At 67.1% G+C, this 56,130-nt stretch carries 57 protein-coding genes and 1 pseudogene (1 of these 58 running past the window's edge); 27 read left to right on the top strand and 31 right to left on the bottom strand.

Going from position 1 to position 56,130, the window contains the following annotated elements; translation table 11 throughout:
• Positions 1-1,095: the 3' portion of a ribosomal protection-like ABC-F family protein gene (gene abc-f / locus TX88_RS01875; protein WP_044514233.1), read on the top strand. 552 nt of this gene lie to the left of the window's left edge; the window shows 1,095 of its 1,647 coding nt (coding positions 553-1,647); the start codon falls outside the window, past its left edge; the stop codon is at positions 1,093-1,095.
• A gap of 17 nt (positions 1,096-1,112) precedes the next feature.
• Here the strand turns inward: abc-f and TX88_RS01870 are convergent, their stop codons facing one another.
• From TX88_RS01870 to TX88_RS01835, 8 genes are all read right to left on the bottom strand, one after another.
• Complete coding sequence (locus tag TX88_RS01870) at positions 1,113-1,679, bottom strand: dihydrofolate reductase family protein (protein ID WP_044514231.1); 567 nt, start codon at positions 1,677-1,679, stop codon at positions 1,113-1,115.
• An 83-nt stretch (positions 1,680-1,762) separates the two neighbouring features.
• The gene (locus tag TX88_RS01865; protein WP_044514229.1) at positions 1,763-2,410 is read right to left on the bottom strand and encodes a zf-HC2 domain-containing protein; all 648 of its coding nucleotides are present in this window, start codon (positions 2,408-2,410) and stop codon (positions 1,763-1,765) included.
• Complete coding sequence (locus TX88_RS01860) at positions 2,407-2,955, bottom strand: sigma-70 family RNA polymerase sigma factor (protein ID WP_044514228.1); 549 nt, start codon at positions 2,953-2,955, stop codon at positions 2,407-2,409. The genes TX88_RS01865 and TX88_RS01860 overlap by 4 nt, the downstream gene beginning before the upstream one ends.
• Before the next feature lie 2 nt (positions 2,956-2,957).
• Positions 2,958-3,404: a COG4315 family predicted lipoprotein gene (locus tag TX88_RS01855; protein ID WP_049924814.1), complete on the bottom strand. Its 447-nt coding sequence runs from the start codon at positions 3,402-3,404 to the stop codon at positions 2,958-2,960.
• A gap of 19 nt (positions 3,405-3,423) precedes the next feature.
• Entirely contained in the window at positions 3,424-3,999 is a 576-nt protein-coding gene (locus tag TX88_RS01850; RefSeq protein ID WP_044514226.1) for a cytochrome b, read from the bottom strand.
• On the bottom strand, positions 3,996-5,096 hold the full coding sequence (locus TX88_RS01845) for a catalase family peroxidase (protein WP_044514224.1): 1,101 nt from the start codon (positions 5,094-5,096) through the stop codon (positions 3,996-3,998). Before TX88_RS01845 ends, TX88_RS01850 begins: the two co-directional genes overlap by 4 nt.
• A gap of 87 nt (positions 5,097-5,183) precedes the next feature.
• Entirely contained in the window at positions 5,184-6,539 is a 1,356-nt protein-coding gene (locus tag TX88_RS01840; RefSeq protein WP_044514223.1) for an MFS transporter, read from the bottom strand.
• Positions 6,527-8,608, bottom strand: coding sequence for an AMP-binding protein (locus tag TX88_RS01835; protein WP_044514221.1), 2,082 nt, complete (start codon positions 8,606-8,608; stop codon positions 6,527-6,529). Before TX88_RS01835 ends, TX88_RS01840 begins: the two co-directional genes overlap by 13 nt.
• Positions 8,609-8,772: 164 nt before the next feature.
• On the opposite strand from TX88_RS01835, the gene TX88_RS01830 reads away from it, so the two are divergent.
• From TX88_RS01830 to TX88_RS01810, 5 genes are all read left to right on the top strand, one after another.
• Positions 8,773-9,603, top strand: coding sequence for a DUF1906 domain-containing protein (locus tag TX88_RS01830; RefSeq protein ID WP_409365839.1), 831 nt, complete (start codon positions 8,773-8,775; stop codon positions 9,601-9,603).
• Between the two features lie 11 nt (positions 9,604-9,614).
• Positions 9,615-10,373 (top strand): SCO6745 family protein, encoded by a 759-nt coding sequence (locus TX88_RS01825; RefSeq protein WP_209446945.1) that lies wholly within the window; start codon positions 9,615-9,617, stop codon positions 10,371-10,373.
• Positions 10,374-10,386: 13 nt separating this feature from the next.
• Complete coding sequence (locus TX88_RS01820) at positions 10,387-11,043, top strand: maleylpyruvate isomerase family mycothiol-dependent enzyme (protein ID WP_044514216.1); 657 nt, start codon at positions 10,387-10,389, stop codon at positions 11,041-11,043.
• A 234-nt stretch (positions 11,044-11,277) separates the two neighbouring features.
• Complete coding sequence (locus TX88_RS01815) at positions 11,278-11,703, top strand: MmpS family transport accessory protein (protein WP_044514215.1); 426 nt, start codon at positions 11,278-11,280, stop codon at positions 11,701-11,703.
• On the top strand, positions 11,700-14,597 hold the full coding sequence (locus tag TX88_RS01810) for an MMPL/RND family transporter (RefSeq protein WP_044514213.1): 2,898 nt from the start codon (positions 11,700-11,702) through the stop codon (positions 14,595-14,597). The genes TX88_RS01815 and TX88_RS01810 overlap by 4 nt, the downstream gene beginning before the upstream one ends.
• Before the next feature lie 15 nt (positions 14,598-14,612).
• On the opposite strand, the gene TX88_RS01805 is transcribed toward TX88_RS01810, so the two are convergent.
• Together TX88_RS01805 and TX88_RS01800 are read right to left on the bottom strand one after the other, a co-directional pair.
• Positions 14,613-15,635: a fused (3R)-hydroxyacyl-ACP dehydratase subunits HadA/HadB gene (locus TX88_RS01805; protein WP_044514211.1), complete on the bottom strand. Its 1,023-nt coding sequence runs from the start codon at positions 15,633-15,635 to the stop codon at positions 14,613-14,615.
• A gap of 131 nt (positions 15,636-15,766) precedes the next feature.
• Positions 15,767-16,438: an alpha/beta fold hydrolase gene (locus tag TX88_RS01800; protein ID WP_244438318.1), complete on the bottom strand. Its 672-nt coding sequence runs from the start codon at positions 16,436-16,438 to the stop codon at positions 15,767-15,769.
• 111 nt (positions 16,439-16,549) lie between these two features.
• Here TX88_RS01800 and TX88_RS01795 point away from each other — a divergent pair, with 111 nt between their 5' ends.
• A complete protein-coding gene (locus TX88_RS01795; protein ID WP_044514208.1) occupies positions 16,550-17,767 on the top strand; it encodes a serpin family protein in 1,218 nt (405 codons plus the stop codon).
• Here TX88_RS01795 and TX88_RS01790 read toward each other — a convergent pair.
• Positions 17,724-18,299: a PadR family transcriptional regulator gene (locus tag TX88_RS01790; RefSeq protein WP_044514207.1), complete on the bottom strand. Its 576-nt coding sequence runs from the start codon at positions 18,297-18,299 to the stop codon at positions 17,724-17,726. The genes TX88_RS01795 and TX88_RS01790 overlap by 44 nt on opposite strands.
• Positions 18,300-18,402: 103 nt before the next feature.
• On the opposite strand from TX88_RS01790, the gene TX88_RS01785 reads away from it, so the two are divergent.
• On the top strand, positions 18,403-18,819 hold the full coding sequence (locus tag TX88_RS01785; protein WP_044514205.1) for a nuclear transport factor 2 family protein: 417 nt from the start codon (positions 18,403-18,405) through the stop codon (positions 18,817-18,819).
• On the opposite strand, the gene TX88_RS01780 is transcribed toward TX88_RS01785, so the two are convergent.
• Positions 18,816-20,636, bottom strand: coding sequence for a hypothetical protein (locus TX88_RS01780; protein WP_044514203.1), 1,821 nt, complete (start codon positions 20,634-20,636; stop codon positions 18,816-18,818). The genes TX88_RS01785 and TX88_RS01780 overlap by 4 nt on opposite strands.
• Before the next feature lie 158 nt (positions 20,637-20,794).
• On the opposite strand from TX88_RS01780, the gene TX88_RS01775 reads away from it, so the two are divergent.
• The 3 genes from TX88_RS01775 to TX88_RS01765 are packed head-to-tail and all read left to right on the top strand — an operon-like array spanning position 20,795 to position 22,103.
• Complete coding sequence (locus TX88_RS01775; RefSeq protein ID WP_044514201.1) at positions 20,795-21,235, top strand: hypothetical protein; 441 nt, start codon at positions 20,795-20,797, stop codon at positions 21,233-21,235.
• A gap of 40 nt (positions 21,236-21,275) precedes the next feature.
• Complete coding sequence (locus tag TX88_RS01770; protein WP_044519001.1) at positions 21,276-21,614, top strand: ArsR/SmtB family transcription factor; 339 nt, start codon at positions 21,276-21,278, stop codon at positions 21,612-21,614.
• Between the two features lie 3 nt (positions 21,615-21,617).
• Entirely contained in the window at positions 21,618-22,103 is a 486-nt protein-coding gene (locus TX88_RS01765) for an SRPBCC family protein (RefSeq protein ID WP_044514199.1), read from the top strand.
• 10 nt (positions 22,104-22,113) lie between these two features.
• Here the strand turns inward: TX88_RS01765 and TX88_RS01760 are convergent, their stop codons facing one another.
• From TX88_RS01760 to TX88_RS33700, 8 genes are all read right to left on the bottom strand, one after another.
• The gene (locus TX88_RS01760) at positions 22,114-22,746 is read right to left on the bottom strand and encodes a DUF305 domain-containing protein (protein ID WP_044514197.1); all 633 of its coding nucleotides are present in this window, start codon (positions 22,744-22,746) and stop codon (positions 22,114-22,116) included.
• Positions 22,743-24,275 carry an LVIVD repeat-containing protein gene (locus TX88_RS01755; protein WP_244438317.1) on the bottom strand — a complete coding sequence of 511 codons (1,533 nt, stop codon included), beginning with the start codon at positions 24,273-24,275 and terminating at the stop codon, positions 22,743-22,745. Before TX88_RS01755 ends, TX88_RS01760 begins: the two co-directional genes overlap by 4 nt.
• A gap of 98 nt (positions 24,276-24,373) precedes the next feature.
• A complete protein-coding gene (locus TX88_RS01750; protein WP_044514194.1) occupies positions 24,374-25,159 on the bottom strand; it encodes an MHYT domain-containing protein in 786 nt (261 codons plus the stop codon).
• A gap of 40 nt (positions 25,160-25,199) precedes the next feature.
• Entirely contained in the window at positions 25,200-25,784 is a 585-nt protein-coding gene (locus TX88_RS01745) for a GTP-binding protein (protein WP_044514192.1), read from the bottom strand.
• A complete protein-coding gene (locus TX88_RS01740; RefSeq protein WP_110917870.1) occupies positions 25,765-26,142 on the bottom strand; it encodes a DUF742 domain-containing protein in 378 nt (125 codons plus the stop codon). Before TX88_RS01740 ends, TX88_RS01745 begins: the two co-directional genes overlap by 20 nt.
• Entirely contained in the window at positions 26,139-26,594 is a 456-nt protein-coding gene (locus tag TX88_RS01735) for a roadblock/LC7 domain-containing protein (protein ID WP_210742437.1), read from the bottom strand. The genes TX88_RS01740 and TX88_RS01735 overlap by 4 nt, the downstream gene beginning before the upstream one ends.
• Positions 26,591-28,054, bottom strand: coding sequence for a sensor histidine kinase (locus TX88_RS01730; protein ID WP_049924812.1), 1,464 nt, complete (start codon positions 28,052-28,054; stop codon positions 26,591-26,593). Before TX88_RS01730 ends, TX88_RS01735 begins: the two co-directional genes overlap by 4 nt.
• A gap of 49 nt (positions 28,055-28,103) precedes the next feature.
• Entirely contained in the window at positions 28,104-28,667 is a 564-nt protein-coding gene (locus TX88_RS33700) for a hypothetical protein (protein ID WP_162563060.1), read from the bottom strand.
• Between the two features lie 192 nt (positions 28,668-28,859).
• Here TX88_RS33700 and TX88_RS01725 point away from each other — a divergent pair, with 192 nt between their 5' ends.
• Entirely contained in the window at positions 28,860-29,669 is an 810-nt protein-coding gene (locus tag TX88_RS01725; protein WP_044514189.1) for a L,D-transpeptidase, read from the top strand.
• Positions 29,670-29,869: 200 nt separating this feature from the next.
• On the opposite strand, the gene TX88_RS01720 is transcribed toward TX88_RS01725, so the two are convergent.
• Entirely contained in the window at positions 29,870-30,370 is a 501-nt protein-coding gene (locus TX88_RS01720) for a hypothetical protein (protein ID WP_044514187.1), read from the bottom strand.
• Between the two features lie 245 nt (positions 30,371-30,615).
• On the bottom strand, positions 30,616-31,479 hold the full coding sequence (locus TX88_RS01715) for a DUF732 domain-containing protein (RefSeq protein WP_044514185.1): 864 nt from the start codon (positions 31,477-31,479) through the stop codon (positions 30,616-30,618).
• Positions 31,480-31,699: 220 nt separating this feature from the next.
• Between TX88_RS01715 and TX88_RS01710 the strand changes: the two genes are divergently transcribed.
• The 3 genes from TX88_RS01710 to TX88_RS01700 all read left to right on the top strand — a co-directional run bounded on the left by TX88_RS01710 (position 31,700) and on the right by TX88_RS01700 (position 34,442).
• The gene (locus TX88_RS01710) at positions 31,700-32,539 is read left to right on the top strand and encodes an SDR family oxidoreductase (protein WP_044514183.1); all 840 of its coding nucleotides are present in this window, start codon (positions 31,700-31,702) and stop codon (positions 32,537-32,539) included.
• Positions 32,540-32,829: 290 nt separating this feature from the next.
• Positions 32,830-33,975 carry a glycoside hydrolase 5 family protein gene (locus TX88_RS01705; protein ID WP_044518997.1) on the top strand — a complete coding sequence of 382 codons (1,146 nt, stop codon included), beginning with the start codon at positions 32,830-32,832 and terminating at the stop codon, positions 33,973-33,975.
• Between the two features lie 14 nt (positions 33,976-33,989).
• Entirely contained in the window at positions 33,990-34,442 is a 453-nt protein-coding gene (locus TX88_RS01700; RefSeq protein WP_049924810.1) for a hypothetical protein, read from the top strand.
• 8 nt (positions 34,443-34,450) lie between these two features.
• Here the strand turns inward: TX88_RS01700 and TX88_RS01695 are convergent, their stop codons facing one another.
• Positions 34,451-35,521, bottom strand: a complete 1,071-nt coding sequence (locus TX88_RS01695) for an alpha/beta fold hydrolase (RefSeq protein ID WP_044514181.1) — start codon at positions 35,519-35,521, stop codon at positions 34,451-34,453.
• A gap of 75 nt (positions 35,522-35,596) precedes the next feature.
• On the opposite strand from TX88_RS01695, the gene TX88_RS01690 reads away from it, so the two are divergent.
• Positions 35,597-36,493 (top strand): LysR family transcriptional regulator, encoded by an 897-nt coding sequence (locus tag TX88_RS01690; protein ID WP_044514178.1) that lies wholly within the window; start codon positions 35,597-35,599, stop codon positions 36,491-36,493.
• Here TX88_RS01690 and TX88_RS01685 read toward each other — a convergent pair.
• Complete coding sequence (locus tag TX88_RS01685; protein WP_036443520.1) at positions 36,490-36,843, bottom strand: VOC family protein; 354 nt, start codon at positions 36,841-36,843, stop codon at positions 36,490-36,492. The genes TX88_RS01690 and TX88_RS01685 overlap by 4 nt on opposite strands.
• Positions 36,844-36,970: 127 nt before the next feature.
• Between TX88_RS01685 and TX88_RS01680 the strand changes: the two genes are divergently transcribed.
• The gene (locus tag TX88_RS01680) at positions 36,971-37,750 is read left to right on the top strand and encodes an SDR family NAD(P)-dependent oxidoreductase (RefSeq protein WP_044514171.1); all 780 of its coding nucleotides are present in this window, start codon (positions 36,971-36,973) and stop codon (positions 37,748-37,750) included.
• Here TX88_RS01680 and TX88_RS01675 read toward each other — a convergent pair.
• From TX88_RS01675 to TX88_RS01655, 5 genes are all read right to left on the bottom strand, one after another.
• Positions 37,715-38,350: a TetR/AcrR family transcriptional regulator gene (locus TX88_RS01675; RefSeq protein WP_044514169.1), complete on the bottom strand. Its 636-nt coding sequence runs from the start codon at positions 38,348-38,350 to the stop codon at positions 37,715-37,717. The genes TX88_RS01680 and TX88_RS01675 overlap by 36 nt on opposite strands.
• A 6-nt stretch (positions 38,351-38,356) precedes the next feature.
• Positions 38,357-39,562 (bottom strand): FAD-dependent oxidoreductase, encoded by a 1,206-nt coding sequence (locus TX88_RS01670; RefSeq protein ID WP_044514167.1) that lies wholly within the window; start codon positions 39,560-39,562, stop codon positions 38,357-38,359.
• Positions 39,555-41,720 carry an RNA polymerase recycling motor ATPase HelR gene (helR, locus tag TX88_RS01665; RefSeq protein ID WP_044518995.1) on the bottom strand — a complete coding sequence of 722 codons (2,166 nt, stop codon included), beginning with the start codon at positions 41,718-41,720 and terminating at the stop codon, positions 39,555-39,557. The genes TX88_RS01670 and helR overlap by 8 nt, the downstream gene beginning before the upstream one ends.
• A 115-nt stretch (positions 41,721-41,835) precedes the next feature.
• Positions 41,836-44,370: a DEAD/DEAH box helicase gene (locus tag TX88_RS01660; RefSeq protein WP_044514166.1), complete on the bottom strand. Its 2,535-nt coding sequence runs from the start codon at positions 44,368-44,370 to the stop codon at positions 41,836-41,838.
• Between the two features lie 56 nt (positions 44,371-44,426).
• On the bottom strand, positions 44,427-44,900 hold the full coding sequence (locus tag TX88_RS01655) for a carboxymuconolactone decarboxylase family protein (protein ID WP_044514164.1): 474 nt from the start codon (positions 44,898-44,900) through the stop codon (positions 44,427-44,429).
• A gap of 86 nt (positions 44,901-44,986) precedes the next feature.
• Here TX88_RS01655 and TX88_RS01650 point away from each other — a divergent pair, with 86 nt between their 5' ends.
• Positions 44,987-45,844 (top strand): adenylate/guanylate cyclase domain-containing protein, encoded by an 858-nt coding sequence (locus TX88_RS01650; RefSeq protein WP_209447016.1) that lies wholly within the window; start codon positions 44,987-44,989, stop codon positions 45,842-45,844.
• Here TX88_RS01650 and TX88_RS01645 read toward each other — a convergent pair.
• Entirely contained in the window at positions 45,795-46,490 is a 696-nt protein-coding gene (locus TX88_RS01645) for a cutinase family protein (protein ID WP_044514162.1), read from the bottom strand. The genes TX88_RS01650 and TX88_RS01645 overlap by 50 nt on opposite strands.
• 90 nt (positions 46,491-46,580) lie before the next feature.
• Between TX88_RS01645 and TX88_RS01640 the strand changes: the two genes are divergently transcribed.
• A complete protein-coding gene (locus tag TX88_RS01640) occupies positions 46,581-46,991 on the top strand; it encodes a nuclear transport factor 2 family protein (protein WP_044514160.1) in 411 nt (136 codons plus the stop codon).
• Positions 46,992-47,043: 52 nt separating this feature from the next.
• Positions 47,044-47,763: an NUDIX hydrolase gene (locus TX88_RS01635; RefSeq protein WP_044514158.1), complete on the top strand. Its 720-nt coding sequence runs from the start codon at positions 47,044-47,046 to the stop codon at positions 47,761-47,763.
• 124 nt (positions 47,764-47,887) lie between these two features.
• Here the strand turns inward: TX88_RS01635 and TX88_RS01630 are convergent, their stop codons facing one another.
• Positions 47,888-48,487: a TetR/AcrR family transcriptional regulator gene (locus tag TX88_RS01630; RefSeq protein WP_209446944.1), complete on the bottom strand. Its 600-nt coding sequence runs from the start codon at positions 48,485-48,487 to the stop codon at positions 47,888-47,890.
• A 79-nt stretch (positions 48,488-48,566) separates the two neighbouring features.
• Here TX88_RS01630 and TX88_RS01625 point away from each other — a divergent pair, with 79 nt between their 5' ends.
• The 7 genes and pseudogenes from TX88_RS01625 to TX88_RS01595 form a co-directional block, all read left to right on the top strand.
• Complete coding sequence (locus TX88_RS01625) at positions 48,567-51,380, top strand: MMPL/RND family transporter (RefSeq protein ID WP_110917869.1); 2,814 nt, start codon at positions 48,567-48,569, stop codon at positions 51,378-51,380.
• Between the two features lie 65 nt (positions 51,381-51,445).
• Positions 51,446-52,447, top strand: coding sequence for an AAA family ATPase (locus TX88_RS01620; protein WP_044514156.1), 1,002 nt, complete (start codon positions 51,446-51,448; stop codon positions 52,445-52,447).
• 7 nt (positions 52,448-52,454) lie between these two features.
• Complete coding sequence (locus TX88_RS01615) at positions 52,455-53,321, top strand: DUF58 domain-containing protein (protein ID WP_044514154.1); 867 nt, start codon at positions 52,455-52,457, stop codon at positions 53,319-53,321.
• The gene (locus TX88_RS01610) at positions 53,311-53,784 is read left to right on the top strand and encodes a hypothetical protein (RefSeq protein ID WP_044514152.1); all 474 of its coding nucleotides are present in this window, start codon (positions 53,311-53,313) and stop codon (positions 53,782-53,784) included. The genes TX88_RS01615 and TX88_RS01610 overlap by 11 nt, the downstream gene beginning before the upstream one ends.
• Complete coding sequence (locus TX88_RS01605) at positions 53,775-54,737, top strand: hypothetical protein (protein WP_044514150.1); 963 nt, start codon at positions 53,775-53,777, stop codon at positions 54,735-54,737. Before TX88_RS01610 ends, TX88_RS01605 begins: the two co-directional genes overlap by 10 nt.
• On the top strand, positions 54,734-55,660 hold the full coding sequence (locus TX88_RS01600) for a vWA domain-containing protein (RefSeq protein ID WP_044518992.1): 927 nt from the start codon (positions 54,734-54,736) through the stop codon (positions 55,658-55,660). Before TX88_RS01605 ends, TX88_RS01600 begins: the two co-directional genes overlap by 4 nt.
• Positions 55,657-56,130 (top strand): annotated as a pseudogene (locus tag TX88_RS01595) (hypothetical protein); the annotation flags it as partial. The gene TX88_RS01600 and the pseudogene TX88_RS01595, both read left to right, overlap by 4 nt.

The raw sequence follows: 56,130 nt of genomic DNA, 5'->3' as shown, positions 1-56,130 counted from the left end.
CTCGATGAGCCGACCAACGATCTGGACCTCGACGGACTGGCCCGGCTGGAGAATTTCGTCCGGGAGCTCCGCGGCGGAGTGGTGCTGGTCAGTCATGACCGGGAGTTCCTGTCCCGCACCGTAACCCGCGTCCTGGAGCTGGACCTGGCGCAGAACAGAACCACCGTGTACGGCGGTGGGTACGAAAGCTATCTGGAGGAACGGGAAGTCGCCCGGCGGCACCGCCGTGAGGAATACGACGAGTTCGCGGAGAAGAAGGCCGATCTGGTGGCGCGGGCCCGGACCCAGCGGGAGTGGTCGAGCCAGGGTGTGCGCAACGCGATGCGCAAGGCGCCCGACAACGACAAGAACCGGCGCCGGGCGCAATCCGAGTCCAGTGAGAAGCAGGCGCAGAAGGTTCGGCAGATGGAGAGCCGGATAGCCCGCCTGGAGGAGGTTGAAGAGCCTCGGAAGGAATGGGAGCTGCAGTTCAGCATCGGGACCGCGCCCCGGTCGAGTTCGGTCGTGGCGACCCTCGACAATGCCGTTGTGCGGCAGGGCGATTTCGTCCTGGGGCCGGTCTCGTTACAGGTGAACGCCGGCGAGCGCATCGGGATCACCGGTCCCAACGGGGCGGGCAAGTCGACGTTGCTGCGGCTGCTCCTCGGCCGCCGGCTACCTGACGACGGACGCGCGAGCATGGGTGCGAACGTCGCCATCGGCGAAATCGACCAGGTCCGTTCTGTTTTCACCGGGCCGGATCGACTCGTCGATCGGTTCGAGCGGCACGTGCCGGATTGGCCGACGGCCGATGTCCGGACCCTGCTCGCGAAGTTCGGGCTGAAGGCCGACCACGTGGAACGTGCGGTCGACGATCTCTCGCCCGGTGAGCGCACTCGCGCGGGCCTCGCGTTGTTGCAGGCCTGCGGAACGAATGTGCTGGTGCTCGACGAGCCGACCAACCATCTCGATCTTCCCGCCATCGAGCAGCTCGAGCAGGCCCTCGAAAGTTATGACGGTGCCCTGCTTCTGGTGACGCATGACCGTCGAATGCTGCAGAACGTCCGGCTGGATCGGTCGTGGTCCGTCGTCAACGGCCGGGTGGCGGAGTCGTAACCCAGGCAGACGAGCGTTCAGCGCCTCGTTTCGTACCTGGTCAGCACCACGCCGCCGGGGAACGTCCGCGTCTCGACCATGTTCAGGTTCACCCAGCTGTCCACGGCGGTGAAGAGCGGCGTGCCGCCGCCCACCAGGACCGGGTAGGTGGCCAGCATGTACTCGTCGATCAGCCCGGCTCGCATGGCAGCCCCGGCGAGTGTTGCGCCGCCGATGCTCATCGGGCCGCCGTCTTCGGCCTTGAGCCGGGTGATCTCGGCAACCGCATCGCCGGTGACCACGCGGGTGTTCCAATCGACGGTCCCGACCGTGGAGGAGAACACCACTTTCGGGGTATCCCGCCAGTTTCGGGCGAACTCGATCTCCGCCGGGGTCGCGTCGGGCTGCTGGTCGCCGGTCGGCCAGTAGGCGCTCATCGTCTCCCAGAGCTTGCGGCCGTACAGTGCCACGCTGCTGGCGCGGTCCTGGTCCAGCCACCACTGGAACAGTTCGTCGCTCGGTGGCCCGCCCCATGCGATGTCGTCGCCGGGCGCGGCGATGTAGCCGTCCAGAGTCACGTTCATGCCGTAGCGCAGCTTGCGCATGGTGTCAGCCTCCCGGGTGTTGGTCTCAGGCGTAATGACCGGTGCCGTGCGGGAAACTCATCGATGCGCGGGGCAGGCCGTGACTAGCGTTCCACGGTGGCCAGGACGGTGTTGTCCGCATCGACGATGTTGAGCTTGCGCAGTTTTGGCATCGGGATGGATGTCGCCCCTTGCACCACCCCTTTCCCGGTCGGCATCGCCGCCCAGGTGGCGGCCGGCTGCATCTGCCCGCTGTCGTCCATCGTCCGCAGCGTGAATACCCCGTCGGTGGGCAACTGCTTCAGGTCGAGCACGATGGCGGTTCCCCACGGCTTGGGCGTCAGGGTCACCGATCCGGAGGCGCCGGCGGCCGCGACCGAATGCATCGCGAAGGTGCCCGTGCCCGGCGGGGTGGTGTCGCCGCGCGGGATGACCAACACCAGTGCGACGGCGGCGAGCACCGCGGCGCACGCCCCGAGCGCCACCCGGCGGCGAACGTGGCGCTTCGCTGCCGTCCGTCGGGCGGCGAGCATGTCACGCAGAATCAGTTCCGACTCGCCACCGTCGGTGGATCCGGTGTCCAGGTCAGCCGGGTCGACCTTGCTCAGGAGCGCCGGCAGCGGCGCGAAATCGGCGACTTGGGCGCGGCATTGTGCACAGTCTTTGAGGTGCGCCTCGAAGCGTCCGCGTTCCTCGGCGTCGAGGCCGCCGAGGATGTAGGCGCCCAGAAGAACATGAGGTTCGTCGATCACAGCAGCCCCATCTCGTCGAACACCGCCCGCAGTGCGCGCACTGCGTAGTAACTGCGTGACTTCACGGTACCCACAGCAACATTGAGCCTATCGGCCGCTTCGGCGAGGGTGAGGTCATCGAAGTACAGCGCCTTGACCACCTCGCGATGTTCGGGGGACAACCGTTGCAGGGATTCACCGATGACGATCCGCTCCAGGGACTTGTTGACGGCATCGGCACCGGGCAGAGCGACATCGGTGTCGACAAGCACCTCGCCCCGCCGTGACCTCCGCCGCCATTGATCGACGATGACGTTGCGGGCAACCGTGAACAGGAACGATCTGGGATTGCCTTCGGCCGCGTCGATCTGGTCGATGTTCTTCCACGCCCGCGCGAACGTCTCCTGCACGACGTCCTCACGGTGCTGCACATCGACGACGTGGCCGGCGACGAATCGCCGGACCGCATCGCCGTGAACGGTGTACAGCGTGGTCAGCAGCCGATCGTCGGCCGCACGACCAAGCTGTGCGGCCGACGATCGGCGACGTCGTGGACGGTTCGGCACGGTCAGTACCGCGGGAGCCCGTCGGATTGCATGACGCCCCACTTGGAGTTGCTCAACTGCTTACCCACGCCGTTGTGCTGCCCGGCCGCCTTGTCCTGGACGAACGTGTAGAGCGGGTGCGAATTCAGGGTCAACTGGCGGGTGCCATCCGGACGTAGGTACACACCCAATACTCCCTCGACGCCCGGCACCTGTGCCGGCAGCGGGTCGGGGGCGAGCACGGCGGGCCACTTCTGCAGGCAATCCTCGCCGCATCCACTGCTCGCGGGAGTATCGCCCTGGAGCGCGTACACCGTCATTCCCTCGGCGTCGACGACGATCTCGCCCAGGTCCGACGCCTGTTTTGCGAGGACCGATCTGACCGGCTCGTCGGCGTTCGCATAGCCCGGCGCGGCGAGTCCGCCCACGATGCCGGCGGAAAACAGCGCCGCACCAACAGTTCTTCTCATCCGATTGATATCCACGGCCTTACGTACGCCGGCGGAGTTCGAGAGGTTCATCGTTCCCGAAACTCATTCGGCGCAGCATGCCATCGCGCAATGTCAGGGTGTGCAGGAGCACCGCTGACACGTGTGCGGCGATCATCACGACCAGGGCATAGGCCACAACCGAGTGGCCGTTGCGAAGCAGGCCGTACAGCTCGGCGTCCACCGTCGCGATCGGTGGCAGTCGAAGCGCGCCGCCCAACCCGACCGGAACCCCGCTGGCCGACACCATCGCCCACCCCAGCAACGGCTGCGCCAACAGCAGTACGTACATGGCGAGTTCGGAGCCGATCACCGCGATGCGCTCGAACCGGCCGACCGTGGCAGGCAGGGCGGGCCCGCGATCGGTGAGTCTGTTGACGACGCGGATCACGAACACCACGAACACCAGTGCGCCCAGAACTTTGTGCACGCGCAGGAGCACGGCGTAGTGCGCGAGCGAGTTGGCGAGGAAGAACCCGACGAGCAGCGTGCTGAACACGAGCGCTGCGGCCGACCAGTGCAGAACGCGGGTGCCGAGGGCATAGCGGGAGCCGGAGCGGGTGACCGACGCGATCATCGCGCGACCTCCCCCGTCTCGACCTGCGGGGCGGCTCCGGCAACGCCGGCCCGTCGGCGAAACGATGCCGCGTACACCGCCGAGCGGGCGGGCAGCAGCGGGTCCTCCGAGGGCTCGATCCCGTCCGGCAGCACCATGGGATCGAAATTGACGTCGCGGGCGTTCCCGGCCGACTCCGTCGCGATGGAGTCGAGCACCACGGTCCCGGTGTCGATCGTGCGCCGATCGGCCGGCCACGCGATGGTCGCGTCACGCACATCGTCCTCCGGTTCGCCCATCGTCACGAGCAGGCGCCAGCGCAACGGGCCCGACCGGATATCGCGAACGACGTTGTCGAACAGCCAGTTCGGGCCGGCGGGCGATGTGGGTGGCGGCTGTACCTCCCGCACCGGGCTCAGTGACCATCGCACCGGTGTACGGTCGCCGGCCGTGTTGACGAAGTAGAAGGCGTTGAGCCCCCGAAAGGTGCTGTCGGCGAAACCGGACGTGGGCGGTTGCTGCTTGATCGTCGACATGGCGACAGCGGTTTCTGGATGGGCGGCCAGAAAACGTGCCATGGCCGTGGGATCGGGCTTGCCGGTGCCGGGCACCGGTTTGGATGCCAGCAACCGGTCGTAGAAACCCTGCACCGAATTGTCCTGGAATACGGGCAGGTTCAGCATCGCGGTGCGCCATTGCCCGGTATCGGGATATCCGATCGCCAGGCCCAGCCCGCGCGGGGCGGCAGTGGTGTCTGAAACGGTGGGATCACCCCCGGGCAGCGAGAACCGGCCGATAAGGGGGGAGCGGCCGGCGCGGAAGGCCGCGGCCTTGGTCACTTCGGCGCCCGCACCGTTGCTGTCGAAGTAGCCGCTGACCGCAACCCCCTTGGCATGGTTGAGGCGATATCCGGGATGGATCCCGGCAACCGCGTGAAAGGCGTCGACGAATGCCTGTGGGGTCAACCGTCGTTGCGATCCGAGCGGACCACGTCCGTACAGCACTGCGCCGACGTCGGCGGCCAGGAAGGCGCCGACGGCCGCGATGCCGATGACGACGCTGCGCCGGTTGGCCGAAGCGCTGCGCCACGATGCGGGAACGATTGATCTGCGGTCCATGAGCGACCTTCCAAACGTGTGTCGGGATGGGGTTCCCCGGGGCATACGCCTGTGGAGGAGAAAAAGTTCACCGCGGCCGAGGGCCGGTCAGCCCACCGGACTGCGCCGGGCCCTGATCCAGACGGCCAACCCGGCTGCCGACAACGCCAGGGCGATGGCGGTCAGGATCGCGTCGATGCCCGCGCCGGTCCCCATCCCGCTGAGTTGGAGCACCTCCAGGACGGTGCCTGACACGGCGACGCCGACGCCGGCCAGCGTCACCAGCGCGGTCAGGGTGACCCCCGCCGCCTCGCCGGCCCGCGCCGGCGGGACCACCGCTTGCGTGGCGACCGTGGTGAACGCGTAGACGAATCCCATGGTGAAGCCGCACGCCGTGAGCGCGATCGCATACCCCACCCACCCGCCGGAAACAGTCAGTGCGGCAAGGGAAATCGCGGCCGCGATACATCCTGCGGCCATCACGCGGACCGGCGAGGACGCTGAGGGCAGCCGGCCGGAGAGCGTGCCTCCCAGCGCGGCGCCGGCCGACGGCCCCAGGAACACCACGCCCGCCATCAGTGGATCGAGACCGCGGACCTGTTGCAGATTCAGCGTGGTCAGGAAGACCGTGACCACGTACGCGATGTTGGCGACGGTGCCGGCAACGACGAGCACCGCGAAGCCCGGGTTGCCGAACAACCCGAGATCGACCAGCGGGTGGCGTGTTCGTCGTTCGACTGCCACGAAAGCCGTGAGCAGGACAACCGCGGCGATTCCGGCGCCGATGGTCGCCGGCGACAGCCAACCCCAGGTGGGCGCACGATCGAAGGCCAGGGTGAACAGGCCGATGCCCACCGTGATCAGTGCCAGCCCGCTCACATCGATTCGGCGCGGGGCGGTTTCGTCGAAACTCTCGGGGATCACGCGGGCACCGATGACCAGCGAGATGAGGGTGAAGGGCACCAGCAGCCAGAACACCGCGCGCCAGGCGACCGTTTCGGTCAGCACGCCGCCCACCAACGGACCGGCGGCGTTCCCCAGCCCGGCGATGCCGTAGGCCGTGCCGATGGCCCTGCTCGCACTGACCGCGGGGTAGGCATTGGTCAGGACGCTCACCGAGACCGGAAAGATCATCGCCGCGCCGATACCCTGCAGCGCGCGGAACCCGACTATCGCGGCCGGCGTCGGAGCCACGGCGCACAGCACCGACGCCACCGCGAACAGCGCGATACCGGACAGCAGCACACGTCGTCGGCCGAATATGTCTGCTATGCGACCCGCGGGCACCATGAAGGCGCCCAGCGTCAGCATGTAGATGCTCACCACCCACTGCATGTCGGTGGTGCTGCTGTGCAGTTCGGACGCCATCCGGGGCAGTGCCAGGTTCACCGCGAAGTAGTCGATCTGCACGCAGAACAGCGCGATGGCGATCGCCGCGAGTATCCAGCGAGTCAGCCCGGCCATCCCATCTCCAGGGGAAACTGGCCCTCGATCAAGTGACGTTTCAGGACCTTCCCCGTGGCGGTGCGTGGCAGCTGGTCGACGAAGGTGACATCGCGCGGAATCGAGAAGCGGCTCAGGCGGTTCCGGACATAGTTCTTGACGGTGTCCGCGTCGAGTGACGCCCCCTCGGTGCGGACCACGAACGCCGCGAGGCGTTGGCCGAACTCCGGGTCCGGAACACCGACCACCGCCACATCGGCGACCTGTGGCAGCACGGCTATGGCCTCTTCGACGGGCCGCGGAAAAACGTTCTCGCCGCCGGAGATGATCATGTCGTCGTCGCGCCCGGCGACGAACAGACGTCCGCTGCCGTCGAGGTATCCGAGATCACCGGTGTCCATCAGCCTGTCCTCGACGGCAGGCGATGCGGCATTCGTGTAACCGTCGAACAGCATGTCGTTGCCGACGAAGATGCGACCGACGGCGCCTGCCGGCGCGATGGCGCCCGCGTCGTCGAGGATGGCGACGCGGGTGCCCAGGGGTGGCCGGCCCGCCGTGGTCGGGGCGACGCGCAGGTCGGCGGGATCGGCGATCGTCGCCCAGGACACCTCGGTGGATCCGTAGAAGTTGTAGAGAACGTCGCCGAAGATCTCCATGAACTTGGTGACGGCCGCGCCGGGAATCGGCGACCCGCTGCTGGCGACCACCTTCAGCGACGACGTGTCGTAACGGTTGACCACGGCGGCGGGCAATTCCAGAATGCGCTGCAGCATCACCGGAACCAGGATCACCACGGTGCAGCGGTGGCGTTCAATGGCTTTGAGGCATTCTTCGGCGTCGAACCGGTCCATCAACACCACCGTTGCCAGTAGCGGCGTGCTCACTTGCAGTGCGGCCAGACCCCAGGTGTGGAACATCGGTGCGCACATCAGCATCACCTCGCCGTGACGCAGCGGCATGCGCGACAACATCGCGGCGATGGCGCCGAAGCCGGGTGGTGTGGGCCGTCGGGCACCCTTGGGCGTGCCGGTGGTGCCCGAGGTGAGCGCGACGAGTTTGCCGGGTTGCTTCGGGGGTGCCACCGGTGCGGCGCCGGTGCCGGTGGCAATGAGATCGTCGATCGAACGCCGGTGCCGGGTAGCCGAATTGGCGTGGATCGAGATTCGCGGGATGTCCGCGGAGACGTACCGCACCTCCGGTTCGAAGTCACCGTCGAGGAATATGGCGTCGACGTCGTGGCGTTTGACGATCTCTTCGATCGCGCGGGCGGCGAGGCCCGTGTTGAGCAACACCAGGTCCGCACCCAACTTGCTCGCCGCCACCATGCACTCGACCATCGCCGAATGGTTGCGGGCGAGAACCGCGAATGTGCTGTCGCTGCTGAAACCGATCACCGCAAGGCCCGAGGCCAAGCGGTTGGTGCGCTCGGCCACGTCCCCGTAGGTCGAGGTCCCGTACCGGTCGATCGACGCGATGGTGCGCGGTGAGCGCGCGGCGGCTGCGGTGAGCCCGCCCGCGAGCGTGAATCCCCATTTGGCGAGCGAATTGAGCTGGCGAAGACCGCGATCGGGTCGGGACGCGCGCACCACACCGCTGGTGATCATGGTCTTCAACACGTTGAGTTGCAGGGAGCGCCCGTCGCCCATGTTGACCAGCTGTGAGGACGGCTTACCCGCAAGGGAGTCCGAGATTCGCTGGAGGCCTTCGCGGATCCAGCTCTCGATGGCGCTGTCGCTGGCTTTCGCGATGTCGGGATGCAGGGTGCCGACCGCGAAGATCCGCAATGCGATCCGAGCGCCGGTCCCTTCGGGAGTCAGGCGAATCGAGGCGAAACAGCGACCCGTCTGCGTCGCGTCGAGGCGCAGCTCCATGCCCGACAGGCGGATTGTCCGGCGCATCTCCTGCACGACGACGGCACCGCGGGAGGTGGACAGACGGACCTCGAAGAGATGCGGGTCGCCGGCGATGTGTTCGCACGAACCGAGGCCACGAAAGAACCGTGGGTACAGCTCCGGCGCCTCCAGGATGGACCAGATGTCCGGACATGGGTGATCGAGCGTCGTGTCGACGGCGATCACGTCTCGTGCCACTGTGGTTTCTGCCAGGGGTGTCGGTAGTTAGCTGCGACTAGCCATTGTGGTTCATCTGTCCCTGGCACGGGCCTGTTTCGCCGACGAACGCAGATGTAACCGTTTCCCTGGGCAAAGTTCGGTGCCCGGCGGATCCGGCGGATTCCGCTGGTAGGCGTTGGACGATGGATACTTCCGATATCAGGCGGGGGTGGAGTTGCGCCAGATCCGCGGATACGCTTCGGTCCGTGACGCGATCCGCTTCGCGGCGTGAAGTCCTCAGGTATGCAGCGCTGTTTGCCCCGGCTTTGGCGGTTCCAGGCGCGCTGGCCGCGTCGGTCGGCACCCAGACGGCGTCCGCCGACGGACTGCAACTCGTCGATTTCGCCGACCGGCTGGTCCAGCCCGACCAGATCAAGTCCGCGGGCTTCGGTGGGGCACTGGTCTACGTTTCCGAATTGCGCCCGGGGGCCACGTTCGATTTCAAGCCCGTGACCCGTGACTACGCCGACCGGCTCCGATCGGCAGGTCTGCAGGTCGTCAGCTGCTACCAGTTCGGCAAACCCGGGTGGCCGACGCCGTCGGACTTCACCCGCGGCTACGACGGGGGTGTGGCCGACGCCCAGACGGCGCTGAGCCTGCACACCGCGGCCGGGGCGCCGATCTTCTTCAGCGTCGATGAGGACATCGATGCCAAGACGTGGAAAAGTTCTGCAGTCCAATGGTTCCGGGGAATCAACTCGGTGCTGGGGGTGGGCCGCACCGGAATCTACGGCGGCCGTAACCAATGCGGTTGGGCCATCGCCGACGGTGTCGTCGGCGCATCGACCAGCCCGGGTCATCGGTGGGCGTGGCAGACCAAGGCATGGTCGCGGGGGGAGCGTGAACCGGCCGCCGTACTGTTCCAGAGGGAGGTCGTCACCGCGTCCGATCCGGGCTTCGTGATCGACGGCATCCATGTTGACGTGAACGACGTTCTCGCAGCCGATTACGGCCAATGGGATCTCGCCAGATAGGAGTCACCCTCATGAGCAACACCGACATGCTGGACGCTGCCGCAACCACGGGAACGGCGATGGAGCAGGCCGTCGCGGTCTTCATGCTGCACCCGGAGAACTTCGGTGCCAGCGTCGCCGCCGGGTATGAGAACCCGTTGGCCGGCTATGTCGCCGGCCGTGGCGGAGTGCTCGGTGAGGCCTCTGGCGCCACCGTCAGTGCCGTCTTCGCGGTGTTCGAACCCAACGGGCTCGCGGCGATGTGGGACGAGGGCGTCGCGGTGCGCGGTGCTGCCGGTGCGGCGCAACAGTATTGGGAGCAGGCGGCCGAGTTCGGGCGCAAGTACCTCTCGGGTGCGGCGGGTCTGGACCGGATCGCCGCGCTGGGGGAGAAGCTCATCGCCGCGACGCCGATCGCGGGCCTGCCGTTGTTCGCCGGCTGGCGTGCGATGCCGTTGGCCGACGATGCGGCCGCCCGCGCGTTGCAGGTGATGTTCGTGCTCCGCGAGCTGCGCGCCGGGGTGCATTTCAATGCGCTGACGATCTCCGGGATCGCCCCGGTGGAGGCGCACATGCTCAACAAGGGGCCGCAGTACACCACGATGTTCGGTTGGCCCGAGCCGTTCGCCGACGGCGCGGACAAGAAGGACCGCTACACCGAGATCGAGCAGGCGACCAACCGGCGAATGGCGGAGATCTTCGCGGCCGCTCTCGATCCGGCCGAGGCCGAGGAGCTGGCCAAGTTGAGCACAGAGGCACTGGAGTCGTTGAAGGCGAACGTCCCGCGCTGAGCGGGGCGGTCCGATGCGGCTGAGCCCGGCGGAACGCGAGCGGGTGTTCGCGGCGGTTGCCGACGAGCGGCGGTCGATCGCCACCCTGGTGGAAGGGCTCGATGCGGACCAGTTGGCCACGCCGAGCCTGTGCGCCGGATGGGACGTCAAAACCGTTGCGGCACATCTGGTCAGCGATTTCACCGATGGGTTCTGGGGCTTTCTGGCCAGCGGTGTCCGCCACGGCAGCATCGACCGTGGGATCGACGCGCTGGCCCGTCGCCGGGCGCAAGCGTCCGCAGCCGAGATCGCCGAGACGCTACGCAGGCGAGCCGACCATCGCCTCAGCCCGCCCGTCACCGGTCCGCTGTCAGGCCTGACCGACGTGTTGGTACATGGTGCCGACATGCGGATACCACTGGGACTTCCGCACCACCCGGATCCGCGGCATGTCGCGCGGGTGCTCGATTTCCTCACCAGCCGAACGCAGCTCGGATTCTTCCCGCATCGTCGCCTGCGCGGTATCGCATTGCACGACGCGGACACCGGGCGGACATGGGGTGACGGCCGGGCCGTTGCCGGACCGGGCGTCGCGCTGATGCTGGCGGTGTGCGGACGTACCGTCGCATTCGACAGTCTTGCGGGCCCGGGAATTCCCGTGCTGCGCTCGCGCCTGCACCAATTGGATTGAGCTCTCTACCACGCATTTCGTTGCGTTTTCATCCGGCAGCAGAGGTTTGCTCCTTAAGCTGACCACGACCACCAAATCCTGTGGCCATTCGGAACGTCGAAGGGCCTGGACGATGACAGCTGCCAATAGGTTTCCGACACGTGTGCCGCGGTCACGTGTTCGATGGCCTTGGGAAAAGGGCGGGGTCATCGGGTGGCCGAAGGTTGCATTCGTCAACTTCGGGAGGCAGCGGCGATGACAAAAGTATTCCGGAAGGTCTGGCTACCGATCGCCATCATGGTCGCCCTGACAGTGGGTGTGCTCACGGTGTCGCACCTGCGGACCATCTTCGGTGCCCATCCGGTGCTGGTGACACCGATCGGCGCGGACACCGCGGAGAAGTTCAATCCCAAGGTCGTCACCTATGAGGTGTTCGGCTCGGGCTCCACGGCCGTGATCAATTACAAGGACCTCGACGGCATTCCGCAGCGCACCGGAACCGTTCCGCTGCCATGGACCTTGACGTTGACGACCACGGCGCCCTCGTCGTCTCCGAACGTCCTGGCCCAGACCGACGGCCAGAGCATCGGTTGCCGGATCACTGTTGATGACGTCGTCAAGGACGAACGCACCAGTACCGGCGCCAATGCACAAACCTTCTGCTTGGTGAAGGCAGCATGAGCGCGCCGGTGGACGACGCCCCGACCGCTCCCGTTCCGGCGCCTCCCCACCGGTCGCGCCCGGCGATCCCCCGGTTCATCCGGATCTTCGCTGTCCCGATCGTCGTGATCTGGATCGCCATGATCGCGATACTCAACACCGTTGTGCCGCAACTTGAGGCTGTAGGCAAGATGCGCTCGGTGTCGATGAGCCCCAACGATGCTCCATCGATGATCGCCATCAAGCGCATCGGCACAAAATTCGAGGAGTACAGCAGCAGCAGCTCGGTAATGATCGTGATCGAGGGCCAGGACAAGTTGGGCGCCGAGGCGCACGCCTTCTATGACCAGATGATCCGCGACCTGCGCGCCGACACCAAACATGTGGAGCACGTGCAGGACCTGTGGGGTGACTCGTTCACTGCCGCGGGAGCCCAGAGCGTCGACGGCAAGGCCGCTTATGTCCAGGTGTATCTCGCCGGCGATCAAGGCGAGGCATTGGCCAACGAGTCGGTGGATGCCGTTCGTCAGATTGCCGAGAACAGCCCGGCGCCACCGGGGGTCAAGGCATACGTGACAGGTGCCGCGGCGACGAGTTCCGATCAGAACAGGATCGGCGACGAGAGCATGCGGATGATCGAGTTGGTCACCTTCGGGGTCATCGTCGTCATGCTGTTGGTGATTTACCGATCCGTGACCACAACGCTCCTGCTGTGCGTGCTGCTCATCGCCGGACTGACGGGTGCCAGCGGGCTGGTCGCATTTCTGGGCTACTACAACGTCTTTGGCCTGACCACCTTCGCGACCAACATGGTGGTGACCTTGGCCATCGCCGCGGTCACCGACTACGGGATCTTCCTGGTCGGTCGATATCACGAGGCGCGCAGGGCCGGCGAGGATCGAGAATCGGCGTACTACACCATGTTTCACGGGACAGCCCACGTTGTGCTGGCCTCCGGCCTGACCATCGCGGGCGCCACCTTCTGCTTGCACTTCACCCGGTTGCCGTATTTCCAGACGATGGGCTTCCCCTTGGCCGTCGGCATGGTGTTCGTGGTCGCGACGGCCCTGACGTTGGGAACCGCGCTCATATCGATAGCCAGTCGCTGGGGCCGGTTCCTGGAGCCCAGGGGGAAGTCGAAAGCCAGAGGGTGGCGCCGGGTCGGTACCCTGGCCGTCCGCTGGCCCGGCCCGCTGCTGGTGGTCGCGGTCTCGGCGTGCCTGATCGGCCTGCTCGCGCTGCCCGGCTACCACACCATCTACAACGATCGCAGATATCTGCCCCCCGATGTGTCGGCCAATGTCGGATACGCGGCGGCGACCCGGCATTTCTCCGAGGCCAGGATGAATCCGGACGTGATGATGATCGAGACCGACCACGATTTGCGGAATCCGGCCGACTTCCTGGTGATCAACAAGATCGCGAAGGCGCTGGCGCAGGTGCCCGGTATCGCCCAGGTTCAGACCATCACCCGACCCGATGGCAAGCCGATCGAACACTCGACGATCCCGTACACGCTGAGCCAGAGCGGTACCGGCCAGATCATGGGCAACGACTACCAGCAGGGCGTCATCGCCAACATCCTGGCCCAGGCCGGCGAGATGCAGACCTCCATCGACACCATGGAGAAGATGCAGTCCATCACCCAGCAGATGGCTGCGGTCACCCACAGCATGGTGCAGAAGACGAAGAAGACGTCGACGGATACCAATGAGGTTCGCGACCACATTGCCGACTTCGATGACTTCTTCCGGCCGCTCCGAAACTACTTCTATTGGGAGCCACACTGTTTCGACATCCCCGCGTGTTGGGCGCTGCGGTCGATATTCGACACTCTCGACGGAATCAACACGTTGTCTGACGACATTCAGGATCTCGTACCCGACCTGGAGCGCCTGGACGCCCTGATGCCGCAGTTGGTCGCATTGATGCCGTCGATGATCCAGTCGATGAAGAACCAGAAACAGATGATGCTCAATCAGTATCAGGTTCAGAAGACCCAGCAGGACCAGACCATGGCCCAGCAGCAGGACAGCACCGCGATGGGTGAGGCGTTCGACAAAGCCCAGAACGACGACTCGTTCTACATTCCTCCGGAAGCGTTCGAAACCGACGACTTCCAACGGGGCATGAAACTGATGATGTCGCCAGACGGGAAGGCCGTGCGGTTCACCATCGTTCACGAAGGCGATCCGCTGACCCCGGAAGGCACCGCGCGTTCTGAGGCGCTGAAAACAGCTGCGGCGGCAGCGATCAAGGGAACACCGTGGGAGGGATCGTCGGTCTACCTCGGCGGTACCGCTGCCATGTTCAAGGACATGCAGCAGGGCGCCAACTACGACCTGCTCATCGCGGCAACGGCCGCGCTCATGTTGATCCTGATCATCATGATGATCCTGACCCGGGCCCTGGTGGCCGCCGCCGTCATCGTCGGCACGGTCGTGGTCAGCCTGGCCACCGCCTTCGGCCTGTCGGTGGTGCTCTGGCAGCATCTCGTCGGCATCCCGTTGCACTGGATGGTGCTGCCGATGTCGGTCATCGTGCTGGTGGCCGTCGGGGCGGACTACAACCTGCTGCTGGTGTCGAGAATGAAAGAGGAAATCCACGCCGGGCTGAAGACCGGCACCATTCGCGCCATGGGCGGCAGCGGCCCCGTGGTCACCGCGGCGGGTCTGGTGTTCGCGTTCACGATGGCGTCGATGGCGGTGAGCAAATTGATCGTCATCGGCCAGGTCGGTACGACAATCGGCCTCGGCTTGCTGTTCGACACGTTCGTTATCCGGGCGCTGATGACACCGTCGATCGCCACCCTGCTCGGGCGGTGGTTCTGGTGGCCCCAGCGGGTGCGTCCCCGCCCGCCCCGCTCGCCATGGCCAAAGCCGATCCAGCGCGATCCGGCCGAGGTGGCGTCGTGAGCCGGCTTCAGCGGGTCAGCTGAAGCGGATGTTCATCGTCGCCAGGCCGAAGATCTTCTTGCCGTCGGCCTTGGCCGCGACGATGACGACACCGGTGCGGGTCTCCGGGTCCAGCGACTTGATCTTGCCGCTGAACTCGATGTCAGCGCCTTCCTTGGCCGACACGATCGCGGGCTGCGACAGCCGCACCGCGTAGCGGGTGACGGCCCCCGGATCGCCCGACCAGGTGGAGACGAATCCGGCACCCAGGCCCATGGTGAGCATTCCGTGCGCGATCACGTCGGGCAGGCCGGCCAGCTTGGCGATGTCCTCGTCCCAGTGGATCGGGTTGGCATCGCCGGCCACGCCGGCGTAGTTCACGAGGTCGCCGCGGGACAGCCGGGTGTGGTGCACGCCGATCTCGTCGCCGACCTTCAGGTCATCGAACGACGGGGTGCCCGGCGTCCGGGTGGTGTCCTCGGCGATCCGGATCTCGCCCTCGGGGCGGACGGTCTTCTCGTACTCGTCGTCTCCGATGCCGAAGATGTCGACGTCGTGCATCATCGCCCGCTGGACGGCGGTCTTGATCTCCGGATTGAGATCTTCGGCGGTGACGCCGACGACGGTGGTGTGCAGGGTGTGCACACGCTCGCCGGCCCGGTCCGTGAAGGTGTTGGTGACGGTGATCATGTCCCGACCGGCGATCCGGCGGACCGCCGTCAGCTCGACGTCGACGTGCAGTTCGTCGCCGGCCACGATCGGGCGGTGCTGCTCGAAGACCTCTTCGGTCTGCAGGTAAGTGTCATAACCGACGACGATCGACTCGAACATGCGCCGGTTGCAGGCCATGGCCGGGGTCGAGGTGAAGGTCAGCGGCGCGACCAGGCCTGAGTAGCCCAGCTTCGCGGCGGCGTCGACGTCCCAGTGTGCGGGGTTGTAGTCCTGCACGGCACGGGCGTACTCGCGGACCTTCTCGCGGCCGACCAGGTAGAGGCCATCTGCCTCGTAGTAGTGGCCGACGCGGGCTTCGAGCGCCGATGCTTCTGGTGCTGCGGTCATGAATTTGCTCAACTTTTCTATCGGCCCGTTCGCTGAAGCCGACGAAAGCACACTAACGTCTGACAGCCATTACGCGTACAACCGGCAGCGCTCGACGAGAATCCGGGCCAGCCGCTCGGGCTCACTCACCATCAGGCAGTGGCAGGTGTCCATCTCGATGAGGGTGTGCACCCCACCGAGTGCCCCGATGTAGGTGCGCGTTGCAGTTTCGGTCTCAGCGCGCGATCGCGCAGGGTGAAGATCCAGGTGCGCGGGATATCGACCGGCATTCCGCGCCGGGACACTTTCTCCGCCATGACGGCAATCGATTCCGAGTGAAGTTTGCCCGCCATGAACCGTCGACGGGCGCGCGGCACCCCGTTCAGATACGCGAATCGCACCAGCCACTTCGGTGTCACGCTGGGACGGTTCCGCCTCACTCCCCGACGGGCGACCCTCTTGAACGGGACGGTGTCGATCATGGTGGCGCCTTCCGGCGGCACGAATGCCGCCGCCATGACCATCTCGCGGACCCGCGACCGACCAAGTTTGGCGACCACTCCGGGCACCGTCAGTCCTGCGAACGAATGGGCCACGATGACGATGTCGCCTACGTCTGCGTCGTCGATGTCTGCGATGACCGAATCCACGAAGTCGGCAATCGTCGCGGTCCGCAGATCACCCGGCTTGTTCCGTCGCCCGGGCAGGTCGATCGCGAGGACCGTGAGCTCGGGCGCCAACCGCTCGATCTGTTCGATGGTGAGGTCCCACGAATCAGCGGCGAGGCCGCCGCCGTGCACGAGAACCAGCGCGGGCAGTGACATCGCGGGCCTCCTTCAGCTCCGGCTCCGCTGAATCGTGGCACCTCTGGCCCGGGTCGTCGCGAGTAATCAAGTACCCGATTGCCGGTCGCGATCAGCAGATATGGTGCGGCCATGCCCGGCCTCAACAACCCCGAGATCGTGTCTGCCTACGCGGCCCAGTTCAATCGGTCAGTGCTCGACAAGCACACAGTGGCCTCGCCGCTGGGCCTGTGGCTGCTGTTGGCGCTGGTGGGGCCGGCGACCGCGGGAGAGCCCCGCCGCTGTCTCGAAGCGGTCCTCGGCACGACGGTCGACGACGCTGCTGCGCGGGCCGGGGCCCTGCTGCGCGACCCGCACCCGGCGGTGTCGGCACTCGCCGCGGTGTGGGACCGCAGGCTGGGGCCGGCGTTCGACGAATGGGCGCAGACCCTGCCCGACGTGGTGGAGCGGGGACCGGTCCCGGATCAGGCACAGGCCGATGCCTGGGCTCGGTCGCGGACGAACGGGTTGATCGAACGCTTCCCGCTCCAGCTCGATGAATTGACCAGGCTGGTGCTCGCATCCGCCCTCGCGACCGATATCAGCTGGGAGGAACCGCTCGGCACCACGAACGAACTGGGCGGGTCGTTCGGCGAACAGATACGCACGGCGTTGACGTTCCGGGACGGAATCCATCTGGTGGTCGACACCGATGCCGCCGGTCTGGTCGCGGTGGCCGCACCGCCGTCGTCGTCGGCGCTCGACGTCTTCACCGTCATCGCGGAGCCTGGCGTAGCGCCCCACGATGTCGACGCCGCGGCACATCAGGTGGCCGCGATGCTGCGCGATGATGACCGCGCCGCCCGCCGGGTCCCGATCGAAGAGTTGACCGACGGGCACGCGTGGACCGTGACCGAGCGACGGGAACGCCGGGTCGGTGGCCCGGGTGTACACGCCGAGTGGCGCAGTTACCTGCCGGCCTGGTCGGCGACCAGCGACCACGATCTCGACAACGCACCCGGGGTGGCCCCGGTGTTCGAGACGATCACTCGCTTCGCGAGGGCAGAGGATCTGCCGGTGGAACTCAGCGCCAGGCAGTCGGCCGTCGCGTCCTATACGCGAGAGGGGTTCAAGGCGGCCGCGGTGACCGCGATCGGCATGGTCGCCGGGGCGGTGCCCCGGTTCCATGAGGTGCTCGTCCGCCGGATCGACATCCGCTTCAACCGCCCGTTCGCGGTCCTGGCCTGTGCGGGCCGCTACGACGGGCCGGAGCCGTGGCGCGGAGTGCCGATATTCAGCGCGTGGGTCACCGAGCCACAGGAGACGGTCATCGAAGACGCCGGCCCGCCGCGCCCAGCCGCTGTTCGATGACGGCCAGTGCCCGGGCGGCCCAGTCGATGTTCTCCTCTTCGAACCGGATTCCGCGCAGCAGCGTGAGATACGGACCGATGCGCTCGGACTCGGCCAGGTAGGCGGCTTCGGTGCGCCCGGCCAGCAGGTGGTCCTGCATGCGGCGGTAGCGCGCGAGCTTGGCGGTGGCCCATTGCCTGCGTTCGGTCAGCGCGTCGCGAACCGCGTCGATGTTGCCGGAATCCACAGCCTGGACCTGAACGAGGAGATCTTCGCGGATCGCGCCGGGCTTCGGCGGCGCCTCGGTGAACTCGAGCAGGGCTTGTCTGCCTTGTTCGGTCAGGGAGTAGAGGCGCTTGTTCGGCCGCCGGTCCTGTTCGACGAGCCGCGCGGCGATGAGTCCCTCGGAGGCCATGCGATCCAGTTCGCGGTAGAGCTGTTGGGGCGTGGCCATCCAGAAATTGGCGACCGACGCGTCGAACCCTTTCGCCAGGTCGTAGCCCGATGCCTCGCCGTCGAGGAGCGCGGCCAGGACTGCGTCGCGTAACGCCATGAGCAGATGTTAGCAGCGAAGTGATTATTCAAAATGTTGACTATTGAAAGGGGTCGCGCCTAGCATCGCCGCTAGTTGACGAATCGGGTAGTGGAGGTGGCATATGCATCCGTTCAGGAAGGCAGTCGAGGCCCGCGACGAGGTCGCGATCGAGGCCCTGTTGGCCGACGACGTGGTGTTCACCAGCCCGGTGGCGTTCAAGCCGTATCCGGGCAAGCCCATCACGGCAGCGATCCTGCGCGCCGTCATGCGGGTCTTCGAGGACTTCCGATACGTCCGGGAGATCGCCGACGCGTCGGGGCAGGACCATGCGCTCGTCTTCGAGGCCACGGTGGACGGCAAGAAGATCACCGGATGCGACTTCCTGCATCACGATGCCGACGGCAAGATCGACGACTTCATGGTGATGGTCAGGCCGCTGTCGGGTGCGACCGCGCTTTCCGAGGCCATGGCCGCACAGTTCGAGCGGATCAAACAAGAAGCCGCAGAACAGATTCAGCGAGAGTCCGCTCAGGCCTAGGGCTTGATCAGCGTGCCCGCGTCCGACGCCGCCTTCTGCAGTTCCGGGATCGTCATGTCGGCGTAGTCGGCGTTGACCGGACCCGACGCGGTTCCCAGCCACGGCACCACCCCGGGGTCCGGGGTGACGCCCAGGTGGTAGGCCTGGACGCCGGGCAGGTGGTACTGCAGGAAGTTGACCAGGATGTCGACGACGAAGATGGCGCCTCCGATCGGTCCGGTGCTCAACAGCGCTGCCGAGTTCATCAGCGGGATGGCGGCGTCCGGGTTGCCGATCATCACGATCGCACCGTAGTGCGGCTTGCTGCCTCCGCCGGGCACGTACTCGGGCATGAACGGCTGCAGTCCCGGCAGGTCCGTGGAGAAGTAGGCCGCGGTGTCGCCGTAGGTCAGGACGTTGACGAATCCGGAGTCGGCGCCGTTGCCCGGCACCGTGGTGTTGAGCCCGGGGCTCTCGAAACCGATTCCCCCCACGCCCGTCTGCTGTGCCACGTAGGCGGCTTCCCATCCGCCGAGTGAGTGGCCGGTGACAAAGATGTCTTCCTTGCGGTAGCCCTGCGCGATGGCGGCGGCCTCCACCTCCTGCTGGAAGTCCACTGCGTCGTAGAAAGCCTGGGGCGGTGTGTCGGTAAAGATCACCTGGGTGTCCGCGATCACCTGGGAGATCGCGATCAGCGGGTTGTGCAGCAGGTTCGTACCACCCGTCGTGCCCTGGTACGCGATGATGATCTGGCCTTCCGGCGTCACCCACGCCTTGCCGGACATGCCGGTCAGCACATTGGTGGATTCCATCTGCTTGCCGTTGACCACGAACGGTTTCAGGTCGCCCCGGGTGCCGCCCCACACGTATGCGGCCGTCGCGGCGTTGAGGAACTGCGAGACCGTCGGAGTCTTGCCGGTGGTGGGCCCGTTGTACGTCATCGTCGGCGGTACCGGTTGCACGGCAGGCGTTTTGGTCAGCCCCAGCTGGCCTTCGATCTCACGGAACGCCGCGAAGAGGGCGTCGTTGATCGGTGCGAAATTGATCGGGCTCTTCGGACCGTTGGCGGACACGGTGATGTCCAGCACCTGCAGCACCGTGTTGACGATGCGCCCGGGCAGCTCGGCGATCTTGGCGATCGGCGAGAGCGGCTCCGGAGGGTTCGGAGTCGTCTTGGTCGTGGTGGTAACCGCGGCGACCTTCGCGGTCAAGGGGATCGCGTTCGCGGCTGCCTTCGGAGCGGCTTGGATGACCGCCGTGATTTCCGGCAGTGCTGCCTTGGGTTCCGGTGCTGTCGCGGAGCGGATCTCCTCGCGATCGACGGCTGCCGGCGAAGCGATCGCCGCCAGGCGCCTCGCGGTCGCGCGGGGCGAGAAGTCGGACTTGGCCAGACGCGTGCCGTCGGCCTTGGCCGTGCCGGAGGGCGTGATGGAGCCCAGCTTCTCGCGAACGACATCGGCGATCGACTCTTGCTGCAGCGCTGTCGAATTCGGCTGCTCGGCGGGGGAGTTGTCGTCGTTCGGCGCCGTCGCGTCGGGGGCTGTGGTGCCGGTTTCGGGGCCGTGAGTCTTCGCGGACGCCGATGGCCGGTTCGGGCGTGTGCCGCGCCGGTCGGCCGGCTTCTTGGGCCCGCGCCCGGTTGCCGCACCCGAGTGGTTCGACGACTGGCCCGATGAGGCCGATGAGCCGGATGAACCGGTGGACCCCGGGGTCGCCCATGCCACCGGCTGCCCGCTCGCGCCCGCGATGCCGATGCCGACACCGACGGCCATGATCGACAGGCCATACCGCAGCGGTACGCGTCTGGCGTTCTCCGGGCAGCACGAACTGTTCACCATTACCGATGTCCCCCTTGACATTCCGCGATGGTGTCCGGATCTGCCGGTGACGGGAATGCCAGCCGCCGCGAACACACGCCGGCCCAATATATGACAACGTGTGATGCCAGTCTTCGTTTTGGCGGCCAATGTGGCAGGCCGTCGTCGTAGTCTCAGGTATGCGTCGGTTCAGAGGCTTTTCCGGGCTGGGTATCAGTGTTGTGCTTGCCGCCGCGGCGGCCGCGGGATGCACCACGACGACGGGAACACCCGTGGCGAAGACGACGAGCGCCACGGTGTCCGAGTCCCCGAAGGCCGCCGAGTCTTCCAAGGCGCCCGAGCTGACCGGTGCGCCCGTGGGCACGGCGGTCATGAAGGTGATCGGAGGCAGTGCCCCGGTGACCATCCGCTACCGGATCAATGGCGGTGCGGAGCAGACCGAGACGAATGTGGTGCTGCCATGGGAGAAGCAGTACCCGGTCTACGACGAACTCGAATCGGAGGTCGCCGCTGACGCCGGCAACACCGCCCTGACCTGCACGATCACGATGGACGGCGACAAGCTCGTGTCGTTCAAGACGGAAGTCAAGCCCGTGTGCAGCTTCTCCTACTGGGGCTGACGCTTGACAACATACAACCAAATGGTTGTATGTTGTTGTGGTGACCGAGAGCGACGAGGACAAGGCCGACGCCCTGTTCCACGCGCTTGCCGACCGGACCAGGCGAGACATCATGCGCCGGGTCCTGGCCGGGGAGCACTCGGTCTCGGTGCTCGCGGCGAAGTACGACATGAGCTTCGCCGCAGTGCAGAAACACGTCGCCGTGCTGGAGAAGGCCGGGCTGATCACCAAGCGACGCAACGGTCGTGAGCAGCTGGCCAGTGGTGACGTGGAGGCGGTGCGGTCGGTGGCGTCCATGTTGACTGAGCTGGAACAGGTTTGGCGTGGCCGCATCGCACGCATCGATGAACTGATCGCATCCGATCCCATGGAGGACTGAACCATGCCCGTTACCGACGTCCAACACGACCTCGACAATCTGACGCTGACGATCACCGCCGAATTCGCGGCGCCGGTGCAGCGCATCTGGCAGGTCTACGCCGACCCGCGTCAGCTGGAAAAGGTTTGGGGGCCACCGACATACCCGGCGACCGTGGTCGACCACAGCCTCACTCCCGGTGGCCGCGTCACCTACTTCATGACCGGCCCGGAAGGCGACAAGCACGCGGGGTACTGGGCGGTCACGGCCGTCGACGAGCCGACGAGCTTCTCGTTCGACGACGGGTTCGCCGATCAGGACTTCAACCCGAATCCGGAGATGCCGGTATCCAAGAACGTCTACACCTTCGCCGAACACAACGGTGGCACGCGGGCGATCTACGTGAGCACCTACGAGTCCGCCGATGCGCTTCAGCAGGTGTTGGACATGGGCGTGGTCGAGGGTGCTTCGTCGGCGATCAACCAGATCGACGAACTGATCCGGGGGTGACGCTTCCGCTTCACGGATAGGGCAGTGGTGAGGCGTCCCGCGATTTCATCAGGTGTTCCATGAGCTGGATCTCCTGCGTCTGCTCGTTGACCATGGCCAGGGCTGTTCGCCGGACCGCTTCGTTGGAGCCATCGCGGGTTTCGTCGAAGGCCATCTCGGCGCCGCCCTGGTGGTGGCGGGTCATCAACTGGAGAAACAAGGCTTCGTTGGCGCGGCCGGTCGCGTGCTTGAGGCGGCCCAGTTCGTCGGGGGACGCCATGCCCATCTGCATGCCTGTGTGCTGTCCGGCGTCATCGTGATGGGACATGCCGTGCCCGTTGGCCGGCGCTGGCACCGTGGGGTTGAGGGGCTGATCCGCCAGCTGCAACCACCCGACCATGGTGCCGACCTCTGCCTGCTGCTGAAGTCTGATTTGGTCTGCGAGCGTGCGTATTTCGGGGGCGGCGTCCGCACTGAGCAGGTCGCAGATGGTGATCGCCTGCTGATGGTGGGTCATCATCATCTGCGCAAAGCTCACGTCGGCCTCAGACATCAGTGGCGGCGCGCTGCCCTGCCGGTGGGATTCGGCGAATGCGCCGAGGAACGCGGCGGCGGCGATGACGACGGTGGCGCCGAAGATTCGGGCGGGTATGGAAGCGCTCATCGTGGCGGGTAGACGGTCGGGTCCAGCTTCAGGGTCATGAATCCGTTGTCCGAACACGTCACGTAGAGCAGGTTTCCCCGGAACTCCGGCGGTGACATGCACCAGTCCGCGGAGAAATCGGCCGGCTGGCCCCAGTCAGGACGGTTGCCCAGCACGATGTCGGACAGCTGGATCTTCCCGTCGAGAGCGGCTCGTCCCACCCCGAATATTCCGGTCAGCGGCGGGGTGGCAAGAACCGAAAGATTGTAGACGTGAATCGAATTGGGCAGGTCTTCGTACTTCTTGTCGGACTGCGCCGGCGGATTGAAGTAGGCGAGTTCCTTGATGTGTTCGGGGTCGCGGATGTCGAAGATCCGGATACCCGACTGTATCCACCCGCAGGCCAGCGCCATCGGATCGTCTTGCCGGTCCACCGAGCAGTAGTGCGAGTCGTAGGCGAAGACGCCGTTGAACCCGCCGCTGCTCGTCCAGTTGTCCATGTGCTCGGGCAGATTGATCTCGAGTTTGATGATGTTGCGCAGCTTGAGGTCTGTGGGGTCGGAGACGTCGAACAGTTTGACGCCTCCGGAACCGAGTTCGTCGATGGTGAAGATGTGCGGTACGCCTCGGTAGGTGACGTAGACGCTGTGCTGGGCTTCCTGCCCGTCCACCCAGGCCTTGTGGCTGTAGGCCGGAAGCAGCTGGTGCATGGTGAAATCGGGCGCAACCCGGTCCTGTACAGCCGAGGTATCGAGCACCGTCAATCCGCTGAACTGCGACATGTACATGGTTCGGCCGTCTGGTGCGAAACCCATGCCGTGCGAGGCCCAGCCGACCGGTGCGCTCCACACCACATGCGGAGCGGTCGGATCCGTGATGTCCACTGCGCTGTTCCAGATGATGCCCCCGGCCCAGTAGGTATTGCCGTCGGGGGAGAAGCTGCCCTCATGGGTCAACATTGGGATCCGCACGCCAGGAAGGGAACCGGCGCCCTGGTTGAGCAGCCGGGGGTGCCGGCAGTCCTGTGAGATGTCATAGATGGAGATGTAGCCGCCCCCGAACAACAGGGGAACACCGGTTCCGACCAGCAACCCCCGGCCCGCGTGCACCTTCAGGGACTCCCAGGTTCCGCCGACCATGGCCGGCTCGGTGAGCAGATCGGCCTGGACGGGGTGGGCAGGATCGGATGCGTCGATCACCTGGACGCCGTTGGTGTACGGCCAGGTAGACCCGACGTAGGTGCAGTTCTTGTACGAAGCACTCGTGATGCCGGCGCCGGTGCCCTGGTACTGGCCGACCAGGTCGATGTTGCAGTTGTAGCCGAGGGCACTGCGGTGCGACTCCCGGTCTGCGACCGGCACCTCGCCCTGCAATCCGGTCTCGACCCGGTCGTCCTGCCGACATTGCGCTTTGTCGACGGCGGTCGGCCAGATGTCGAAACGCGTGTCGTATCCCGGGGGAAGCCCGGCGTGGGCCGCCGCGGATGGACCCAATCCGGCGATGGCCACGAGAAGCGCGACGCATACCGCGCGGAGGAGGTTGTCCAGCATCGATCGCATCATGGCATTGCGGAGAGTCGTTGCGGACAAAAACTGTCAGATTCTGACAGTTTCCGATCAGGCGGCGGGGTTGCGCCCGCGGACGCGGCCTACCGGTGCCGCCCGGCCGTCGCCGCCACGGGGCGTGACTCGGCCGAGGCCTCCTCGGCGTCGCGATCGGGTGCCAGCATCACGGCGGTGATCGGGACGACGAGTGCGAGCAGGCCGATCACGAAGACCGGGAACAGGAACGAGAACACTTCTGGCCCAGCGGGAACCGGCATCGTGTGATCGACATTCACCCGCACCGCGGCCATGCCGGTGTAATGCATGCCGACGACCGCCACGCCCATCACCAGGCCGGCGACGAAACGCAGTCCGCGTGATTCGAGGACGAGCGTGAACCACAGCGCCGCGGTCGCCGCGACCACGGCGATCACGAAGGACAGCACGACGAGAGTGGTGTCATAGGTCATCGTGCCCTGCATCTGGACCGCCCACATGCCGGTGTAGTGCATCACCGCGACCGCCAGACCGGTGATCACGCCGCCGGCCAGCAGTCGGCGCAGATCGAAGTCCCGGCCGATGGTGATCAGCCCGACGAACACCGCGGCGATCGCGATCACGGCCGATGCGACCGTCCAGCCGAGGTTGTACCGCACCATGCTGCTGGGGATCGCGAAGCCGAGCATCGCGATGAAGTGCATGAGCCAGATGCCGACGCCGCCGATGGCGATCGAGGCCATGAGCAGCCAGCGGAGCCGGTCGCGTCCGCTCGTCGCGGTGGCGCCGCAACGGGTGCAGGCCAGGCCGACGACCGAGCCGGTCACCGAGACGATGTACGCCAGGAACAGCAGCCAGAGGCCCATGTCGAAGTGATGTACTTGGTGGTTCATGACGGGATCCTCGAGACTGTGAGACTGACGGGCGGTGGATCTAGAAGGCTGTCGACGGAAGACGTTCCAGCGCGAACGAGGTGATGGCGATCAACGCGTTCTTCGCCGAATCACGGTCCCGTGCATCGACATTGATGATCGGGACATTGGGGGACACCGACATCGCCTCGCGCAGCTCTTCGATGCTGTAGGTCGGGGAGTCGTCGAACTCGTTGACGGCGATCAGGAACGGCAGGCTGCGGGCCTCGAAGAAGTCGACGGCCGCGAAGCTGTCCTCGAGCCTGCGGGTGTCGACGAGCACCACCGCGCCGATCGCGCCGTGGACCAGGTCGTCCCACATGAACCAGAACCGCCGTTGCCCGGGCGTCCCGAACAGGTACAGCACGAGGTCGTCCGCGATCGTGATACGGCCGAAATCCATGGCGACCGTTGTGGTCTCCTTGCCGGGGATCGCCTCCAGGTCGTCATGACCCTGCGACGCGTTCGTGACGAGAGCCTCGGTGCGCAACGGCACGATCTCCGACACGGCGCCGACGAACGTGGTCTTGCCGACGCCGAAGCCGCCGGCAATCACGATCTTCGTCGACGACACCGTGGGGCCGGAGTCAGAGTGCGCGTAATCCACTGAGGGTCCTTTCGATCAGTAGGCGCCGTTCTGCAACGGTCGAGCGGTCGGTCAATGTGGCGTGAACACGGAGGTGGCCGCTGTCCACCAGGTCGCTCACCAGCACCCGGGTCACCCCGATGGGCAGACCGGCATACGCCGAGATCTCGGCGATGGACGGTCGGCTGCCGCACAGTCGGACGATGACGGCGGGGATGTCGCCTGGCGCGCAGTCGAGCTCACCGGATGACAGCAGGGCCTCCACGGGAGCCTCGATCGGCACCTCCACCCGGGCGCGGGTTCGTCCGCCGGTCAGGGTGTACGGCCGCGCGCGACTGGCGGACTGTTTCTGCTCAGGTCTGTCCATACTCAGGGTCATCGAGCCCCATGTGTGGCGCGCGGCGCCGCCTCGACGGTCTTGCCGACCCGGTCGACGAGCAGCGCCATCTCGTATCCGACCTGTCCGATGTCGCACGAGATCGACGCCAGGGTGGCGAGATACGAGCCGTTGCCGACGCCCATCAACAGCAGGAACCCGTCGTCCATCTCGACGATCGACTGGCGCACGTTCCCGGCCTCGAACAGCCGGGCCGCACCGGCCGACAAACTCGCCAATCCGGATGTGACAGCTGCCAATTGCTCGGCACGATCGGCCGGGAGGTGGGAGTTCGCAGCCATCAGCAGACCATCGGCCGACACCAGAATCGCGTGTGACACACCCGGTACGTCACGCACGAAGTTGGACACGAACCAGTCGAGGGTGCCGGACTTCCCTGACGGCGTTGCAGCAGAGCCCGCGGACCGGTCATGTGGTTGCGTGCCGGTGTTCATCGATCTCCTTCGATTCGGCTTTGTGCTGCGTCGGTTTCTGCCCGGCCCCTGCGTACGCCCGCCAACTGTCGGCTGAGGATGTCTCGGATCGCCGCGGGATCGTTCCCGCCGTCGGGCCTGGCCTGGGTTTCCGATCTTGCCTCATCCGGCACCAAGCGCGCTCCGCGTTCGCGAATCGGCAAGCCGGATGCGGTGTGCCGCTTGGGTTCCTGTTCGACGGCCTTTGCGGCGGCAGCCCAGCCGGCGTCGGCGGCGCTGGCCCAGACGCGGTTGCGGGATTCCGGCGTCGTCGGGTCCATCAGCCACTCCGAGGCCATCCGCTCGAAGATGGGCGCGCTCTCCAAACTCTCCGTCTCGATATCCACCCAACTGGATTCCTTGGCCGGTACGGGTTCCGGGCTCGGCGGATTCGCATTGCCCGGGCCGGAATTGCCCGAGGTGAAATAGGAAAGCGGATTTCCTCGCTGCTGAGGTTCGGGTTCCTCGGGGACTGCGGCCGGGGCGGGAGCCGGGATCGTCGCCGGATGTCCGTTGACACCGCTGGCGCCGGGCGATCGTTTCGGCAGTCCGTTGGCGGTCGCCTTCGCTGGGCCGTCCGATCCGCGCTCCGGCAGCGACGTTGTCTGCGAGCCGGTCGTCTCGGGGAGCGCCGCGAGACCTGCGTCGGTGCCCGCACCCCGGCCGGCTGCGGCGGCTCGCGGTCGTGATTCGGAAAACGAACCGGTCCGCAGATCATCGAGCGTTTCACCCATGCCGATGGGCGAGACCAGCGTGCCAGGAAGGTGCACGCTCGCCGTCACGCCGGGCCGTTCGGTCAGCGCCGAGGTGGTACGCAGCCGCACCGTGGCCTCGTGGCGTCGCGCCAACCGGCCGACCACGAAAAGGCCCATCCGCTTGGCGGTTTCGGAGGTCACCTCGCCGCCGAGCGCGAGCCGCTCGTTCGCGGCGGTCAAGTCTTCCTTGGACATGCCGAGTCCCCGGTCGGCAACCTCGACCAGCAGGCCGGCGTCGACCGCGCGGCCGACCGTCACCATCACCGGCGAGTCCGGCGGCGAGTAGCGGAGGGCGTTGTCGAGGAGCTCGGCGATCAGGTGGCCGATATCGCTTGCGGCCGAGCCGGCGATCGAGACGTCGGCCATGTGTCCGACCTGGACCCGGCGGTACTCCTCGACCTCGGACATCGCGGCACGCAGCATGTCGGGCAGTGCGACGGGTGCCGACGCCCGGTGGCGTTCCACGGTGTCGGCGAGGACCAGGAGGTTGTCGCCGTTGCGGCGCATGCGCGTCGCGAGGTGGTCGAGGCGGAAGAGGTGATCGAGCCGGACCGGATCTTCCTCGTCCAGCTCGAGCGTCTCGATGAGTGTCAGCTGCTCTTCGACGAGTGAGCGGCTCCGGCGGGACAGGGTTTCGAACATGTCGCCGATCTGCAGACGGACACCGTGCTCACTGGCCAGGCGCACGGCCTGGGAGTGGATGTCGTCGATTGCGCGGGCGAGCTGCCCGACCTCTTCATTGGTACGGAACGGCAGCGTGTGGATCTCCGGACATGCCGCCGCCCTTGCTGAGGCGTTCGATCTCCTCGGGCAGCTCGACCTGCGCGACCTGCAGCGCCCCCTGGCGCAGCCGGCCGATCGAGCGGATGAGCGAGCGGCCGACCGCGAGTGCGAAGACGAGGGCGGCCAGCACGGCGCCGAGGATGATCGCGGTGTCGCGCAGGGCATCGGACCGCAATGCGTTGGCCCGGTGGTGCAGCGTGCCGTCGAGGTCGGAGGACAGGCGCTGTGTCATGGCGCGGTACTGCTCGACGCTGGTGCGCATCGCGTTGGTGAACGCGGGCGTTTGCACGCTGTCGCCGGACGGTTGTGTGTAGCTGTCGCGTCGAACGTCGGATTCCTTGGACAGGGCCGCGACTTCGTCCGTGGGCGTCAGCCGGTTGAGCCGATCGATGGCGGCCGCCTCCGCACCCGCGGCGTCGGCCGTCTCGGTGCGCAGTTCGTCCGAATCGGCGAAGTCCGGTGCGGCGATCAATACCCGCTGTGTCGTCAACGCCCGCTGGGCCGCGAGGGCGTCCACCGCGGCGAGGCCGTCGCGGACTGACGCTTCGGGAGATCTGAGCGTTCAGAACGTGCGACGGCCGGGCGCCGTAGCCGAAACGTGACGAACGCTTGACCGAATTGTCTACGTGTGACTACACATTCGGGCCGCTGCGGACCAATACCATGACATCGTTCAAGATCATGGGGGCATCGCAGAGGGATCGAATTGATGCGCGCGGTTGTTCAGGGTGTTCTCGTAGTGGTCGTGGTTGCCATGACCTACTTCTCCGGCGGTGCGAATAGCGTCGACACGGCGGCGGTAAGCATGCCGTTGACGTCGACGATCGAATCGATCGCGCCCGCCGAAGGTGCCGTCGTCGGTGTGGGCCATCCGGTCGTGGTGACGTTCAAGAATCCGGTCTCGAACCGGTCTGTCGTCGAACGCGCCCTCGGGATGAAGTCGACGCCGGCCCGCACGGGTACCTACGAGTGGCTGGACGCAAACACCGTGTCCTGGACTCCCGCCGAGTTCTGGCCGGCGCACAGCACGATGATGCTGTCGGTCGGCGGTTTGCGGACGGAATTCCAAACCGGCCCAGCCGTTATCGGTGTCGCCGACATATCCGACCACACCTTCACCGTGACCATCGACGGGTTGGGTGAAGACCCGCCGATCGCTCTGCCGGCGCCGCATCATCTGCCGCATGCCGGCGAACCGGGTGTGCTGCTGGCCTCCATGGGGCGTCCGGAATACCCGACCCCGGTCGGTACCTACACCGTGCTGGGGAAAGACCGCACGGTGAAGATGGATTCGAGCAGCGTCGGCATTCCCGTCGACGCCCCTGACGGCTATCTCCTCGATGTGGACTATGCGGTTCGCTTCACCCACCGCGGACTGTTCGTGCATTCGGCGCCGTGGGCTGTCCCGTCGATGGGACTGGACAACACCAGCCACGGTTGCATCAGCCTGGTCCCGGCGGCCGCCGAGTGGTACTTCAACACGGTCAACATCGGCGATCCGGTGATCGTGCAGGAGTAGCGAATCCTGCTGCAGGCCAGTCGAACCAGCGCTCAGCGCGGGTAACCCTCGGCCTGTCTCACTCAGCGCGGCGGATTGCAGTCACCATCAGTCAGTGATCCGCCGCGTTGATGGTTGCCGGAGGCGAATACAGAAGGCACAGAAAAGGCGCCTGGCTTGCGAGCCAGGCGCCTTTTCTGACGCCGCGTTGTGGGGTTGGGCTAGCTGGCCGGGGATGCGTCCCCCGGACCGGGCAGTGTGGGCGTTCCGGCGACCGGTCCGCCTCCGGGCGAAACGGTCGGCACGCCCTTGCCGGTGCCTGCCGCGATGGCCACCGGGGCAGCGATGGGTGCTGCGGCGGGGACGGGAGCGGCGGCCGGTACGACCGGGACAGGCGGTGCCAGGGGCACCGGAGGGACCACCGGCGGCGGTACGAGCGGCACCGGAGGGACGGCCACCGGTGGCGGCGCGATGGGTACGGGCGGGACGGCGACCGGCGCCGCGGGAACGACGCCTGCGGCTTCCACTGCGGCAGCCGCACACGGGGCGGCAGGCGCCGCACCGGCTGCACCTGCGGCGGCGTCAAGACATTTGTAGCCGCCGGTCTTGAGTTGGAGTGCCGCTGCCGCGTGCGGGCTCAGCACTAGTGCCGCCCCCACTGCGGTCGCGCACAGTCCAGCGCTGACAACAGTTTTGACCGTGATGTGAGCAAAGATGGCCATCCCCGATCAGCTCCTTCGGTTCGTGCGGAAATTACACCGATGAAAATTGTGACGAGCGCAACCGTAGGACTCCCAGAAATGGGAGTCCAGACAAGTTCTCAGATGGTTGCGCGGTTGACATGTGAAGGAGCCGCACTCGTGACCGTATCGTTTCCAACCGGGTCTGGGGGGCGTGTTATGGCAGTGCGTGTCTACGACGAATTAGGTGCCGCGACGCGGTTCTCGCAAATTTGAAAGCGCAAACTTCAGTGGCCGAGCTGCATCAGGATTCCTTTGGCCACAAGCTGTTCGAAGCTATAACTGAACTCGCCACGCCGTCCGACGGACAGGACGTAGCGGTCCTCGCCTTCGGTCAACGACACGGTGAAGGAGAACGTGCAGTTGGATTCGCCGCTCTTGCCCGGGCCCAGGGTGGTGCTCGCCAGGACAGCGCCCTTGCCGTTCTTGACGGTGACGAGGGTGCCGGAATTGACATCGGCGTATCCGTTGGCGCCCTGGCATGTTGATCCGTCGGAGGCGATACCCTCCGCGCCGGCGTTGTCGGAGAGGACGAAAGTACCGTTGACCGTGGCTTTTTCGAGTACGCGGAAACCTTTGGAGAAATGCGGGCAGAACGTGTCGACCGCGATCTTGTCGGCCAGCAGGCCCTGTTGCGGTTCGCCGTCTTCCAGTTGGCGGCACACCTGCCGCCCGTGGGCGACGGCGTTCGCGTCGGAATTGAACTGATCGCTGAGCCCGGCATCCCTCAGTGCTGCAAGGTATCCGGCCTCCGGCGGCGGTGGCGGCCTGCGGCCCGCCACGAGCAGGACCCACACCACCGCGGCGGTCATCACGATGATCACCGCCGCCGCGGTGGTTCCCAGCCAGGTCGACCGGACGCCTGCGGTCTTCAACTCCAGGTAATCGGGCAGCATCCGGCCGCCGGTCGGGTCGGTCGATGCGGTCCGGCCGTCGCGGACCCGATTCGTCGGATGTCCGGTGACGAAGTAGCGACCTTCGTGGCGAGCCGTAGGGTCGGGGCGCCAACCGGTCGACCTGGACCGGACCTGGCCACAGCGGCCGCAGGTGTCGCTGTCATCGAGTGGCGATCCGCAATACGGGCACGTCATAGCGCGCGATCCGCTACGGGCAATCGACAACGGTTCGCCGGCGTCATCGGTGGGCCATCTGTCATCACTACCCGTTATATGCCGGTCGGTCCGCCTGCACAGCGCGCCGCTCAGATTTGGTTGCCGGGAAAATCCCCGTGCGGCCGCCCCAGGTGACCGCTGAGCAGTCGCACGACCCCCTCCAGCTCGGCCGCGGATCTGCCGTATTACCGTGCTAGCCATGACACGGGTGACGGTGATCACTGGCGGCGCGGGTGGTATGGGTCTGGCGACGGCCAAGGTGGTGGGCCGCGAGCAGGCGGTCGTGCTGTGCGATGTGCGCGAGGATCGCCTCGACGCCGCGGCCACCGCCCTGGGAGACCTGGGTATCCCGGCCACCATCGTCAACGCCGACGTCACCGATCGAGGCGCCGTCGACCGCTTGTTCGAGACCGCGGCCGGCCTCGGCACCGTCAGCGCCGTCGTTCACGCGGCCGGGGTCAGTCCCAGCATGGGCGACGCCGAGTACGTCATGAGAACCAACGCGCTGGGCACGCTGCATGTCAACGAGTCCTTCTTCGCATCGGCGCCGGAGGGCGCGGCGATCGTCAACGTGGCGTCGATGGCGGCGCACCTGTTGCCCGAGGAAGTCATTCCCGCTCAGCAGTTTCCGCTGGCGCTGCAGGACCAGGACCGATTCCTCGGCGAAATGCTGGCGGCGTGCGGCATGGCTCCCGAAGACATGAGATCCGGTTTTTCCTACGCCATCAGCAAGGCCTTCGTGAAGTGGTACAGCTCGTCGCAGGCTGAGCGGTTCAACGGTCGCGGTCTCCGCATCCTGTCGGTTTCCCCGGGCTCCATCGATACCGAGATGGGCCGGCTGGAGGAGCAGGCCGGGGCAGGCGCGATGGTCGCCGACGCCGCGGTACCGCGGTGGGGAAAGCCGGAGGAGATGGCAGACCTGCTGGCCTACTGCGCCAGCGAGCGTGCCGGTTACCTCACCGGCACGGACATCCTCAACGACGGCGGAGTCGTCGCCTCGATGCGGGAACGCGCCCGGTTGGCCGCTGCCGGCAGTTAGTCAGCCGCACACCGGCCGCACGTCCGTGGGATCATTGATGGCGGCATGGGGGTGCCGGGCCTGAGCGGCCCGGTGGTTCAGCGTCAGCAGTTCGGTTTCCGAACGCCGGTCGGGGGGCTTGGCGTCGAACTTGTCGGGACATTGCCGGCGGACGCGTAGTCGATAACTCGCTGTGGAGTTGGCATCGCGCGTGCGTCGGGTACCCCTTTGGTGCCAGCAGTGTTCGCACAGGGAGATGCCATTTGATTCGTAAGATGATGCAGGTCAACAGGAAAGACGACGGCGCCGGTATGGGCCGTCGTGCCGCATTCAAGCTCTCGCTGCTCATCACCGCAGGTTTGTCGGTGGCCAGGGCGCCGGGGGCGCACGCGCAGATCGACGGCCACGGGTCCCGCTGGTCACCCGAGCGGGCGCAGCGCTGGTACGCCGCGCAGGGCTGGCTGGTCGGCGCCAATTTCATTCCGTCCAACGCGGGTAACCAGCTTGAGATGTTCCAGCCGGAGACCTATGACCCGCAGCGGATCGACAATGAGCTGCGCATCGCCAGGCTGGCCGGATTCAACACGGTGCGGGTATTCCTGCATGACCAGCTGTGGGCCCAGGGCCACTTGGGCTTTCAGAACCGCCTGGCCCAGTTCGTTGCTCTGGCGTCCAGCCACGGCATCAAACCGCTGTTCGTGCTGTTCGATTCCTGCTGGGATCCGTTTCCCCGGTTGGGGCGCCAGCGGCGGCCGCGGCCCGGGATCCACAACTCGGTGTGGGTTCAGAGCCCGGGTGCGCAGAACCTCGACGATCACCGGTACCGGCGAATGCTGCGCGAGTACGTCGTCGGCGTGATCAGCCAGTTCCGCCATGATGACCGGGTCCTGGGGTGGGACCTGTGGAATGAACCGGACAACCCCGCAGCCAACTACCGCGAGGTGGAACGGCAGGACAAGGTCGGCCTGATCGAGAAGCTGTTGCCGGAGGTTTTCGGCTGGGCCCGATCGGTCGACCCCGTGCAGCCGTTGACCAGCGGTGTCTGGGACGGGGCCTGGGCCGACCCGCTGCAGCGCAGCGCGATGGCGACGATCCAACTCGACCTCTCGGATGTGCTGACCTTTCACAGCTATGCCGAGCCGGCCGGATTCGAGGCGCGGATCGGCGAGCTGGCACCGATGGGACGCCCGATCCTGTGCACCGAATATCTGGCCCGAGGTGAGGGCAGCACGGTCGAGGGTGTGTTGCCGATCGCCAAACGGCACAACGTCGGCGCCTACAGCTGGGGCCTGGTGGCCGGCAAGACGCAGACCTATCTGCCGTGGGATTCCTGGGATCATCCGTACAAGACGCCCCCGCCGGTGTGGTTCCATGACTTGTTCCATGCGGATGGACGGCCCTATCGGGACGGCGAGATCCGCACGATCCGGAAACTGACCGGGCGGCCTTATCCCTGACGACGGGACTGTCCATGACGGGTGAGAAACGCCGTGCGGCGGCGCTGTGCTTGCTGGCCGCCATTCTGTTGTTCACGACCGGGTGTGGCCCCGGGGCGAACAGGCCGGGCACGCAGGTCTCGCCGGACACCGCAGCGCAATTCGGCGACGTGGTTGTCCCACCGGGGGTCGAGGTGCTGGCGGTCGATTCGGATTCGGGTATCGACACCCGGTACCGATTGGCGTTGCGGACCACGGCTGCCCACTTGCCGGCGTTGGTGTCGCAGTTCACCGACCGACCGCAGCCCTCGCAGATTCCGCGCACCACGCCGGTGATCGCCGGGCCGGAGTTGTCCACCGCGCCGAATCCCCTGTACGCCCAGGACCGGGTCACGACCAAGGCGGGCCGCACGGTCTACCGCGAGATCGTCGTCGACGAGCGGTCACCGGATGAGGTGTACGTGCACCTGGCGATGTACACCACCTGAGTCTGAGTTCAGCGGCCGGCCATGCGGCTGACATCGGTGATCGCGGCGACGAACTGCTCGGGTGCCTCCTGGGGCACGTTGTGTCCGATGCCGTTGAGGATGCGGTGTTCGTAGGGCCCGGTGTAGAGCGCGCGGTAGCCGGCGCCGTCCTTGGCCGCCCCGTCGAAGTCGGAACCGATCGTGATGGTGGGCACGGTGACGGGCGGCTTGCCGGCCAGGCGCGCCTCGTCGGCGTCGTAGCGGGCTTCACCGGGGGCCAGGCTGAGCCGCCACCGGTAGTTGTGCACGACGATGGCGACGTGATCGGGGTTGTCGAACGCCGCAGCCGACAGGTCATAGGCGGCGTCGTCGAAATGCCACAGCGGTGAGGCCTTGGTCCAGATCAGCCTGTTGAACTCCTTGGTGTTCTCGCGGTAGCCGAGTTCACCGCGCGGGGTGGCGAAGTAGTACTGGTACCACCAACCCAATTCGGCCTCCGGCGCCAGCGGCTGCAGGTTGGCGGCCAGGTTGACGGTGATGTAGCCACTGACCGCGACCAGTCCCGCGCAGCGCTGCGGCCACAGGGCCGCGACGTTGTTGGCGGTGCGCCCGCCCCAGTCGTATCCCCCGAGCACCGCCTTGGGGATGTTCAGGGCGTCCATCAGCGCGATGACGTCGTGGGCCAGGGCGGCCTGCTGCCCGTTGCGCACGGTATCGGCGGAGCGGAACCGGGTGGACCCGAAGCCGCGCAGGTGGGGCACGATGACGCGGAAGCCCTGATCGGCGAGCAGCGCCGAGGCGTCGGCGTAGCTGTGGATGTCATAGGGCCAGCCGTGCAGCAGGATCACCGGCTGTCCGTCCGCCGGACCGGCCTCGGTGTAGCCGATGTTGAGTTCGCCTGCGTCGATCTGCTTGACCGGGTTCATGGTGTGCGACGGCTTCGATGGGGCCCCAGTCGGGGGCCCCGGCGACGGCGCGGGTGAGGTGCCGCAGGCCGCGAGTGTCGCCGCCCCGGCGGCGGCCGCCGTGAGGAAGCCGAAGTTCCTTCTGCTCAAACCAGTCACCGTTGCTGCTCCTTCTCGCGGGGTCTCGGTGTCCATCTCACCCGTCCGGACACATCAAGTCCAACGATTGAATGTGATGAGACCCATCGATAAGGTAGATAGGCTGACACCGTGGAGTTACGACAGATCGAACACTTCATCGCCGTGGCCGGCGAGATGAGTTTCACCCGCGCCGCCGAGCGGGCGCATGTCGTGCAGTCGGCGTTGTCGACCTCGATTGCGAAGCTGGAGCGCGAACTCGGCGTGGAGCTGTTCGACCGGTCGCGGCAGCGGATCAGCCTGACCGCCGCGGGGGAGGCCTTCCGGTCGCACGCCTACGAGGTGCTGCACGCGGCCCGTGCGGCGGCCGAATCCGCCGGGCAGTTCCGCGGGTCTCTCATGGGCACAGTCGAATTCGGCTCGTTGATCTCCTATGGGCCGGTCGATGTCGGCGGTGCCCTCGGTGACTTCCACCGTGCCCACCCGTTCGTCCGGCTGCGGTTGAGGTTGAGTCAATCGGGTGCGTCGGCCTATCTGGCGGCACTCCTGGAGGGCTCGCTGGATCTGGCCCTGGTCTCGCTGCCCAACCGGTTCCCGGCACAGCTGGACATGAAGCTGCTGTTCGAGGAGCCGATGGTGTTCGTCTGCCGTGACGACCACGCCCTGGCCCGTCGTCGCCGTCTCGAGCTGGGGGACCTGGCCGGCGAGGAACTCGTCGGCTTCCCACCCGAGTTCGGGTTGCGGCGCCTGATGGACGAGGCGTTCCACCGTGCCGGTGTGCAACCGCAGACGCAGTACGAGGTTCCGGCCGGGTTCGCCGCGATCGCCGAACTGGTCGGCAACGGACTGGGTACCGCTTTCATGCCGGCGTCCGAGGCGCGCCGCTACGGCGGCCTGGGGACCGTTGTGCTGCGCGACCCGCCGGTATGGCAGGTCTATCTCGCCGCGCCGCCGGTCGAGCGGATGACGCCGGCCGCGGCGCGGCTGGCCGAAACCCTGCTCGACGCCGCGGCTTCGGCGTCCGGCTAGCGAGCCAGGGGACTGTAGAACACCAGACCGTTGCCCTTGTTGTCGTAGACCACGGCCCGGCGCTCGTGAGCATCGTCGTACGGGTGCTTGATGATTCCGCCGCCGCTTTCCTCGATGGCCTTGGCCGCACCGTCCACATCGGCGGTCTTGATCCCGACGACGACCTGACCGGGGATCGGGTGATCCACCGAAGTGGCCAGAGCGAGGGTCAGCGATCCACCGTCGAGCGCGGCGAAGTGGGCGCCGTCGCGGAACTTCAGCGGCATTCCCAGCGTCTCGGTATAGAAGCGGATCGACTCATCCAGGTCGTCGGTCGACAGGATGATCATCCGCACGTCGTGGTCGCTCATCGGTTCCTCCTTTGGACGAGCTCTCAGACTATGGCAGCCCGCCCCGCCCGAACAGCTTTCAAATCTCTACTGGTATAGAGACTTGGGACACCTTGTCCGCAATGCTGAGTTCCAGGAGACACCGACGATGACGCTGCAATTCGATCTGTCGAACCGCCGGGTGCTGATCACCGGTGCCGGACAGGGTGTCGGGCGGGGCCTGGCCGATGCCTTCGCCGCGGCGGGTGCCACCGTGCTGGTCAACGACCTCCGAGGTGAGCGGGCCGAGGCTGTGGCCGCAGAGCTGCGGGAAGCGGGCGGCGATGCGGTGGCGGTGCCGTTCGACGTCACCGAGTACCAGGCGGTCACCGATGCGATCAATGGGGCCGGCCCGATCGACACCCTGGTCAACAATGCGGGCAATGCCGGGGCCGAGGGATTCGCCGCCCGGATGCCGTTCGCCGAATCCACTCCCGCGGACTGGGATCCGTTCCTGCAGGTGAACCTGTACGGGGTGCTGCACTGCACGCGGGCAGTGCTGCCGGCGATGGTGGAGCGGCAATGGGGCCGGGTCGTGACGATCGTGTCGGATGCCGGACGGACCGGAGATGCCAGCGGTGCGGTGTACGCGGCGGCCAAGGCCGGTGCCGCCGGGCTGACGCGGTCGATCGCCCTGGAGAACGGCCGCTACGGCATCACCGCCAACAACATCGCGTTGGGCACCATGCGCACACCGCTCACCGAGCCGCTGTGGTCCGAGATGGGCGATTCCCCGCAGGCCAAGGCGATCCTGTCGCGCTACCCCATCCGCAGGCCCGGCCTGCCCGAGGACGTCGCCTACCTTGCGGTGCTGCTGGCCAGTGACCACGGCTCCTGGATCACCGGTCAGACGCTACCGGTCAACGGCGGCTACTCCTTCGCGATGTGAGGTGGCCGGTGCCGCCGCGACGATCGCGGTGATGATGTCGTGCAGTTCCGCGTCGGAGTCGATCGTGCGGTCGCCGCGGGCCAGGGCCAGCATCAGTCCGCTGATGAAAGTCAGCAGTACATAGGCCTTTTCATCGATCAGGCCCGGATCGGTGCCGGCCGGGCAGAGCGCGACCACGACGTTCCGGTGCAACTCGAAGAACCGCTGCTGATTGTGGCTGAATGCCTCGGCGAGGCCGGCGTCCCGGCTGGACGGCATGACCAGCTCATAGCGGGCCTTGCTCCGGAGCAGGCGCGCACCGGTTCCGGAGCGGATGACCAGGCGGGCCAGGCCGGCCGCCGGTGACGGGCTGTCGCCGCCGTTGTCCGATCGGGTGGCCGCGGTGAGATCGGCCAGGTCGAGATCGGCGATGCGGTTGGCGGCAGCACGGATCAACGCCGAACTGGTGCGGAAGTAGAAGGACGTGGTCCCGTCGGCAACCCCGGCCTTGCGGTCGACCTTGAGGTGGGTGACACCCTTGATGCCTTCGCGGGCGAGCAGAGCGATTGCCGCATCGCACAATTCGCGTCGACGTTGCTCGGGGTTCTGTTTGCCTCCCATATGTGCCTAACGGCGGGCCGGGGAGGGGATGTGTTCGGGTCGCACACCGGTGCCGACCAGATAGGCGGGTATCGCCGAGAGTTGAGGCAGCAGCCGAAAGATCTTCCCGAGCGCTTCGGGCGGGGTGATCTCACCACCCGCCAGCACGGGTTCGAGGACCTGGCGGTGCACGACACGTTGAAAGCCTTGTGTCACAGCGGTGGGCAGGATGCGACGGCGCTGGACCGCAGCCAGATCCTTCTGGCCGACCCGGTGCTCGCGTAGCGGTTGGTACAGCAGGCGGGCGGTGGCGACGGCGTCCTGGATGGCAACGTTGATGCCGACCCCACCGGCCGGCGACATGGCGTGCGCCGCGTCGCCGATGCACAACAGACCGTCCCGGTACCAGGTGGGCAGCCGGTTGAGCTGGACGTCGAGATGCTTGACGTCGTCCCAGGAGGACAGGGCATCCGGGTCGGCCTCGGGAATGAGCTCGGCGAGTTCGCTTTTGAAGATGTCGAGTCCGCGCGCCCGCAGCGTGGCGTCGCTGCCCTTGGGGATCAGGTAGGCCACCTGGAAGTAGCCGACGCGAGGAATCATGATCAACGCCCGACCAGGTCCGGTGCGGGGGATGAGCGAGTACTGGCCGTCCTCGGTGCGCGGCACCCGAAACCACCACACGTCGAACGGCACCGGATAGTCCTTGGTCTGCAGCCCGGCCTCCCGCCGGACCACCGACGTGCGCCCGTCGCAGCCCACGGTGAGTTCGGCGCGCAGCTCGCCGTCGCCGTCGGGGCTGGTGTAACGCACTCCGGTGATGCGCTCGCCGTCGCGCAGCAGCCCGGTCACCTCGGTCCGCATGAGCAGGGTGAAGTTGGGTTCATCTCGGCCGGCGTCGGCCAGCAGGTCGAGGAAGTCCCACTGCGGCACCATGGCCACGTACGGGTGCGGCTGGCGCAGACGCCGGAAGTCGAGCAGGGTCACGGGCCGGCCGTCGATCGGGATCTCGGCCTTCTCCACCTTGCTGTAGCCGATCTTGTCGAACTCGCCGAACAACCCGAGCTCATCGAGCAGGCGCATGGTGCTCGGATGCACTGTGTCACCGCGGAAATCACGCAGGAAATCGGCGTGCTTCTCCATCACGGTCACCGCGACCCCGCACCGGGCCAGGATCAGGCCGAGCATCATGCCGGCGGGCCCGCCGCCGACGATCGCACACGTGGTGTCAGGCATGGGCCAGTCCGTTCAGAGCGTCGGGCAGGGGTTCGGTGTGCAGCACGCCGAGGCGCTGTGTCGCGCGGGTGAGTGCGACGTACAACTCGGCCGCGCCGCGGTCGCCGTCGGCCAGGATGTGCGCGGGCTCCACGACGAGTACCGCGTCGAACTCAAGGCCCTTGGTTTCCGACGGGGCCACCGCGCCGGGCACCCCGGGCGGGCCGATCACCACAAAGGTGCCCTCGCGGGTGGCTTCATCCCGCATGAATTCCTCGACAGCGGAGGGGATTTCGTCGGCGGTCAGCTGCTTCGACCACGGCTGGACGCCGCACGACCGCACCGACTCCGGCGGCTGAACCCCGGGTGCGAACTCGGCCAGCAGCGCCCCGGCAACCGCCATGATCTCGGCCGGGGTGCGGTAGTTCACCGACAGCGTCCGGTAGATCCACCGGCCCGGCACGTACGGCTCGAGCATCCGGTCCCAGGACCGGGCGCCGGCGGCCGAGCGGCGCTGGGCCAGATCGCCGACGACCGTGAAGGACCGGCGTGGACAACGACGCATCAGGATCCGCCAGTCCATCTCGGACAGTTCCTGGGCTTCGTCGACCACAACATGACCGTAGGTCCAATCCCGGTCGGCTGCAGCACGTTCAGCGAGTTCCCGGGTGTCGCGCTCGAGGAACCGGTCGGCGAGGTCCTCGGCGTCGATGAGGTCGCTGGCCAGCAGGTGATCCTCGTCGTCCATCAGATCCTCGCGGGCGATCATCAGGTCGAGCACCCCTGCGGCGTAGGCCGCTTCCTCCCGCCGTTCGCGTTCTGCGGCCTCGTCGGCGGCCTTGTCCCGGCCCAGCAGGTCGACCAACTCGTCGAGCAACGGCACGTCCGAGATGGTCCAGGCGCTGCCCTCGGCGCGGAGCAGCCGGGGATCGGCGCCGGCCGCGGACAGCCGATCGGGTGACGAGTACAGCGGGGCCAGCAGGGTTTCCGGGGTCAGGATCGGCCACAGCCGATCGAGTGCCTCGGCGAACGCGGCGTTGTCGTCGAGTTCGCTGACCACACTCGCCCGCAGCTCCTCCCACGCCGCCTTGTCCGCGCGGCTCAGCCATCCCTTGCCGATGCGGGCCACGGCGCGTTCGGTGAGGACGTAGGTGACGATGTCGCGGAACGTCGCGCGCGCCTCGTTGTGCGGCAGCCCGGTCTCGCGGGCCTCCTCGATGGCCCACTGCACGGTTTCGGCGTCGATGCGCACGGTGACATCGGGCAGTTCGATGAAGATCGGCTCGGCGGGTACCTCCTGGCGGTCGGCCACTGCGGCGGCCAACACGTCGAGGATTTGCAGCGAACCCTTGATCGCGGCCACCTCGGGCGCGTCCTCTGCGGTGACATGCAGGCCGGGGACCAGGTCGCCGGGTGTCATGAACACCGCATCGGACTCACCCAGCGAGGGCAGCACCCGGCCGATGTGGTCCAGGAACGCCTCATTGGGCCCGACGACCAGGACGCCGTGACGTTCGATCCGTTCGCGGTGGGTGTAGAGCAGGTAGGCCACGCGGTGCAGTGCCACCACGGTCTTGCCGGTGCCCGGGCCGCCCTCGACCACGAGCACCCCGGTGTGTTCGTTGCGGATGACCTCGTCCTGCTCGGCCTGGATCGTCGCGACGATGTCGCGCATGCCCTCACCGCGCGGGGCATTCACCGCGGCCAGCAGTGCGGCGTCACCTTCGTCACCCTCGGCGGGCCGGCCCAGCACCTCGTCGGTGAAGTCGAGCACGCGACGCCCCAGCGTGCGGAACTGGCGGCGCCGGCGCATGTTCTCCGGGTTGGCCCCCGTCGCGGTGTAGAACGGCCGGGCCAGCGGCGCCCGCCAGTCCAGCAGCAATGGTTCGTAGTCGTCCTCGCGGTCGAAGAGGCCCAGGCGGCCGACGTAGAGATGTTCTCCGGCAAGGGTTTCCAGCCGACCGAAGCACAGGCCGTTGTCGGCCACGTCGAGCCGGTTGGCTTCCTTGGCCAGCGCCCGCACCTCGGCGTCGCGCTCCACCGCGGAACCGCCGTGCTCGCGCAGCGCGGTGCGGTACCGGTCACGTACCCGGATGCGCTCGGCGTCCAAGCGGGAGTACAGCCCGTCGACATAGGTCTGTTCGGTCTGGACTTCGATGTCGTGCTCGTCAGTTGGCACGTTCCCCACAGTTACCTCGCTTATCCGTGGTTTGGTTCGGCCAGCGATTGTGCGCCATCACCGGGGCCTTGCCGCAAGGCCCCGGGTACGCGATAAAATTGAGGTCAGCAACCGCTCACCCCATCCGGCCCACGTCCACGATACGCAGCACCGCGGCACCCTCTTCATCGCTGGCGGCCAGGTCGACTTCCACGTCGAAGCCCCAATCGTGATCTCCGGCAGGATCTTCGAGGATCTGTCGGATTCGCCACACCTGCGGCTGCCGGTCGAAGATCAGCAACGCCGGGCCACGGGCGTTGGCTCCGGTACCCACCTCCGCGTGCTCGTCGAAGTACGCCTCGCCCGCGTCGGCCCAGCGCTCGGCCGTCCAGCCGGACGCGGCATCGAGCGCCCCGAGCTCGTCCCAGCGGGAGCGGGCGAACAACTCGACCCGGCGGAACAGCGCGTTGCGGACCATCGCGGTGAACGCCCGCTCGTTGCCGGTCAGCGGGCGTGGCCGGGCCGGTACCGCAACCGGAGCATCGTGAGGCTGATCCGGGCTCGTCAGCTGCTCCCACTCGTCGAGCAGGCTGGAATCGACCTGGCGCACCAGCTCGCCGAGCCATTCGACGATGTCGGCGAGCTGCTCGGTGCGGGCGGCCGTCGGCACGCCCGAGCGCAGCGCCTTGAACGCGTCGGACAGGTAGCGCAGCACGGCGCCTTCGGAGCGGGTCAGCCCGTAGACGCTGATGTACTCGCGGAAGGTCAGGGCCCGCTCCCACATCTCGCGCACCACCGACTTGGGGGACAGGTGTCCGTCGGCGGCCCACGGGTTGGTCTGCCGGTACACCTCGTAGGCGTGTTCCAGCAGTTCTTGCAGCGGCTTGGGATAGGTGACCTCGTCGAGCAGCTCGATGCGTTCGTCGTACTCGATCCCGTCGGCCTTCATCTGCGCCACCGCCTCGCCCCTGGCCTTGTTCAGCTGGGCGGCCAGGATCTGCCGGGGATCTTCCAGGGTGGCCTCGATCACCGAAACCACGTCCAGCGCATAGGTTTCGGCTTCGGGATCCAGGACGTCGACCGCGGCCAGCGCGAAGGTCGACAGTGGCTGGTTGAGGGCGAAGTCGTCCGGTAGGTCGACGGTCAGCCGGTATCGGCGACCATCAGGTTCGGGTGTGTCGAGGCGTTCGATCACCCCGGCCTGCAGCAGTGAACGGGCGATGCCGACCGCTTCCCTGATGTGCTTGAGCTGACGCTTGCGGGGTTCGTGATTGTCGGTGAGGAGCCGTCGCATCGCCACGAACGGGTCGCCCGGGCGGTCGACCACATCCAGGATCATCGCCGTGGACACCCGCATATTGCTGGTCAACGGTTCGGGCGCGGCGTCGATCAGCCGGTTCATGGTGGCCTCGCCCCACGGCACCATGCCCTCGGGTGCCTTGCGCCGCACCAGCTTCCGGCGCTTCTTCGGGTCGTCGGCCACCTTGGCGAACTGCTTGAGGTTCTCCACCTCGTGGTCGGGCGCCTGCACCACCACGGTGCCCGCGGTGTCGTATCCCGCGCGCCCGGCCCGCCCGGCGATCTGGTGGAACTCGCGGGCGTTGAGCAACCGCATGCGGGTGCCGTCGTACTTGGACAGGGCGGAGAACACCACGGTGCGGATCGGAACGTTGATGCCGACCCCGAGGGTGTCCGTGCCGCAGATCACCTTGAGCAGCCCGGCCTGGGCCAGTTGTTCCACCAGCCGCCGGTACTTGGGCAGCATGCCGGCGTGGTGGACGCCGATGCCGTGCCGCACCAGCCGCGACAGTGTGGTCCCGAACGTCGTGGAGAAGCGGAATCCGCCGATCATCTCGGCGATCGCCGCCTTCTCCTCCTTGGTGGAGACGTTGACGCTCATCAGCGCCTGGGCCCGCTCCAACGCCGAGGCCTGAGTGAAGTGCACGACGTAGATCGGCGCCTGTTTGGTGTCGAGCAGATCGGCGATGGTCTCGTGCATCGGCGTGGTGGCGTACGAGAAGAACAGTGGCACCGGCCTTTCCGCCCCTGCGACCAACGCGGTCGGGCGTCCGGTGCGGCGCGTGAGGTCCTCCCGCAGGAACGTGACATCACCCAGCGTCGCCGACATCAGCAGGAACTGGGCCTTGGGCAGTTCCAGCAACGGCACCTGCCAGGCCCAGCCGCGATCCGGATCGCCGTAGAAGTGGAACTCGTCCATCACCACCAGGCCGATGTCGGCATCGGCGCCTTCGCGCAGCGCGAGATTGGCCAGGATCTCGGCGGTACACGCGATGATCGGCGCGTCGGCGTTGACCGACGCGTCCCCGGTGAGCATTCCGACGTTGTCGGCCCCGAACACATCGCACAGCGCGAAGAACTTCTCACTGACCAACGCCTTGATCGGGGCGGTGTAGAAACTGACGCGGTCCGCGGCGAGCGCCGCATAGATCGCCCCCGTGGCCACCAGGGATTTACCGGAACCGGTCGGCGTCGCGAGGATCACGTTCGCTCCGCTGACCAGTTCGATCAGCGCCTCCTCCTGCGCGGGGTACAGCGTGGTGCCGTTGGCCTCGGCCCAGCCGGCGAAGTCGGTGAACAGGGTGTCGGCGTCGCCGCTCTTGGCGCGCAGGGCCGACAGGTTGTTCGGATCGTCGAGCAGGGGAGTGGTCATATTGATGACCAGCGTGCCAGTTCACCCCTGCCGACGATCGTCCCGGTCGAGCGCCGCTATCCGAACTGCCCGGGCCGGTAGTCGCCGGCGGGCATCTGAACGATCACGTTCAGGCGGTTGACGGTGTTCATGAAGGCGATCAGACAGACGAGCGCGGCCAGTTGATCCTCGTCGTAGTGCTTGACCGCATTCGCCCACACCTCGTCACTGACGCCGCCCGCCGCGTCGGCGATCCGGGTGCCCTGCTCGGTCAGTTCCAGGGCCGCGCGTTCGGCCTCGGTGAACACCGTTGCCTCCCGCCACACCGCGACCAGATTGAGGCGCTGCTGGGTCTCCCCGGCGACAGCGGCGTCCTTGGTGTGCATGTCGGTGCAGAACCCGCAGCCGTTGATCTGGCTGGCGCGCAGGGCAACCAGTTGGTGCGTGGTGTCGGGGAGCGCCGAGTCCGTGATCACCTTGCCCGCCGAGGTGACGTACTTCAGCATCTTGACGGCGGTCGGGTTCTCGAACAGGTTCAGACGAGCATCCATGGTGCACTCCTAGTTGATGGTGACTACACCCTCAAGACACCGCGACTCGACGGAATGTGACATCCGGCGATAATCAGCGGGTGCAGATGCCGACCACCCTTGAAGCCGTTCTGTTGGTGGTGGTCGTCGTGCTGTTCGCGGCGTTCGTCACGTTCCTGGTGCTGTTCATCGTGAGCCGCAGGCAGCTCACGAACGCCCGGCGTGAGATCGAGCGAATGAAACTCGAGGACGATGACCGCAGGCGCAAGCGTCGCCGGGGTGTGGCGCCGTTGGCCATCAAGACGGTTTTTCAGACCGCGGACATGCTGATCAACAAAGGGCTGGGCGCAACGGTCCGCAACTCGATCGAGGACCTGGCCGGATGGGCCCAGGTGGAACGGCCGGATCTGGCCCGGCTGACCGCTGACGGCCGCGTCGTCATCGTCTTCTCCGACATCGAGGGTTCGACCGAGTACAACGCCGCGATGGGTGACCGGGCCTGGGTGAAGCTGCTGGAGAAGCACAACAAGCTCGTTCAGGCGCGCGTCGACAAGCACGGCGGCCACGTGGTCAAGACCCAGGGCGACGGATTCATGATCGCGTTCGCCGACCCGGAGAACGCGGTGCGGTTCGCCACGGACGTGCAGAGCGCGCTCGCGGAGAATCCCCAGCGGTGGCAGGCGATCCGGGTGCGGATCGGAGTGCACATGGGGACGTCGGTGCGCCGTGGTGACGACCTGTTCGGCCTCGACGTCGCGATGGCGGCCCGGGTCGCCGGTCAGGCCGACGGCGGCGAGATCCTGGTCAGCGAACCGGTCGGGGACGCGGTCAGGCACCTCGATGACATCGTCCTGGGTGCGGCCCGCGAAGTGGAACTGAAGGGCCTGCCCGGGACCCACCGGCTCTATCCGGTGCTCAGCGTCGAGCAGCGGGCGCTGGAGGCGGCGGCTGGACGTGACGCGTGACCCATTGCGCGGCGAGCTTGATCAGGCCCGATTTCGGATAGGTGATGTGCGCGTTCCAGTCCTGGCCGAGCGAACAGATGGGGTCGTTGGTGTTGCACAGGTCCGCGGTCCTGGCGCCGAAGTCCGGGCTCATCCGTGTCAGCGGCTGGCCGAGGCGCGCCGACGGGTTGCCGAAAACCACGACCGAGGCGACGCGCGGGACGACCGCGGCCGGTAGCGGCGCACTGTAGCCGAGGCCGGCGACGGGGGAGGTGGCCACGACGTCGACCACCGCCGCGCCCTGTGAGTAACCGCCCATCACGATCTTGGTCTTGGGGCAGCGTGCCGCTGTGGCCTGGATGCGCTTGCTCATGTCGGTGGCCCCGGCGGCGGCCTTCATGAAGTCCCACGACGCGGGGTACTCGACCGCGTAGGTGTCGACGGTCGAGCCTTTGACCATGGGGCGCAGAGTGTCGACGAACGCCTTGCCGACATTGCCGATGCCGGCGGGTTCGTCGGTGCCGCGCGCGAACACGACCTCGATGTCGGGACACTTCGGCGCGGCCGGAGACAGGGGAGCTGCGATCGGGCACACCGCGGCGGCGGCACCTGCCGCTGCAACTCCGGCCCGGCTGCCCGCGCGCCGGGCCCACCTGCCGAAAGGCATGCCTCTCCTCGACGTGGACCTGTCCGATACCGGATGAACCGCTATCCCCAGTTATCACTTCTACCACTGTTTTAACAGCGGCGCCCAGACATGGCGAGCTCGCGCAGTGGGTATTCGGTCACCGTGACCAGTCCAGTACTCGACGAACTTCTGCACATCGAACGGGCAGGGTGGGACTCGCTGTGCGAGTCGTCCGGCGCCGATTTCTACGGCGAACTGATGCTGCCCGACGCCGTCATGGTTCTCGCCAACGGCATGGTGATGGACCGGAACACCGTCGTCAGCGCGCTGGCCCAATCCCCGCCGTGGCGCGCCTATGAGATCAGCGGAGTTCGGCTGATCGCGCTCGACGACGACAACGCGGCACTGGTCTACACCGGTACGGCCTACCGCGACGGGGATGAGCCCGCGTTCGTCGGTGCCATGTCCAGCGTCTATCACCGCGTCGACGGAGTGTGGAAGCTCACGCTGTATCAGCAGACCCGCAAGCCGGACCAGTAAGCGGGCGTGACCTCGCCGGTCGCGCCGTCTGTGCCCCGCATATGGTCGAGCGGTGACGATCGCCTATGACGAAGCGCTGCGGGAACGCATCGGTGTGCATCTGGCGGGCCACGAGCGCCGCGCCGTGACCGACCCGAGCAAGCGGCACGCGGCCGTCGCGGTGGTCCTGGTCGACTCCGAACTCGGCGAGGACCGGGTGGATCCGGCGCCGGTCGACGAATGGATAGACGGTCGGCCGATGCCGGAGCCCGGACTCGACGGTCGCATGGTCGACGTCTCCGGTGGGGCCGCTTTCCTGTTGTGCCGCAGAACTTCTCGACTCTCGTCTCACGCCGCACAGTGGGCGCTGCCCGGCGGCCGGCTGGATCCCGGTGAATCGGCGATCGAGGCCGCGCTGCGCGAACTCGACGAGGAGGTCGGGGTCAACCTGCCCGACTCCGCAGCGCTGGGCCTGCTCGACGACTATCCGACCCGCTCGGGTTACGTCATCACGCCGGTGGTGATCTGGGGCGGCGGACGGCTGGATCTGCGCCCCTCGCCCGACGAGGTGGTGGCGGCATACCGGGTGGGGCTCCATCAACTGCAGCGCGAGGATTCGCCGCGGTTCATCACGATTCCCGAGAGCCCGCGCCCGGTGGTGCAGATTCCGTTGGGCAATGACCTGATCCACGCACCGACCGGCGCGGTGCTGCTGCAGTTGCGGTGGCTGGCCCTGGAGGGACGCGCCGATCCGGTGGACGAACTCGAACAACCGGTGTTCGCCTGGAAGTAGGGCTCAGGACGGGGCCGGACGCGCCCGCCGGCCCGGCCGGGCTGCCTTGGCAGCCTCTGCCGCGGGCGGGTGCGGCGTCGACGGCGGGTCCAAGCGCTGGAAGGACTGCTGGATCCGGTCCCGGTCACCGCCCAGGCCGACCAGCAGATTGGTGATAGTGGGGTGCGAGCACCCACGCGACCCCCGCGCCGTCGGTGCCGAAGACGCCGATGATCTCGGCCAGCACGTAGCCGTGCATCATGGTCCAGATCTGCGCGGCGACGGCCACCGGATCGCCCTCGTCGATGGCGCCGATGTCCATGCAACGCCGCACGAACACGGGGATCTGGGCGTAGACCGAGTTGATCTCGGACAGGGCTGCCGGGTTGCCGTCGACCGTGACATCGCGGCCGATCGGCAGCGCGATGGACGGCGAGGTGATTCCGAACATCAGCCGGTAGCGCTGCGGATAGGTGAGCGCGTACTCGCGGTAGGCCAGTCCGGAGGCGAGTAGGTCGGCCACCGGATCGTCGGTGTCCGGACGCCGGCGCAGGTGTTCGCCGAAGCGGACGAACGACTCCCGGACGAGCGCCTCGTACAGGCCGGGCATGCCGTCGAAGTGCGTGTAGACCGCCATGGTGGAGGCGCCGATCCGCTTGGCCAGCATGCGCGCACTGAGTGCCTCGGGCCCGCTCTCCTCGAGGACCTGGAGGCTCTCCTCGATCAGGCTTTCGCGAATTCCCATGGTGGACATCGTCCTGGACATGCTGCCATAACAATGTTATACCTGCCAATAACATTGTTATGGACGGGGTGGGGGAGCGGTGTTGGAGAGCATTGCGCGATGGGCGAGCAGGTACGCGGTCCTGGTGATGGCGGCATGGATGCTGCTGGCCGGCGTCGGCAACATCGCGGTACCCCAGCTCGAACACGTTGTGAAGGAACAGTCCCGGGCCTTCTTCCCGACCGACTCCGGTGCGACACAGGCCGCACAGCGGATGGGGACCCTGTTCGGGGATTCCGACAGCAACAACATCGCCTACGTCGTGCTCGAAGCCGACCGGACACTGGGGGAATCCGACCACGGGTACTACCGCGCGCTGGCCGACCGGCTGCGCGACGACACCCCCGGCGTCGAATCAATCATGGACCTGTGGGATGACCCCGCCGCCGCGGCCGTCTTCGAAAGCCGGGACCACAAGGCGTCCTATCTGATGGCACGGCTCGCCGGTCAACTGGGCAGCAGCACCGCCACCGATGCCGTGGCCGCATTGCGCGCAGCGGTGGACGCGGCCGGCGCGCCGGACGGATTGCGCACGCACGTCACCGGACCGGGGCCCAGCCTGGTCGATGAATTCGATGCGCTGGATGCACAATTGGCGCGAATCACGGTGCTGACGGTCGGGATGATCGCCGCACTTCTGCTCTTCGTGTACCGATCGCCGATCGCGGCCGCCGTCCCGCTGGCCTCGGTGGGGCTGTCCCTGGCGGTCGCGCGCCCGTTGGTCGCGCTGCTCGGCGAGCACGGCGTGATCGAGGTGTCGGTGTTCTCGGTCGCATTGATGTCGGCGATGGTGCTGGGCGCGGGGACCGACTACGGCATCTTCCTGCTCGGTCGCTACCACGAGAACCGGAGGGCGGGCATGGCGCCGCCGGATGCCCTGGCCGACGCCTACCGCCGGGTTGCGCCGGTCATCGCGGGGTCGTCCGCGACCATCGCCACCGCGTTGTTCTGCCTGACCTTCGCCAAGGTGAATTTTCTGCGCAGTGCCGGGATACCCAGTGGGATAGGTGTTCTCGCGGCGATGCTGGGTGCACTGACGTTGACGCCTGCTCTGATCGGTTTGTTCAGCAGGCTCGGTTGGGTCGAGCCGCGGGCGGCACGGATCAGCCGCCGGTGGCGCAAGATCGGGACTGCCGTTGCCCGCTGGCCGGGGCCGATCCTGGTGGTGGCCGCAGGTGCGCTGATCGTCTGCACGGTGCCGCTGCTCGGCGCCAAGATCAGCTTCGCGGAGTTGTCCGCACAACCGGCGAGCACCGACTCCAGTCGCGGATATCAAGCCGTCCACGGCCGATTCCCGGACAACCGGCTGCTGCCGGAGATCGTCTCGATCCAGGCCGACCGGGACCTGCGGACCCCGGCCGGCCTGATCACGATCGAGCGCGTCACCAGGAAGGTCCTTGAGGTGCGCGGGGTGCGCACCGTGCAATCGGCCAGCCGCCCCGCCGGGACCCCGGTGCGCCAGGGCACGCTGACCTACCAGGCCGGCCAGATCGGTGAACAACTCGACGGCACAGCGCAATCGGCGCTCGACGGGATGAACTCCGTGGATACCGTCACGGCTACCATCGGTCAACTCGATGCCGCTCTCGACGGTATGCAACGCGGGTTGACCGGTGCCGTCGACGGCCTGAACCGGGTCGGGGCCGGCTCGCAGGACATCGGTGCGGGCATGACCGGGTTGCAGGGCAACCTGCAGTCGGTGTCCGGCTATGCCGATCCGCTGCGCCAATTCGTCAACAGCAACCCCGACTGTGCGGCCAACCCGATCTGCGCGGCAGTACAGAAAATCGTCACGCCCCTCGATGACGCGGTCAGTGCGACGGGCACCCTCGCAGGCGGGGCGGGCGCGCTCGAGGAGGGCGCGGCCAGCGCCACCAACTCACTCGGCGGGGCGGCCGAGGGCGTGGCGACCATGCGCACGGCGCTGACCCAACTACGGGGTCTCACCTCCACCTTGCGCTCCAGCCTGGGCAGTGTCGGGCCACAGATGCAACAGATGACCGGCTACCTGTCCCAGCTCAGCACCGATTTCGACGGCAGCTCCGAGGGTGGGTTCTATCTGCCCCCAAGGACTTTCGACGATCCCGAGTACCGGCGGGTGATGGACATGATGTTCTCTCCCGACGGCCACGCAACCAGGCTGCTGGTCTACGGTGACGGCGAATCCTGGGGGCGCGACGGCGCGGACCGGTCTGCCGAGATCCGCGTTGCCGCGGCCGAGGCGCTCAAGGACACCCCGCTCGCCGTCAGTGGTGTCGTCGACCTCACGGGAGTCGGAACGGCGACCGCGGAACTCATCGACTATGTGCAACACGACTTCACCCTGCTCGTGATCGTCACGCTCATCTTGATTTTCGTGATCGTGGCCGGCATGCTGCGCAGCCCGGTCGCCGGGATCGTGGTGTTGACCACCGTCACGATCTCCTATGCATCGGCGCTCGGGGCCAGCGCCGCCATCTGGCAGTTCCTGGTCGGCCAACCGCTGCACTGGGCGGTACCCGCACTGGCGTTCATCGCCCTGGTCGCCGTCGGCGCGGATTACAACCTGCTGCTGGCGATGCGGTTGCGCGACGAGGCGCGGGCCGGTGTGCGCACCGCGACGATCCGGGCATTCGCCGGAACCGGCAGCGTCGTCACCGTCGCGGGGATCGTGTTCGGACTGACCATGTTCGCGATGCTCGGTGCCAGTGTGGTGACGATCGCCCAGGTGGGGTCAACGATCGGCATCGGCCTGCTGATCGACACCATGGTGGTGCGGACCTTCGTCGTGCCGCCCATCGCGGTGCTACTGGGCCGCTGGTTCTGGTGGCCGCGTCGGGTGCCGGCGACGCCGGGCGCAGACAGCGGGGCATGAGATCGGCGAAGTCTGGGTACATCGAGTGGGTCTGGGGAAGGGGGACGACCGACCGGAGAGGATCCATGACGGCACCGCGATTGCAGGTTGACCAGCGCGACGCCGCCGAGGCCCAGCGCATCGCGGCCGCGGTGAGCTCGGCATTCGCCACGCGGGTGGTCGGCCAGGACCATCTGCGCGAATCGATGTTGGTCGCGCTCCTCGCCGGTGGGCACCTGCTCCTCGAAAGCGTCCCCGGGCTGGCCAAGACCACGGCGGCACGGGTGGTCGCCGAGTCCATCGACGGCAGCTTCCGGCGTATCCAGTGCACGCCCGACCTGTTGCCCAGCGACATCATCGGCACCCAGATCTACGAGGCCGCCCGCAACACGTTCGCCACCCAGCTGGGCCCCGTGCACGCAAACATCGTGCTGCTCGACGAGATCAACCGCTCCAGCGCCAAGACCCAGAGCGCGATGCTGGAGGCGATGGAGGAACGCCAGACCACGATCGCCGGCGTCGAATATCCCATCCCCGAACCCTTTCTCGTCATCGCCACCCAGAACCCCGTCGATCAGGAAGGTACCTATCCGCTGTCGGAGGCCCAGACCGACCGGTTCATGCTCAAGGAGATCGTGGGTTATCCGTCGATCGAGGACGAGGTCGAGATCGCCGCCCGGATGGACGCCGGGCTCTACGACCGGGGCCACCATGCCGCACCCGTCGTCACCATCGACGACGTGCATCGTGCCCAGGACATCGTGCGCGCGGTGTATCTGGACCGCGCACTGGTCGAGTACGCCAGTCGGCTCGTCGCCGTCACCCGCGAACCCGGGCACCACCTGCCGGCCAATCTGGCCCGGGTGATCGAGTACGGGGCCAGCCCGCGGGCCACCCTCGCGTTCTGCCGCACGGCGCGTGCCCTGGCGGTGCTGCGTGGCCGCGACCATGTGGTGCCCGACGACATCGCCCGGCTCGCCCATCGCGTGCTGCGACACCGGCTGATCCTCGGCTTCGAAGCTGCCACCGCCCGAATCACCCCCGACGTCGTCGTCGATGCGGTGCTGCGCGCGGTGCAGGTCCCGTGAGGCCGGGATGGGTAGATACCTGGACTCCGCCAAGGCGTATGCCGGCCGCGACGTCGGCGGGCTACTCGAAGGTGGCCGCTACGCCCTGGTGCACACCCGCAGCCTGGAATTCGACGAACTGCGCCCCTACGTCCCCGGAGACGACGTCCGCGACATCGACTGGAAGGCCACCGCGCGCTCCGGGCACACCCTGACCAAGCGGTTCGTCTCCGAAAAACACCACAAGGTCCTGGTGGTCGCCGACGCCGGACGCAACAGCTGCGCGCTCGCACCGTCGGGCGAGTTCAAAAGAACTGTGGCACTGCACGTCATCGGCGCGATCGGCTTGATGACGCTGCCCCGGTCCGACGAGATCGCCATGGTGCTCGGCGATCACCGCGGCAATGTGGACATCCGGCTGCGCCGTGGCGAGACCCACATCGAAAGCATGCTGCACCGGTACGACCACCACACCACCGACCGACCCGGCCCGAGTGACATCCGGGTCCAGCTCGAGTGGGTCGCCCGGCACTACCGGCACCGGCTGTTGATCTTCGTGGTCTCCGACGAGCCCGAGGTCAGCGACGAGTTGGCCGAGGTGCTCGGCTCCCTGACTGCCCGCCATGACGTGCTGTGGGCCCTACTCAGCGACATGCCCGCGGTGAGCGCGCACCGGGACAGCGGCCGCAGCTACGAGGTCGCCGACGGCCGGCAGATCCTGACTGGTCTCGACCCAGACGTCGTCGAGGCCTACCGGCGCGCAGAAGCGCAACGGCGACAGCAACTTTCCGAATTCCTGACTCTGCACCGGATACCGCACGCACGGGTCACCGGCAGCGTTCGGATCAGGGCGGCATTGACCGCGATGACCGGGGTGTACGCCCGTGCCGGATGATCTGCTGCACCATGTCATCGGCCCGACGCCCTACTCGCCGCTGTGGCTGTGGACCGCGATCGGCCTGATCGTGCTGTTGTGTGCCTGGTACACGGCCGTGTTCGTGCTGACCTCGCGGCGACGCCCGGTGCGGGAGCTGCCTGTCCTCGGCGCCGCACGGGCCGAGCTGCTGCGGCGACGGTCAGCCCGTGCCGTCCGCGCCATCGGAAACCGTTATCGCGCCGGTGATCTCACGGCAGCAGGGGCAGGTGCGGCGCTGAGCGGCGAAGTTCGCAGCTTCCTGCACGCCGCGACCGGGGTGCAGGCCCAGTATATGCAGGTCGATGCCATCGCCGACAGTGCCGCCGCGCGGGCCGCGCCGATCCTGGCCGAGCTCACCGATATTCAGTTCAATCACCGCTCCGAACTCGACGCCGCCACGGCCAGCTCCACCGCAGAGGAGCTGATCCGCGGATGGACCTGATCTGGTGGGCGGTGGCGATCGCCGGCTGCCTCGCACTCGCGGGGTGCGTGGTGTCGGCCCTGCTCCTGAAGGAGCCGGCCGACCAGGACGAATTCACACCGGTGGCCAATACCGGCAGGCTCACCCGGCTGCCCGAATATGCGCGGGCCGCGCGGCGACGGACCATGGCGGCCGTGGTCGCCATGGCCACGCTGACGGTCGCCTTCGCGGCGTCGGCTCTGGTCGCGGCACGCCCCACCGGCCTTCCGTCGTGGAATCGAGCCACCCACATTGCGACCCCGGAGGACATCATGGTGTGCGTCGGCGGCCCGCTGACCGACCCCGCGGTCAGCGCCACACTGCAGTACTTCGCCGATCGGGCAGGCTCGTTCGGCACCGAACGGATCGGGCTGACCTCGGCCAATCGCCGGGTCATCCCACTCACCCGTGACTACCAGTACGCCGCAGCGCAATTCGCTGCATTCGGTCGGCAGGAAGGTGCCCGGCCGTTCGTCGCGCCGGTGTCCTACGTCGATTACGCAGCCAGCGTCGAGGATGTGCTGGCCATGTGCCTGACCGGATTCCCGTCGTTCTCGGAACGGTCCGCACAACGGCGGTCGGTGATCTACGTCGGACCTGAATCCCTGCCCCGCCCCGGTGAAGTCGCACCGTTGTTCGGTCCGGACCGGCTGCGCGACCTGGCGGTGACGGCAGGTGTTCAGGTCAACGCCATCACGCCCGAGCCCGGTGACGGGATTGCGGCGGACCTGACCCGGAGCACCGGCGGGCGGTGGTTTCCTGATTCGGCCGACGTGGCCGCGCATCTGGCGGAGATCCGGGATCACCCACCGCAGCCGGGGTCGACCGGCGAGACCGCCGACGTCCGATCCGCCGAAGCTCCAGGGGTTCCCGTGTTACTGGCATTGCTGGCGGTGGCAGTGCTGTGGTGGTGGCCGGTGGTGATGCGGCGATGAGGCTCGAACCGGTCCTTCCGCCATTGCTCGTCGCAGTGCTCGCGGTGGCGCTCGTCGTGGCTCGCGCCATCACCTTCGGGCGGGTCCGGGCGCAAGGCGGTGGCTGGTCGGTGGTCTGGCGGTGGTCGTCGCTCAGCACGGCGGGATTGCTGCTGCTCGTGGCCGCCCTCGGTCCCGTCGTCGGCAGGACCGATGACCTCGTGCCCCGGCCGGCCGGCGACCGCGACCCCAACATCTTTGTGATCCTTGACCGTTCGCCGGACATGGCGGGGCAGGTTCCCGACGGCCGTTCCCGGATCTCGGCGGCGCGGGGCGACATCGCGGCCCTGATCGAACGCCACCCACAGGCCCGCTTCGCGCTGATCGGTTTCGCCGACCGGCCGTTCGTGGACTGGCCGCTGTCCGCCGATACCTGGAGCCTGCGACCGGTGGTGGCTGCGACGAATGCGAACCCCGCGACGGCGGATGCCCCGGATGCCAACGTCGGCGCAGCCGCCAGCGTCCTGCGCTACCAGCTGATCAGCGCCGTGCAGCAGTTTCCGAGGGCCCGCAACCTCGTGTTCTATCTCGGTGCGGGCGCCCCGGAATCGCAAGCACCGCAACGCGAGTTCCAGCTGCCCGAGAATGCCGTGGACGGTGGCGCGGTACTGGGGTACGACGCAGCCGGGGCGCAGGCGCTTCGCGGGGTCGCCGAACAGATCGGGGTGCCGTTCGTGCCGCGCACCGGCGCGACACCGCTGGATGAGGCGCTCCCCGCTGACGACACGGGAAGCCAGGCACCCGCGGCCGTACCGGTGGCCGCCGCCGTCGAGCTGTACTGGGTCTTCGCGGGGGTGGCAGCCCTGCTCATCCTGGCCGAGCTCTATCTGGTGCTACGGGAATTCCGTCGCACCCAACCGATCGACGTGGAGCCGCGGTCATGAGCACGGTCCGTCGTCGGCTTCTGGTGTACTCGGCCCCGGTGGCGCTGGTGCTGGCCATCGCGGTCGTCAAACTGCTGTCGGTCGTGGTGATCGGCAATTCGGCGGCCGCCAGTTTCACCGACCGTGATACCGAGGCACTGGCGGGTGAGGTCGCGCGGCTTCAGGTGCTCGACGTCGTCCAGCCCGGTAAGGCGAACTTCGCCGCGGGCGCGCTGGCCGTTCTGGAGGACCGGCTGGCCGACGCGGATCGGAACTTCGCCGAGGCGGTGGAGCGGCTCGACTCAGCTGAATCATGTTCGGCCAGGGTGAATCTGGAGCTGGTCCGGGAGACCCTCGGCGACCGTGCGACCGCAGCGTCCGACAGCCGGATGGCACTGACCCATTACCTTGCCGCACGAGATGTGGTGGACCGGGCGCCCGGCGGGTGCTTTGCCGACGATGCGCTGGCGCGGCTGAACAGCAAGATCGAC

It is taken from the genome of Mycolicibacterium septicum DSM 44393, assembly GCF_000455325.1.
Taxonomy (GTDB): domain Bacteria; phylum Actinomycetota; class Actinomycetes; order Mycobacteriales; family Mycobacteriaceae; genus Mycobacterium; species Mycobacterium septicum.
Note: the sequence above shows the minus strand (reverse complement) of the source record. Positions and strands in the feature narration are given on the sequence as shown.

Excerpts from the sequence above, each read along its gene's own strand:
- TX88_RS01675 (WP_044514169.1), bottom strand. The coding sequence starts at position 38,350 with ATGGGAGGCAAACAGAACCCCGAGCAACGTCGACGCGAATTGTGCGAT.
- TX88_RS01705 (WP_044518997.1), top strand. The coding sequence starts at position 32,830 with ATGGGCCGTCGTGCCGCATTCAAGCTCTCGCTGCTCATCACCGCAGGT.
- TX88_RS01615 (WP_044514154.1), top strand. The coding sequence starts at position 52,455 with ATGGGTAGATACCTGGACTCCGCCAAGGCGTATGCCGGCCGCGACGTC.
- TX88_RS01670 (WP_044514167.1), bottom strand. The coding sequence starts at position 39,562 with ATGCCTGACACCACGTGTGCGATCGTCGGCGGCGGGCCCGCCGGCATG.
- TX88_RS01830 (WP_409365839.1), top strand. The coding sequence starts at position 8,773 with ATGGATACTTCCGATATCAGGCGGGGGTGGAGTTGCGCCAGATCCGCG.
- TX88_RS01630 (WP_209446944.1), bottom strand. The coding sequence starts at position 48,487 with ATGGGAATTCGCGAAAGCCTGATCGAGGAGAGCCTCCAGGTCCTCGAG.
- TX88_RS01645 (WP_044514162.1), bottom strand. The coding sequence starts at position 46,490 with ATGCCTTTCGGCAGGTGGGCCCGGCGCGCGGGCAGCCGGGCCGGAGTT.
- TX88_RS01800 (WP_244438318.1), bottom strand. The coding sequence starts at position 16,438 with ATGTCACTGCCCGCGCTGGTTCTCGTGCACGGCGGCGGCCTCGCCGCT.
- TX88_RS01760 (WP_044514197.1), bottom strand. The coding sequence starts at position 22,746 with ATGAGCGCTTCCATACCCGCCCGAATCTTCGGCGCCACCGTCGTCATC.
- TX88_RS01650 (WP_209447016.1), top strand. The coding sequence starts at position 44,987 with ATGCCGACCACCCTTGAAGCCGTTCTGTTGGTGGTGGTCGTCGTGCTG.
- TX88_RS01815 (WP_044514215.1), top strand. The coding sequence starts at position 11,278 with ATGACAAAAGTATTCCGGAAGGTCTGGCTACCGATCGCCATCATGGTC.
- TX88_RS01700 (WP_049924810.1), top strand. The coding sequence starts at position 33,990 with ATGACGGGTGAGAAACGCCGTGCGGCGGCGCTGTGCTTGCTGGCCGCC.
- TX88_RS01720 (WP_044514187.1), bottom strand. The coding sequence starts at position 30,370 with ATGGCCATCTTTGCTCACATCACGGTCAAAACTGTTGTCAGCGCTGGA.
- TX88_RS01805 (WP_044514211.1), bottom strand. The coding sequence starts at position 15,635 with ATGACCGCAGCACCAGAAGCATCGGCGCTCGAAGCCCGCGTCGGCCAC.
- TX88_RS01725 (WP_044514189.1), top strand. The coding sequence starts at position 28,860 with ATGCGCGCGGTTGTTCAGGGTGTTCTCGTAGTGGTCGTGGTTGCCATG.
- TX88_RS01840 (WP_044514223.1), bottom strand. The coding sequence starts at position 6,539 with ATGGCCGGGCTGACTCGCTGGATACTCGCGGCGATCGCCATCGCGCTG.
- TX88_RS01785 (WP_044514205.1), top strand. The coding sequence starts at position 18,403 with ATGCATCCGTTCAGGAAGGCAGTCGAGGCCCGCGACGAGGTCGCGATC.
- TX88_RS01790 (WP_044514207.1), bottom strand. The coding sequence starts at position 18,299 with ATGGCGTTACGCGACGCAGTCCTGGCCGCGCTCCTCGACGGCGAGGCA.
- TX88_RS01780 (WP_044514203.1), bottom strand. The coding sequence starts at position 20,636 with ATGGTGAACAGTTCGTGCTGCCCGGAGAACGCCAGACGCGTACCGCTG.
- TX88_RS01640 (WP_044514160.1), top strand. The coding sequence starts at position 46,581 with ATGGCGAGCTCGCGCAGTGGGTATTCGGTCACCGTGACCAGTCCAGTA.
- TX88_RS01735 (WP_210742437.1), bottom strand. The coding sequence starts at position 26,594 with ATGAACACCGGCACGCAACCACATGACCGGTCCGCGGGCTCTGCTGCA.
- TX88_RS01855 (WP_049924814.1), bottom strand. The coding sequence starts at position 3,404 with ATGAGAAGAACTGTTGGTGCGGCGCTGTTTTCCGCCGGCATCGTGGGC.
- TX88_RS01845 (WP_044514224.1), bottom strand. The coding sequence starts at position 5,096 with ATGGACCGCAGATCAATCGTTCCCGCATCGTGGCGCAGCGCTTCGGCC.
- TX88_RS01820 (WP_044514216.1), top strand. The coding sequence starts at position 10,387 with ATGCGGCTGAGCCCGGCGGAACGCGAGCGGGTGTTCGCGGCGGTTGCC.
- TX88_RS01740 (WP_110917870.1), bottom strand. The coding sequence starts at position 26,142 with ATGACCCTGAGTATGGACAGACCTGAGCAGAAACAGTCCGCCAGTCGC.
- TX88_RS01655 (WP_044514164.1), bottom strand. The coding sequence starts at position 44,900 with ATGGATGCTCGTCTGAACCTGTTCGAGAACCCGACCGCCGTCAAGATG.
- TX88_RS01600 (WP_044518992.1), top strand. The coding sequence starts at position 54,734 with ATGAGGCTCGAACCGGTCCTTCCGCCATTGCTCGTCGCAGTGCTCGCG.
- TX88_RS01795 (WP_044514208.1), top strand. The coding sequence starts at position 16,550 with ATGCCCGGCCTCAACAACCCCGAGATCGTGTCTGCCTACGCGGCCCAG.
- TX88_RS01680 (WP_044514171.1), top strand. The coding sequence starts at position 36,971 with ATGACGCTGCAATTCGATCTGTCGAACCGCCGGGTGCTGATCACCGGT.
- TX88_RS01715 (WP_044514185.1), bottom strand. The coding sequence starts at position 31,479 with ATGACGTGCCCGTATTGCGGATCGCCACTCGATGACAGCGACACCTGC.
- TX88_RS01810 (WP_044514213.1), top strand. The coding sequence starts at position 11,700 with ATGAGCGCGCCGGTGGACGACGCCCCGACCGCTCCCGTTCCGGCGCCT.
- TX88_RS01825 (WP_209446945.1), top strand. The coding sequence starts at position 9,615 with ATGAGCAACACCGACATGCTGGACGCTGCCGCAACCACGGGAACGGCG.
- TX88_RS01620 (WP_044514156.1), top strand. The coding sequence starts at position 51,446 with ATGACGGCACCGCGATTGCAGGTTGACCAGCGCGACGCCGCCGAGGCC.
- TX88_RS01695 (WP_044514181.1), bottom strand. The coding sequence starts at position 35,521 with ATGGACACCGAGACCCCGCGAGAAGGAGCAGCAACGGTGACTGGTTTG.
- TX88_RS01605 (WP_044514150.1), top strand. The coding sequence starts at position 53,775 with ATGGACCTGATCTGGTGGGCGGTGGCGATCGCCGGCTGCCTCGCACTC.
- TX88_RS01870 (WP_044514231.1), bottom strand. The coding sequence starts at position 1,679 with ATGCGCAAGCTGCGCTACGGCATGAACGTGACTCTGGACGGCTACATC.
- TX88_RS01755 (WP_244438317.1), bottom strand. The coding sequence starts at position 24,275 with ATGCTGGACAACCTCCTCCGCGCGGTATGCGTCGCGCTTCTCGTGGCC.
- TX88_RS01775 (WP_044514201.1), top strand. The coding sequence starts at position 20,795 with ATGCGTCGGTTCAGAGGCTTTTCCGGGCTGGGTATCAGTGTTGTGCTT.
- TX88_RS01765 (WP_044514199.1), top strand. The coding sequence starts at position 21,618 with ATGCCCGTTACCGACGTCCAACACGACCTCGACAATCTGACGCTGACG.
- TX88_RS01710 (WP_044514183.1), top strand. The coding sequence starts at position 31,700 with ATGACACGGGTGACGGTGATCACTGGCGGCGCGGGTGGTATGGGTCTG.
- TX88_RS01685 (WP_036443520.1), bottom strand. The coding sequence starts at position 36,843 with ATGAGCGACCACGACGTGCGGATGATCATCCTGTCGACCGACGACCTG.
- TX88_RS01750 (WP_044514194.1), bottom strand. The coding sequence starts at position 25,159 with ATGAACCACCAAGTACATCACTTCGACATGGGCCTCTGGCTGCTGTTC.
- TX88_RS01850 (WP_044514226.1), bottom strand. The coding sequence starts at position 3,999 with ATGATCGCGTCGGTCACCCGCTCCGGCTCCCGCTATGCCCTCGGCACC.
- TX88_RS01660 (WP_044514166.1), bottom strand. The coding sequence starts at position 44,370 with ATGACCACTCCCCTGCTCGACGATCCGAACAACCTGTCGGCCCTGCGC.